Below are 57,671 nucleotides of genomic sequence, written 5' to 3'. Positions count from 1 at the left end.
GCGGTCACGAGGAGCTGCTGGCCCTGGGCGGGCGGTACGCGGCGATGTTCCGGATGCAGGCCGAGCAGTTCACCCGCGAACCGCGGCCCCAGGCCGAGTCCCAGTCCGCGTCCGCGTCCGCGTCCGAGTCCGAGTCCGCACCCCCGTCCGCGTCCCCTTCCATCCCCCGCCAGTCCCCCGTCCCCAGGAACGACACCTCCGCCACCTGAGGCGGCGGCTGCAGCCCCAGAGAGGTCCCCCGCTCGTCGAGCCGGGGCCGCCCGTCGGGCCGGGAGGCCTCCGACCCTCCCTAACCCCCGCCAGTCCCCCGGACTGCGGAACGCCCCTTCCGTCACCTGATGCAGTGAAATCCTCCTTATCCCACGGGCACCGGGGGTAGGGCACTGCTGATCTCGTGCGGGGGCCGGGAAGTGACCGGCCCCCGCACCCATGGACGAAGGGCCGACCCCGCCGTGACGCAGCCGTTTCAACTGCCGGATTTCTATGTGCCTTATCCGGCGCGACTGAACCCCCACCTGGAGGACGCGAGGGTCCACACCAAGCAATGGGCCCGTGACTTCGGGATGCTGGAAGGTTCCGGCGTCTGGGAGGAGCGCGATCTCGACTCGCACGATTACGCGCTCCTCTGCTCCTACACCCACCCCGACTGTGACGGCGAAGCGCTGTCGCTGATCACCGACTGGTACGTGTGGGTGTTCTTCTTCGACGACCACTTCCTGGAGATGTTCAAGCGCTCGCAGGACCGTGACGGCGCCAAGCAGTACCTCGACCGGCTCGCCGCCTTCATGCCGATGAACCTGTCCGACGGCTTCCCCGTGCCCACCAACCCGGTCGAGGCGGGCCTCGCCGACCTCTGGGCGCGGACCGTCCCCGCGATGTCCGCCGACTGGCGGGAACGGTTCTCCTTGTCGACGAAGAACCTCCTCGACGAGTCGATGTGGGAGCTCGCCAACATCGGCATCGGGCGGGTGGCGAACCCCCTCGAATACATCGAGATGCGCCGCAAGGTGGGCGGCGCCCCCTGGTCGGCCGGCCTGATCGAGTACGTCTCCGCCGAGGTCCCCGCACGCGTCGCGCACGCCCGCGCCCTCGGCGTCCTGCGCGACGCCTTCTCGGACGCCGTGCACATCCGCAACGACATCTTCTCCTACCAGCGCGAGGTCACCGACGAGGGCGAGCTCTCCAACGCCGTCCTGGTGCTGGAGACCTTCCTCGGCTGCACCACCCAGGAGGCCGCCGACGTCTCCAACGACCTGCTCACCTCGCGCCTCCATCAGTTCGAGCAGACCGCTCTCGTCGAGCTCCCCCAGCTCTTCGCCGACCACGCGTTGGACCCCGCGGAGATCGGGGCCGTCCTCGCCTACGCCAAGGGCCTTCAGGACTGGCAGTCCGGCGGTCACGAGTGGCACATGGTGTCCAGCCGCTACATGAACAAGGAGGCCAGGGCCACCGCCCCGCTCACTCTGCCCTTCCTCCCGACGGGTCTCGGCACCACGGCGCTCGACCTGCGGTCCGTGTTCACCCGGCGCTCCGCCGACCTGCGCCGCCGCTCCTTCACCCACGTGCCCTTCGAGCGCACGGGGCCGTCCGTGATCCCGGACGTCTACATGCCGTTCCGGCTCTCCCTGAGCCCGCATCTGGACCACGCCCGCGAGGGTTCCGTCGACTGGGCCCGGCGCATGGGCCTGCTGGACCCGCAGCCCGGCGACCCCGGCTCCGCCATCTGGAGCGAACCGAAGCTGCGCGGCTACGACTTCGCGCTCTGCTCGGCCGGCATCGACCCCGACGCCACGCGCGAGGCGCTGGTCCTCAACGCGTGCTGGCTGACCTGGGGGACGTACGGGGACGACTACTACCCGGTGGTCTTCGCCCAGGCCAAGAACCTCTCGGCCGCCAAGGCGACCACCGCGCGGCTGGTCGCGATGATCCCGGTCGACCACGTCGAACAGGCCCTGCCGGTCACCGCGATGGAGCGCGCGCTCGCCGATCTGTGGGTGCGCACCAGCCGGGGCATGGCCCCGGCCGTCCGCGCCGAGTTCCGGGCGACCCTGGTGAGCATGCTGGAGAGCTGGGTCTGGGAAATGGACAACCAGATCCAGGGCCGCATCCCGGACCCGGTGGACTACGCCGAGATGCGCCGCCGCACCTTCGGTTCGCACCTCACGATGTACCTGTGCCGGCTGGGCCAGGCGGGCCGGGGCATCCCGGACGAGATCTACGCCTCGGGGACCATCCGGTCCCTGGAGAACGCGGCGGCCGACGCCGCGTGCCTGATCAACGACATCTTCTCGTACCAGAAGGAGGTGGAGTTCGAGGGAGAGGTGCACAACCACGTCCTGGTCACACGGAATTTCTTCGACATCGGCTACCCGGAGGCGCTGCACATCTGCCACTCGCTGATGACCCGGCGCACGGAGGAGTTCGAGCACATCGCCGCGAACCAGCTGCCGCTGCTCTACGACGACTGGAAGCTCAGCTCCGGGGCCCGGGCCGGGCTCGACGCGTACGTCGGCGAGCTCCAGGACTGGCTCGCCGGCATCCTCAACTGGCACCGGAACTGCCGTCGTTACCGGGAGGAGGACCTGCACCGGCCGGGCGGCGGCCTGTCCACGGGCGTCTGGAACTCCGGCTTCGGCATGTCGGCCGCCCGGATCTCCCTCCCCGCCTGACCCTCACGCGCACGGGTGCCGCCGCGGCCGCCCGGCCGGCCGCCGTCCCTCAGAACTCGTCGCTCGTGTGCGGGAGTGCGGCCGTGTGCAGGGCCGCGTCCAGCGCGGCGGCCGCACCCGGCGTGTGCTCCCGTACCAGCCCGGCCGCGACGAGCTCGACGACCCGGGTCCCGCCCAGGTAGCAGGCGGCCAGCTCGCGTACCTCCAGGGTCAGGTCGGCGGGGTCGTCCGCGTGCTCGTACGCCGCCCCGCCCGGTCCGGCCTTGAGACGGAACCGCCCGGAGTTGGCCGGCAGCCGTACGTCGTGCACCTCCAGCACCAGCTCCACCGGCGCGGCCCAGGACCGCCCGGTCAGGGCCGCGTGTACGTCGACCAGGCGCAGCCAGAGCGCCGGGAACTGGGCGGTGACGCGTACCTGGTCCCGGTCGGCGGCGAAATGCAGCAGCGGGTCGTCGACCGGGCGGCCCCGTGCCGACACCTTGCCGGTGAGGTCGAGGCCGGCCACGCACTCCCACAGCGCGGCGGCGGCCGCCGGGGTGGCGGCCTCCAGCTCGTCGACGCGGACCAGGCCCGGTGCGCGGGCGGGTCCGTCCCCGCTCGCGCCCGCGCCCCCGGCCTCCGGCTTGGTGCGGTAGAGCACGTAGCCGGCGATCTGCTCGCCCGGATCCCCCAGGACGATGATCCGGGGCGGGCTCAATTCCTCGTCCTCCTCGTCCTGTTCGGCCAGCCACTCGTCGCGCCAGCGCTCCGGACTGCGGGTGGGACGTCCTGCCCGCCCCGAGCGGGCGGCTTCGTGGAAGAGGCCGATGAGCTCCGGGGCCTCCTCCGGGTCGACGAGCCGCAACGGGCGGCGGTCCGGGTCGATGCGCAAGGCCAGCGGCCGGGTGGAGTCGATCTCGATGGTGGCTCCGGTGGTGGCGCTGCCGTAGCCGAAGCGGCCGTAGATGGCGGCTTCGGAGGCCCAGAGGGCCACGAGCGGGCTGCCCGCGGCCGCGGCGCGCCGCAGCATGTCCGTCATCATCCCGGTGAGGACGCCGCGCCGGCGGTGGGTGGGGGCGACGCAGACGAAGGTGAGGCCGGGGCAGGGCAGGTCCGCCCCGGGCACCGAGAGCCGGAAGTCGTGCGCGGCCATGAAGCCGACGAGGGTGTCCCCGTCGTAGGCGCCGATCCGGTCGCACCGTGAGAGCAGCGCGTGATGCCTGTCTCGGCCCTCCTTCTGCGGCCGGTCGTTGAAGACGAGATACGCGAGCTCCAGGGCGCGGTCGATGTCGGCCTCGGGTACGTCACGGATGTCCACCATGATCGCGAGACTAATCGGTCATCGCGGACCGGTCACCCCATAAGGGCCGGGGGGTGTGGGTTTCAGCCGTTCCGGTGGCAGGCCGCCGGCCCCGCCGGGCTCGTGCCCGCAGGCAACGGCCGCCGCCGAGGCGCGACACCGCTCCGGCTTCGAAAAACACGTGACCGCCGTGATCATCAGTGGGTACGGTGTGCCGTCGGCCGTCACGGGGAGGGGATCACGGCGTGATCGAGGGAGAGCTCGTCGCTCTGCGCGCACTGCGCGCCGAGGACGCGGAGCACCACCTGCGCTGGCGCAACGACCCCGAGGTGGTCCGCTGGGCTTCCGCCGGGGACCCGTGCTCCGGCCCGATCACGCGGGAGGCACTGGGGCTCTTCTTCGAACGGATGCTGATGCTCTCGCCGCGGGAGTCGGCGGTGTTCACGGTGGAGTCCCTGCCGGACCGCCGGGTGATCGGCACGGTCGACTACCGCGACCTGGACCCCTGGGCCGGAGTGGCGACGCTGGGGATCACCATCGGCGAGCGGGAGTTCTGGGGCCGGGGGCACGGCTCCGAGGCGATGCGGCTGCTGGTCGGCCACCTCTTCGGCAGCTTCCCGCTCACCCGGCTCCAGCTCGACACCTGGAGCGGGAACGAGCGGGCCGTCCGGGCGTTCACCCGGCTCGGCTTCCGCGAGGAGGGACGGCGGCGGGCCGCCGTGCTGCTGGCGGGTGAGCGGTACGACGAGGTGCTGTTCGGGATGCTCCGGGAGGAGTGGCGGGCCTGACCGCGCCGGCGGTGTGCCCGCCGGGCGCCGACGGTACCGGCCGTACGATCCAGGTTGACGTCCCGCCCCCAGCATCGGGCACCCGGCACCCGGCACCCGGCACCCGGCACCACTCGACGCCTCGCCGCGCCCACGTCCCCGTCCCGGAGACCCTCACCGCTCAGTCCCGCACCCCCGAGAGACGGAGTAGCCGCCATGGCTCGTCTGCACTCCTACACCACCCGTGTCACCTGGACCGGAAACCTCGGCACCGGCACCAGCCACTACCGCGCGTACTCGCGGGCGCACGAGGTGGCCGCCGGAGAGCTGCCGACGATCCTCGGCAGCTCCGACCCGACCTTCCGCGGGGACGCCTCCCGCTGGAACCCCGAGCAACTGCTGCTCGCCGCGCTGTCTCAGTGCCACATGCTCTCCTACCTGCACTTCTGCGCGGTCAACGGCGTGGTGGTCACCTCGTACGTCGACGAGGCGACCGGGACGATGGCCACCGCCGGGGACAGCGGGCAGTTCACGGAGGCCGTGGTGCACCCTCGGATCACCGTCGGCGAGGAGTCGATGGTGGCTGCGGCGATCGAACTGCACAAGGAAGCCCACCGGGCGTGCTTCATCGCCAACTCGGTGAACTTCCCCGTCCGCCACGAGCCGACCGTGACGGTGGGCTGAGCGGCCGGGCAGCTGCCCTCACACCGTTGTCCCGCGACGGAACCTAGCGGCCGGCGGGGCCGGTCCAGTCGGCCGGAACGTGGCCGAGCCGGATGCGCTGAGGGTGGTCCCCGACGGGGACGGAGACCCGCTTGGCGCCGGTGGCGAAGTCGATGGCGGTGACCTGGTCGGAGCCGCTCTCGGAGATGACGCAGGCCGTTCCGTCGCCGTCGACCGTGGCCCAGTACGGCTTGGCGGCGGGGACGAGCGGTCCCTCGGTGAGGGTGGCGCGGTCCACGACGGTCGCGTAGTCGTCCATGGTGCCCGCGATGCAGAGCTTCGTCCCGTCGGGACTCATGGACATGCCGTGGTGGCGGGAGTCGTTGACCCAGGTGGTGCGGTCGGCGCTGGTGGCGGGGTTCATGGGGAGGGTCTTGAGGCGGGTGATGCGGTCGGAGGCCACGTCGTACTCGAGGAAGCCGTTGAAGAACGACACCTGGAAGTAGAGCTTCGACTCGTCGGGGCTGAAGGAGACGGGGCGTACGGAGTCGGACAGGTCGCGGCGGCCGAAGGCGTCGAGCCGCTGCCGCATGTCGATCACCCGGACCGTGCGGAAGGTCTGCGCGTCGACCACGGTGATCTTCCGGTCGCCCTTCGTCCAGTCCAGCCAGGACGCGTCGAGGGCGGTGTTCACCTCGCCGATGGAGCTGTTCCAGAGGTAACGGCCGTCGCGGGTGAAGGTGTTCTCGTGCGGCTTGTCCCCGGTGCCGAAGGAGCCGACCTGGCGGCCGGTGGTGATGTCAAGGACGTGCACGGTGTTGGAGGTGGAGGCCGAGACGGCGATGCGGGTTCCGTCCGGGGAGACCGCCATGTGGTCGGACCGGTAACCGGAGACGGGGAAGCGCCAGTTGATCCGTCCCGTGGTCACGTCGATGGACACGACGTCGGCGAAGCTGGGGCGGGAGGCGACGACGGCGGATCCGTCGGGTGTGGTGAACATGTCGTCGACGAACTGGTCGTGGCCCTCGCCGGCACTCTCCCGGATACCGAGGAAGAAGGCGAGTTTCACGGGGTTGAGGTAGATCTCGCGGAGCCGTTCGGCCTTGTCGGGGATCATGTCGATCCGGCCGACCTTGGCGAGGTCGCCGGTGGAGGCGAGGACGTCGGCGGTCCCCTCCCAGTTGTTCCCGACGAAGAGCACCTCGCGCAGGCCGTCGCCGGTGACGGAGGCCGCCACCGCCGGCGCGGCCGGCGCCGGCGTGAAAGCGGTGAGCAGGGTGGCCGCGGCCAGCACGCCCAGGGTTCGCACGGTTCGCAACATCCGCTCAACTCCGGTGTGGGGGAAGGGATGGAGAGGGTGCCTCCTATTACCGGCCGGTAAGATAGGGGGAACGCCAGAAGGGCGCAACCCCTACGGGGCACGCCCTTTTCTCACGTTCCGCCGTCAGCCCTCGGGCCGTCGCTCCTTCAAGCGACGGAACCGATCCTGTCGATCACCGTGTTCGAGACGTCCGGGTGGATCGGGATGTGCGCGCCGGTGAGGGCCGCGCCGGTGCCGCCGCGCCGGTTCGCGACGATCTCGGCGGCGATGGACAGCGCGGTCTCCTCCGGGGAGCGGGCGCCGAGGTCCAGGCCGATCGGGGAGCGCAGACGGGCCAGTTCGAGCTCGGTCACGCCGACGTCCCGCAGCCGCTTGTTACGGTCCTCGTGGGTGCGGCGGGAGCCCATGGCGCCGACGTAGGCGACGGGAAGCCTGAGGGCCAGTTCGAGGAGCGGGACGTCGAACTTGGCGTCGTGGGTGAGCACGCACAGGACGGTCCGGCCGTCCACGTCCGTGGTCTCCAGGTAGCGGTGCGGCCAGTCGACGACGATCTCGTCCGCCTCGGGGAAACGGGTCTTCGTCGCGAAGACCGGCCGTGCGTCGCACACCGTCACGCGGTAGCCGAGGAACTTTCCGATCCGCACGAGGGCGGAGGCGAAGTCGATGGCACCGAAGACGATCATCCGCGGGGGCGGGACGCTGGCTTCGACCAGGACCTTCAGCGGCTCTCCGCAGAGCCTGCCGTCGGCGCCGATCTCCAGCACGCCGGTCCGGCCGGCGTCGAGCATGGCGCGGGCCTCTTCGGCGATGGTGCGGTCCAGCTCGGGGTGTCCGCCGAATCCGCCCTGGTGGGCGCCTTCGGTACGGACGAACACGGCGCGGCCCATCAGCTCGGCCGGGCCCTCGGCCAGCCGGGCGACGGCCGCCGCCTCACCCCGGGCGGCAGCGGCCAGGCCGGCCGCGAACACCTCCCGTACGGGAGAGCCCACGGGGACCGGGGTGACGAGGATGTCGATGATTCCGCCGCAGGTCAGGCCCACGGCGAAGGCATCGTCGTCGCTGTACCCGAAGCGCTCCCGGACGGTCTCGCCGTCCTCCAGCGCCTGTCGGCACAGCTCGTACACCGCACCCTCCACGCATCCACCGGAGACCGAGCCGATGGCCGTGCCCTCGCTGTCGACGGCGAGGGCCGCCCCGGGCTGCCGGGGCGCGCTCCCGCTGATCGCCACGACCGTGGCGACGGCGAAGTCACGTCCCTGCTCGACCCACCGGTTCAGCTCTTCGGCGATGTCCAGCATGGGGGCCTCCTCGGAGAGGTTCGGTTTCCAGTATCGGATACGTGGAGGGTGCGGTTCTTTCCGTACGGAACAGGCGTACGGATCAGGCGTACGGATCGGGTCCGGCCGGTCAGCCGACCCCGAGCCAGCCCTCGATCGGGTGGAGGGCGAAGAAGACCAGGAAGATTCCGGTCAGCGCCCACATGAAGCCGCCGATCTCCCGGGCCTTGCCCTGAGCGACCTTGATGGCGACGTACGAGATGACACCCGCAGCGACACCGGCGGTGATCGAGTAGGTGAACGGCATGATCACGACGGTGAGGAAGACCGGGATCGCCGTCGAGGTCTCGGCCCAGTCCACGTGGCGCGCGTTCTGCATCATCATCGCGCCGATGACGACCAGGGCCGCGGAGGCGACCTCACCCGGGACGATCTGCGTGATCGGGGTGAAGAAGAGGCAGGCGGCGAAGAACAGGCCGGTGACGACGGACGCGAGGCCGGTGCGGGCTCCCTCACCGACGCCGGTCGCGGACTCGACGAACACGGTCTGGCCGGAGCCACCCGCGACGCCACCGATGGCGCCACCGGCGCCGTCGATGAAGAGCGCCTTGGACAGGCCCGGCATGCGGCCCTTGTCGTCGGCCAGCTTGGCCTCGGTGCCGACACCGATGATGGTCGCCATGGCGTCGAAGAAGCCGGCGAGCACCAGCGTGAAGACGATCATGCCGACCGTCATGTAGCCGACATCGCCCCAGCCGCCGAAGGAGACGTCGCCGAAGAGCGAGAAGTCCGGCATCGAGACCGCCGAGCCGTCGAGCTCCGGCGGGCCGTTCTTCCAGGCCTTCGCGTCGATGTCCACGACGGCGTTGAGGATCGCGGCGAGGATGGTGCCGCCGACGATGCCGATCAGGATCGAACCGGGCACCTTGCGGGCCTGGAGCATGAAGATCGCGATCAGGGTGACGGCGAAGAGCAGCACGGGCCAGCCGGACAGCTCACCGGTCGCGCCGAGCTGGACGGGGGGCATGAACTCCCCGCCGTTGCCGACGAAGCCGGCCTTCACGAAGCCGATCAGGGCGACGAAGAGGCCGATGCCCATGGTGATGGCGTGCTTGAGCGCGAGGGGGATCGCGTTCATGATCATCTCGCGGAGGCCGGTGACGACCAGGAGACAGATCACGACGCCGTAGACCACGCACATGCCCATGGCCTGCGGCCAGGTCATCTGCGGGGCCACCTGCGAGGCGAGCACACCGGACACGGACAGACCCGCGGCGAGGGCCAGCGGGACCTTGCCGACGAAGCCCATGAGGAGCGTGGTGACGGCCGCGGCGAAGGCGGTGGCGGTGATGATCGCCGATCCGTCCATCACGGTGCCCGCGACGTCCTTGCCCGAGAGGAGCAGGGGGTTGAGCAGGAGGATGTACGCCATGGCCATGAAGGTCGTGATACCGCCACGGACCTCGTTGCCGACGTTGGAACCTCTGTGCGTTATATGAAAGTAGCGGTCGAGCCAAGACCGTCCGGCGGGGTTGCGAGAGCCGTCGCCGGCCTCTTCCGCGGTGGTCTTGGGCTCCACAGACGATTGGGTCATGGTGCCTAACTCCCAAGGTTCAAAGGGGCACCCGCGTGGGGATTGGAGATTGCGGGATTTGGGATGCTGCGTTTGGCTGCACGACCCGGGGTGACGGCCCGAGGCGACGCGAATGTTCACTGCGTGTACTGCGGGTAGTGCGGGGGTGACCGCTGGTACTACGTGGGGGTTCTTGCAGGGGTACTGCCGGGTGAAGGGACCGCGAGCGGTGCGGTGCTTCGTGTGTACTCCGGGCGGTGCGCTGTGAAGTGTGACGTTCCCGAGTCACACCGCCCGGAGAGCTTGAGGGGGTCCGGGGGCCTCGCGGCCCCCGGACCACGCCGTCCTAGAGGGTCCCGGTAAGGGCTTCCGGACGGATCGGCGTCTTGTTGAGCTCCAGCCCGGTCGCCTGCCGGATCGCCGCGAGGACGGCCGGGGTGGACGAGAGGGTCGGGGCCTCGCCCATACCGCGAAGGCCGTACGGCGCGTTCGGGTCGGCGAGCTCCAGGACGTCGACCGGGATGGTCGGGGTGTCCAGGATGGTCGGGATCAGGTAGTCCGTGAAGGAGGGGTTGCGCACCTTCGCGGTCTTCGGGTCCACGATGATCTCTTCCATGATCGCCACGCCGAGACCCTGGGTGGTGCCACCCTGGATCTGGCCCACCACGGAAAGCATGTTGAGCGCCTTGCCGACGTCCTGGGCGGTCGCCAGCTCGACGACCTTGACCAGGCCGAGCTCCGTGTCCACCTCGACGACCGCGCGGTGCGCGGCGAAGGTGTACTGGACGTGGCCGTCGCCCTGGCCGGTGACCAGGTCGAACGGGACGGTCGGCCGGTGCCGGAACTCCAGCTCCAGGTCGATCGGGTCCTCGCCCTCCAGCAGCTCGGCCAGGTCCGCGAGGACCTCGCCGCCGTCGGTGACGACCTTGCCGCCTTCGAGGAGCAGCTCGGCGGTCGCCCAGGCCGGGTGGTAGGAGCCGTTCTTGCGGCGCCCGATCTCCAGGACGGCCTCGCGGACGGCCTCACAGGTGTTCTTCACGGCGCCACCGGTCATGTACGTCTGCCGCGAGGCGGACGTGGAACCGGCGGAGCCGACCTGCGTGTCGGCCGGGTGGATGGTCACCTGCGTGACGCCCAGCTCCGTACGGGCGATCTGGGTGTGGACGGTGACGCCGCCCTGGCCGACCTCCGCCATGGCCGTGTGGACCATCGCGACGGCCTCGCCGTTGATGACCTCGAGGCGCACGCGGGCGGTCGAGTAGTCGTCGAAGCCCTCGGAGAAGCCGACGTTCTTGATGCCGACCGCGTAGCCGACGCCGCGGACGACGCCCTCACCGTGGGTGGTGTTGGAGAGGCCACCGGGCAGCGCGCGGACGTCCGCGTTCTCGCCGGCGGTCTCCCACTGGCGCTCCGGCGGCAGCGGGCGGGCCTTGACCCGGCGCAGCAGCTCGGCGACCGGGGCCGGGGAGTCCACGACCTGGCCGGTGGGCATGATCGTGCCCATCTCCATGGCGTTCAGCTGGCGGAACTCGACCGGGTCCATGCCCAGCTTCGCCGCGAGCTTGTCCATCTGGGCCTCGTACGCGAAGCAGGCCTGGACGGCGCCGAAGCCGCGCATCGCGCCGCAGGGCGGGTTGTTCGTGTAGAGCGCGATCGCCTCGATGTCGACGTCCTCCAGGACGTACGGACCCACCGAGAGGGACGACGCGTTGCCGACGACGGCCGGGGAGGCCGAGGCGTAGGCGCCACCGTCGAGCACGATCTTGCACTTCATGTGCGTGAGCTTGCCGTCCTTGGTGGCGCCGTGCTCGTAGTAGAGCTTCGCCGGGTGACGGTGCACGTGACCGAAGAAGGACTCGAACCGGTTGTAGACGATCTTGACCGGCTTGTTCGTGGCCAGGGCCAGCAGGCAGGCGTGGATCTGCATCGAGATGTCCTCGCGGCCGCCGAAGGCACCGCCGACGCCCGAGAGCGTCATGCGGACCTTCTCCGGCGGGAGGCCCAGGACCGGGGCGATCTGCTGGAGGTCCGAGTGCAGCCACTGGGTGGCGACGTAGAGGTCGACGCCGCCGTCCTCGGACGGCACGGCCAGACCGGACTCCGGGCCGAGGAAGGCCTGGTCCTGCATGCCGAAGGTGTACTCGCCCTCGACGATGACGTCGGCGCGCTTGCGGGCCTCTTCCACGTTGCCGCGGATGATCGGCTGGCGGTGCACGATGTTCGGGTGCGGGACGTGACCGATGTGGTGGTCGTCGCGGCCCTCGTGGATCAGCGGCGCGCCGGGGGCGAGGGCGGAGGCCTCGTCCGTGACGAGCGGCAGCTCACGGTAGTCGATCTTGATCTTGGCGGCCGCTCGGCGGGCGGTCTCCGGGTGGTCGGCGGCCACGAGGGCGACCGGCTCACCGTGGTGACGTACCCGGCCGTGGGCGAGAACCGGGGTGTCCTGGATCTCCAGGCCGTAGTTCTTCATCTCGGCCGGCAGGTCGTCGTACGTCAGCACCGAGTAGACGCCGGGCATCGCGAGCGCCTCGGAGATGTCGATGGAGACGATCTCGGCGTGGGCGACGGTGCTGCGCAGGGTCTGGCCCCACAGCATGTCCTCGTGCCACATGTCCGAGGAGTACGCGAACTCACCGGTGACCTTGAGGGTGCCGTCCGGGCGGAGGATGGACTCGCCGATGCCGCCCTTGGTGTGCTTCTGGGTGACGTTGGTGGGCGTACCCGCCGGAACGGTGCGCGTGTTCTGCGCCATGGTCAGACCGCCTCTCCCTGACGGGCGGCCGCGAGGCGGACCGCGTCGAGGATCTTCTCGTAGCCCGTGCAGCGGCAGAGGTTGCCGGACAGGGCCTCACGGATGTCCTGGTCGGACGGGGAGGAGTTCTCCTCCAGCAGCGCGTCGGCCTGGACCAGGAGGCCCGGGGTGCAGAAACCACACTGGACGGCGCCGGCGTCGATGAACGCCTGCTGGATGTTCGAGAGCTCGACACCCTCACCGGTCTGCGAGTCGCCCGGCTTGGCCTGCCACTGCTTGGCCGCGTCCAGGGAGACGCCGCCCTTGCCACCGCAGCCGCCGCCGGTGCCGCAGGCACCGCCGTGGCCGTGCTCCTCGCGCTGCTTGGCGAACTCCGCCAGGCCCTCGACGGTCACGACGTCGCGACCCTCGACCTGGCCGGCGGCGACGAGACAGGAACAGACCGGCACACCGTCGAGGCGCACGGTGCAGGAACCGCACTCGCCCTGCTCACAGGCGTTCTTCGAACCCGGCAGGCCCAGACGCTCGCGCAGGACGTAGAGGAGGGACTCGCCCTCCCACACGTCGTCGGCTTCCTGCTGACGGCCGTTGACAGTGAAATTGACGCGCATGCTTACGCAGCCCCTTCAAGCGAGCGGCCGTTGCCGGTACCGCGGTACTGCTCCCAGGTCCAGACGAGCTGGCGGCGAGCCATGATGCCAACCGCGTGACGGCGGTACTTCGCCGTGCCGCGGACGTCGTCGATCGGGTTGGCCGCGCCGGAGGCGAGGTCACCGAACTGCTTGGCGATCGACGGGGTGATGACCTTGCCGGACTCCCAGAAGCCGCCCTCTTCGAGCGCGGCGTTCAGGAACTCCTCGGCGGCCTTCGCCCGGATCGGGGTCGGCGCGGCCGAACCGATGCCGGTGCGGACCGTGCGGGTCTGCGGGTGCAGCGCCAGACCGAACGCGCAGACCGCGATGACCATCGCGTTGCGGGAGCCGACCTTGGAGTACTGCTGGGGGCCGTCCGCCTTCTTGATGTGGACGGTCTTGATGAGCTCGTCGGCGGCGAGCGCGTTGCGCTTCACGCCGGTGTAGAACTCGTCGATCGGGATCAGGCGAGAGCCGCGTACGGACTCCACCTCGACCTCGGCGCCCGCCGCGAGCAGCGCGGGGTGGGAGTCACCGGCCGGCGAGGCGCAACCGAGGTTGCCGCCGACGCCGCCGCGGTTGCGGATCTGCGGGGACGCGACCGTGTGCGAGGCGAGCGCGAGACCCGGAAGCTCCGTGCGGAGGTTCTCCATGATCTGCGTGTACGGGACGGAGGCGCCCAGACGAACCACGTCCTCGCCGACCTCCCACTCCCGCAGCAGACCGATGCGGTTCAGGTCCAGGAGGTACTCCGGCCGACGGTGGTCGAAGTTGATCTCGACCATCACATCGGTGCCACCCGCAATCGGCACAGCTGTGGGGAACTCGGCCTTAGCGGCGAGCGCCTCCTCCCAGCTGGCGGGGCGAAGGAAGTCCATGTGCGGCTCTCTTCTTCTTCATCGTGTCGTTCACTTCAAGCCAGGAGGCCTAAGGGCCCTCGACTGGTCGTTCACGTGCTGTTAACGCGGTGTGGACTCAGTACACCGGCCGCCTGTCCCCCGGGTGCAGTCACCGAAACCATGAAGGAGTTGGCTGACGGCCTCCCTCGTCTTGTAGATTCGTATGAAAGGCAGGATGCGACGACCTGCCCGATTTCCAACGGCAACATTCGAGACAGATCGGCGGCGACATCATGCGGCTGCGCGCACTGCTGGAAACCGAGGCGCTGGGGCTGCGGCTGCTCGGCGGCGAGGACGAACTCGACCGGACGGTCCGCGGGGTGATGACCACGGACCTGCGTGATCCCAGCCGATACCTGTCCGGGGGTGAACTCGTCCTGACCGGCCTGGCATGGAGACGAAATTCAGCCGACTCCGAGCCGTTCGTACGAATCCTCGCGAGCGCCGGCGTCGCCGGGCTCGCCGCGGGCGAGGCCGAGCTGGGCGCCATCCCCGACGACCTCGTCTCGGCCTGTGTGCGCAACCGGCTGCCGCTGTTCGCGGTGAACGAGGACGTTGCATTCGCCACGATCACGGAGTACGTCGTACGGCAGGTCTCGGGCGAGCGCGCCGGGGACCTCGCGGCCGTCGTGGACCGCCACCGCCGCCTGATGACCTCGGGTCCGGCCGGCGGTGGCCCCGACGTGGTGCTGGATCTGCTCACCACCGACCTCGATCTCCGGGCCTGGGTGCTGTCCCCCACGGGCCGGCAGATCGCCGGGGCGGGTGAGCCGCTGGCGCCGGGCGTGTGCGCAGCACTGGCGAGCGAGCACCTTGCGGCGGTCCGGACGGGCCGTAGGGGACCGCACCGGATCTCCATCCAGGGTATTACCTACTCGCTCTTCCCGATCAGGGGACACGGGCGCGGCGCCGCCGGTCCGGCGGCCCGGGACGTGCGCGAGACGGTGCTGTCGGACTGGCTGCTGGCCGTCGAGGCGGACGCCGGCGACTGGCCCGCGGAGCGCCTGGACCTGCTGCAGGGGGTCACCCAGCTGATCGCCGTGGAGCGGGACCGGCGCGACGCGGCACGCACCGTGCGCCGCCGCCTCGCACAGGAGGTCCTGGAACTGGTCCAGACGGGTGCCGCGCCCGCCGAGATCGCCGCCCGCCTGCGGGTGGCGGCCCCGGTGCTGCTGCCCGGGCTGGGCGCCGCCCCGCACTGGCAGGTCGTCGTGGCGCGGGTGGACTGGGAGGGCGGGGACATCCCCGGCGGCCCGGTGGCCCAGTCGCTGTTGGAGGAGATCCTCGTCGACCCGTCGGTCTCGGGGCCCGAGCCCTCGGACCGGATCGCCGTGGCCCATGCGGGTGACGAGGCCATCGCCCTCGTGCCCCTGCCCTCGCTGTCCGGGGACGCCGGGGAGGACAAGGGCCCGGATTCGGCCCTGCACGCCGACGAGCTGCTCGCGACCGTACGGGACCCCCTGGCGGCCGGTCTGGCCGACGACGGGCGGATCACCCTGGGCGTCAGCGCGGCCGTGCACTCCGCCGAGGGGTTGCGCGGGGCGCTGGAGGAGGCCCGGCACGCCCGCCGGGTGGCCGCGGCGCGCCCGGGCCGGGTCTGCGCGGCGGGCCACCACGAGCTGGCCTCGCACGTCCTGCTGCTGCCGTTCGTGCCGGACGACGTGCGCCGCGCCTTCACGGCCCGGCTGCTGGACCCGCTGCGGGACTACGACCGGCGCCACCGCGCGGAGCTCATCCCGACGCTGGAGGCCTTCCTGGACTGCGACGGCTCGTGGACGCGCTGCGCCACGCGGTTGCACCTGCACGTCAACACGCTGCGCTACCGCGTCGGCCGGATCGAGCAGTTGACGGGGCGTGACCTGTCCCGGCTTGAGGACAAGCTCGACTTCTTCCTGGCACTGCGCATGAGCTGAGAAGATCCGCGCCGTGGCCGGACGGGTTCGGCCACGGGGCGGCTGATGATCCGTCCGGACTTTGTGAAAGAGTTCACCCGACCCCTTGGCCGATGCCGCCGATCCGTGCTCTCATTTCGCCCCAGGGCTCAACGATGTGCTGCTTGGTTGCTTTGGGGAGGGCAATGTGGCGGATACCGCCATGTCGGGTGCCGGAACAACCGGAGGGGACGACCCCCTCCAGCGGGCGATATGGCGGCTGCGTTCGCGCGGCTGTTGGACCGACGCTGCGGCGCTGCTGACGCCGCACGTCGGCAAGGCCGGCAACGCCGCGGCGGCCGTGCAGCGGACCGCGCTGCTGGTCGAGCGGTGCCTGTTCACGGGCCAGGGCTGGGCCGAGGCCGAGGAGGCGCTGCGGACCGCCGAGGCACTCGCGCAGGACGATGACGACCGGGGTGCGGCCGCGTGCGAGCGGGGCCAGCTGGCGTACGCCGCCACGGTGCTCGGCGTACGGGACCGGGCCGACGAGGCCCGTTCCGCGCTGGGGCGTGCGGCGGCCCTGCTGTCGCCGGAGTCCCGGACCCGTCCGCTGCTGGATTTCCGCCGGGGGCTCGTCGCCGAGCACCTGGCGGACGCCCCGCAGGCGGCCCGGCCGGCGTACCACCGGGCCCACGCCGGGGCCGAGGCGCACGGGGACACCCTGCTGCTGTCGTTCACGTGGCGGCACCTGGCCGCGCTGGCGCTGCGGGACGGCGAGGTGGCCGAGGCCCGCAGGGGCTTCGCGGAATCCCTGCGGATCAGGGAGGACCTGGGCTTCCTGATCGGCACGGCCCCGGCGCTGGCCGCGCTGGCGGAGGCCGAGCCGGAACCGGAGGCAACCCGTCTGCGTGCGGAGGCCCGCCGCCTCTTCCATCTGCTGGGCGGCATCCCCACCTGGCTGGCGGACCAGCTCCAGGCGGTCCCCTCGCCTGCCCCTTCGCCTGCCCCTTCGCCTGCGGCGTAGCTTCCTGTCCCTGCACGGCGCTCCGCGCCCGCGCCTCAAACGCCGGCGGGGCTGGGTTCGGCGGCGTTCGAGGTGCGGGCCGGGACGCCGTGGGGGTCAGGAGCCTGCGAAGTGTTCGCGGACGAGGGACTCGACCACCGGGAGGTCACGCGCGATCAGCGCCTCCAGCAGCGCCGAGTGCTCCGCCGCATCGGCGACGAGATCGGCCCGCCGCACCCGCGGAGCACCCGGCAGGGGCCACTGCGCACGGCGGTGGAGTTCCTCGGCCACCTGCACGAGCTGGTCGTTGCCGGCCAGCCGCAGCACCGCCCGGTGAAAGGCCCGGTCCGCCTCCGCGTAGCCCGGCAGGTCGCCCGCCGCGGCCGCCTCGGCCGTGGCGGCGGCCGCCGGGCGCAGGTCCTCCCAGGTGCCCGCGGGCATCGTGCGGGCCAGCCGGAGCATGACGGGGACCTCGAGGAGCGCCCGGACCTCGGCCAGCTCGGCCAGCTCCCGCGGCGTGCGCGACAGGACGCGGAAGCCACGGTTCGGGAGGCATTCCACCGCCCCCTCCACGGCCAGCTGCTGCATGGCCTCGCGCACGGGGGTCGCGGAGACCCCGAAGCGCTCCCCCAGCGCCGGGCCGGAGTAGATCTCCCCCGGCGCCAGCTCGCCGTCGACCAGGGCCGCGCGCAGCGCGTCGAGCACCTGACCGCGCACCGAATGGCGCAGTACCTTCCGCCCTTGTGCCGGTACCCGGGCGTGGGCCGTTTCGTGCACTCGGTCCTCCTCCGGGTACGGGCCTGTATGCCGTCCTGAGAATAGGTGACGGGGCGCGAAGTGTGAGGATACGTTCCGGCGAAGATCGGGTAAGGTAAGGCTAACCTGTTAACGATCGCGTGATTCGGTGGTCCGCCATGACCGTCTCGACCCTCCCGGCCGTCGCCCCCGCCCCGCCCGGCTCTCCGGTGGCGGACGCGTACGCCCGGCTGGCCGAAGCGTACGCAGGACTCCGCGTCGTCGAGCGAGCCGCGCACGACCCCGCCCCCCGCGGTGCGGGATGGGTCGGCGCGGACGAGCTCGCGGCGGGCGGACCGGCTCTGGACGCCTTTCTGGCCTGGGACAACGCCCAGGTCCTGAGGGACTACGGGACTCAGGCGCGCCCCGATGTGATCGCGAGTTTCGGGCTGCACCGGTACGCGTGGCCGGCCTGCCTGCTGATCACCCTCCCGTGGTTCCTGCACCGGCGGGTCCCCCGGCTCCCGGTCGACGAGGTCGCCTTCCACCGGACCCTCGGCCGGATGGCCGTGCACATCGACAGCTTCGCCTGCCTGCCGGACGACCCCGCGGCGGCCCTCCCCGGGGCCCGGGTCGTGCCCGACGAGGAGGCGCTGCGCGGTGAGGTGCGGGCAGCGGTGGCCCAGCACCTCGGACCCGTGCTGGATGGTTTCGGGCCGCGCATGCGGCGCGGCCGCCGCGCGCTCTGGGGGATGGTGACCGACGAGGTCGTCGAGAGCCTCTGGTACATCGGCAGCCTGCTCGGCGAGGAGCGCCGGGCGATGGCCGAGCTGGAGGCGCTCCTGCCCGGCTCGACCGCCCCGTACACCGGTGGTGCGGGTTTCCGCACGCTCGCGGGGCCCGACGGCCGCGAGCTTCCCACCCGGGACCGGGCCAGCTGTTGCTTCTTCTACACGATCAGCCCCGAGGACACCTGCGTCACCTGTCCCCGGACCTGCGACGCGGAGCGCGTCACCCGGCTGGCGGCGGCCTCCGCCGTCGCCTCGTGACCACCGGCTGAGGGCGCGCGTCCCGCCGGTCCGGGCCGCACGCCCGCTACTGAGCGTGATCCCGCCACTAACCCACCCCCAGGGGTGGCCGTTATCGAACGCAACTCGGCGCATACGGGCACCAGTTCGAGCTACAACACCCTATCCGGCGGGCCCGGCCCCCCGTTGGCGTCCACTTGCCCCGAAACCCGCGTGCACGGCTCACCGGCTACGCCACTATGGCGCCCGGAAAGCCGCACAGCCGCAGACGCGAGGCAAGGGACATCCGCATGAGACTGACCGACATATCGCTGGACTGGCTGCTGCCCGGCAGCCTGCTGATCCTGGGCGTACTTGCGGCAGTTGCGGTACTGGCCCGTGGCAAGCGCGAGAGCGAGAAGGCCGCGGCCGACGACAGCTGGGAGCGCAGCGAGGAACGGCGGCGGCGCAAGGAAGCCGTCTACGGAACCGCCTCGTACGTCCTGCTCTTCTGCTGCGCGGCGGTCGCCGCCGCGCTCTCCTTCCACGGACTGGTCGGCTTCGGCCGGCAAAACCTCAGCCTCACCGGAGGCTGGGAGTACCTGGTCCCCTTCGGCCTCGACGGCGCCGCCATGTTCTGCTCGGTGCTCGCCGTCCGCGAGGCCAGCCACGGCGACGCGGCGCTCGGCTCGCGCATGCTGGTCTGGCTGTTCGCGGGCGCGGCCGCCTGGTTCAACTGGGTGCACGCCCCGCGCGGCCTGGGCCACGACGGGGCCCCGCAGTTCTTCGCCGGGATGTCGCTCTCGGCGGCCGTCCTCTTCGACCGCGCCCTCAAGCAGACCCGCCGGGCTGCGCTGCGCGAACAGGGCCTGATCCCCAGGCCGTTGCCGCAGATCCGGATGGTCCGCTGGCTGCGGGCTCCCCGGGAGACCTTCGGCGCCTGGTCGCTCATGCTGCTGGAAGGGGTGCGCACCCTCGACGAGGCCGTGGACGAGGTGCGCGAGGACAAGAAGGAGCGGGAACAGGACCGGCACCGCAGGCGCGACCAGAACCGGCTGGACCGGGCGCGCATCAAGGCGCTGGGCCGGCAGAACCGGGCGTTCGGGCGCTCACGCGGCCGCCAGGTCGAGCTCCCGGAACTGACCCAGGGAGCGGGCTCCGCGCCGGTCGGCGCGGAGCCGGCCATACCCGAAACGGGACAGCTGCCCCTTCGCCGCCTGCCCTCCCTCCAGGCCGTCAACCGAACCGAATCCATTGACGTGACCGGCACCCGGACGGTGGACCTCACCGCCGAGGACGACACCCAGACCATTCCCCGGCTGGACTCGCTGGAGCGCAAACTGAAGGACCTGGAGCAGCAGTTCGGCTGACCGGTCCCGACTCGGGGAAACCCCGGAGGGCCCGCCTGCTCAGGCGGGCCCTCCGCCGTACTGCGGGTCGCGGCGCCCGTCGAGCTCGAACCACACGACCTTGCCGCTGCCCAGGGCCAGCGCGTCGACGCCCCAGTCGTCGGCGAGTGCCTGCACCAGCACGAGTCCCCGGCCGTGCGTACCGTCGTCGGCGGTCGGTACGTACGGCCGGGGCCTGCGTGCGGCGTAGTCGCGCACCTCCACCCGTAACCGTGTGGCGGCCAGACTCGCGGACACCTCCGCGCCCCGGTCGGTGTGGACGAGGGCGTTGGTGACGAGCTCGGTGATCAGCAGCTCGGCCACCTCCGCGGCATCCGCCCGGCACCGATGGCGCATCAACTCCCTCAGCGCCCGCCGTACTTCGGCCACCGCCTTCAGGTCGGCCCGGCGCACGCTCCGGGTGATCCGCAGCGTGTCCACCGCTCCCCCGTCCTCCCCGGCGGACGGTTCGCGCGGCACCGGCCTCCCTCTTCCCCACAGCTTCCCGGTCTTCGCCCCCACCCGCACGGCGATGTCCCTCCCGTGTCCACGCTCTCGAACTGGTCTACGGGATGCATGCCCCCCGGGCCGATCCGCACTCCTGCGGGCTTACGGACGGGGCACGTTACGCAGGTTGGATCGCGCCATCTGGATCATCCGGCCCACCCCGCCGTCCAGCACGATCTTGCTGGCGGAGAGGGCGAAACCGGTCACCATGTCGGCGCTGATCCTCGGAGGAATCGAGAGGGCGTTGGGGTCCGTCACCACGTCCACCAGAGCGGGTCCCCGGTGCCGGAAAGCGTCCTGCAAAGCCCCTGTGAGCTGCTTGGGCTTCTCCACGCGGACGCCGTACGCGCCCGCCGCGCGGGCGATGGCGGCGAAGTCGGGGTTCTTGTTCGTCGTCCCGTAGGAGGGCAGGCCGGAAACAAGCATCTCCAACTCGACCATCCCCAGAGAAGAGTTGTTGAACAGGACCACTTTGACGGGAAGGTCGTACTGCACCAGGGTGAGGAAATCTCCCATCAGCATCGAGAAACCACCGTCACCCGACATCGACACCACTTGACGGCCCCGATCGGTGAACTGTGCGCCGATGGCCTGTGGGAGGGCGTTGGCCATGGATCCGTGGCTGAAGGAGCCGATGATGCGCCGTTTGCCGTTCGGGGAAAGATAGCGTGCCGCCCACACGTTGCACATGCCGGTGTCGACGGTGAACACGGCGTCTTCGTCGGCCAGTTCGTCGAGGACCGCGGCCACGTACTCGGGGTGGATCGGCGTGTGCTTCTCGACCTTGCGTGTGTAGGCCTTCACGACCCCTTCCAGGGCGTCCGCGTGCTTCTTCAGCATCCGGTCCAGGAAGCGGCGGTCCGTCTTGACCCTCACCCTCGTGTTCAGGGCGCGCAGGGTCTCCCGTACGTCGCCCCAGACCGCGAGGTCCAACTTGGACCGGCGGCCGAGGTGTTCGGGGCGGATGTCCACCTGGACGATCTTCACGTCGTCGGGGAGGAAGGCGTTGTACGGGAAGTCCGTGCCGAGCAGGATCAGCAGATCGCACTCGTGGGTGGCCTCGTAGGCCGCGCCGTAGCCGAGCAGCCCGCTCATGCCGACGTCGTAGGGATTCTCGTACTGGATCCACTCCTTGCCGCGCAGGGCGTGCCCGATGGGCGCCTTGACCCGGCCGGCGAACTCCATCACCTCGGCGTGCGCCCCGGCCGTGCCGCTGCCGCAGAAGAGCGTGACCTTGTCGGCCTCGTCGACGAGGCGGATCAGCTTCTCGATCTCGCCGTCCCCGGGCCGCACCGTGGGCCGGGAGGTGACGAGGGCGTGCTCGACCGCCTTCTCCGGGGCGGGCAGGGCGGCGACGTCCCCGGGCAGCGCGACCACGCTGACCCCGCTGCGGCCGACGGCGTGCTGCACGGCGGTCTGGAGCAGCCGGGGCATCTGCTGCGGGTTGGAGATCAGCTCGCTGTAGTGGCTGCACTCGCGGAAGAGCTGGTCGGGGTGGGTCTCCTGGAAGTAGCCGAGACCGATCTCGCCGGAGGGGATGTGCGAGGCCAGCGCGAGGACCGGCGCCATGGAGCGCTGGGCGTCGTACAGCCCGTTGATCAGGTGCAGGTTGCCCGGGCCGCAAGAGCCCGCGCAGGCGGCGAGGCGGCCGGTGATCTGGGCCTCGGCGCCGGCCGCGAAGGCCGCCGTCTCCTCGTGGCGGACCTGGATCCAGTCGATGTCATCCGTCCGGCGGATCGCGTCCACCACGGGGTTGAGGCTGTCGCCGACGACTCCGTACATCCGCCGCACGCCTGCGCGCACGAGGATGTCGACGAACTGCTCCGCCACGTTCTGCTTGGCCATGAGGGGGGCACCTTTCCCGGTCTCCGGTCCGGTTCTGCGACGCGTGTGCCTCCCATCCAGCCACGGGTGCGCCGGTTACGCCTCCCAGACCGCGGCGGCCGTGCGGTCGTCGGCGTACCCCTTGAGCCGGAGCTGGGTGTCCGCGAGGAAGGCGGCCAGGCCGGGCGGCTCCGGCTCGGCCCAGCGGGCGGCGAGTTCCGCGGGGAGCGCGGCCTCCTCGCGCATGGGTTCCGCGAGGCCGCCGGAGCACAGCAGCAGGATGTCCCCGGGCCGGGCCACGGCGGCGCGGAACCGGAAACCGCTCTCCCCCTCGTCGGCCGGGCCGGTGGCCCCGCTCCCGGTCGCGGTCCCGGTGGTGGTCCCGGTGGTGGTCCCGGCGGTGTGCCCGGTCGTCGTCCCGGTGGTCGTCCCGGCGGTGTGCCCGGTCGCGCCGGCGCCGGGTGGTCCGGTGTGTTCCAGGTCCTGCCAGCTGCCCGACCGGAGCCGGAACAGCCCGCCCGCGCCGGCGCCGAAGCACACGCGGGTGCTGCACTCGGGGTCCACCGGGAGCAGCAGCCCGCGCAGCCCCGCGGTGTACGCCGCCTCCTCCAGCCCCAGCTCGGCGGCGCGGGCCCTTAGTCGCCCGTAGCCCCGGTCGGTGAGCCGTTGGAGGCCCGAGCGCAGGGCGTCGCGGCGCCCGGCCCGGATGTCGTCGGCCAGCCGGTCCTGGCTGCGCCCGACGGCCGCCGCGACCGTCCGGCACAGGTCGGCGGCGGCCTCCGCGGCCCCGGGCGCGGCCCGGTCCCCGCCCGCGAGGGCCACCAGGACCAGGGCGTCGTCGCCGCTGCCGAAGCGGGCGGTGAGCAGGAAGTCCCGGCGGGCCTCGCCGCGGAAGCGTGCGGAGTCCCCGCGCAGGGAGGCGGCGCGCAGGGTGTAGGTGCCGTAGCGGGCCCCCTCCAGGACGGTGTCCGGGGTCAGGTCGCCCAGGGCGGCCGGGTCGGCGGGCGGGAGTGCGCCGGGTTCGGCGGCGTAGGTGGGAGCGCGGTCGCCGAGGTGCCGCACCTCGGGCCGGGCTGCGGCCGGCGGTTCGGCCGCCACCGGCCCGGGGCCGGGGCCTGAACCGGGCTCGTAACCGGGCACGGGCACGGGACCGGGCCCGGGAGCGGGCGTGCGCCCGGGCTGCGCCGCCGTGTCGGCCTGCGCTGACCCGGTGGGAGCTGCCTCCTCGCGCGGCACCTCCCAGCGCCACGCCGGCAATTCGGGCCCGCGCACCGGGGGTACGTCGACGCCGCCGAGCGCGTAGCCGGTGGCGCCGCCCGTCCGGGGATCCCGCAGGGCTGCGCCGCCCGGCAGGAACGGGGCCGGAGGCGGCGGCGGGGGCGATGCCGGGGGCGGGGGCACGTAGCGCTCGCCGGGCAACGGGACGTCCGCCGGGGGCGGGGGCTCCGGGGCCGGGCGCGGGCTCGGAAGCAGCGGCTGCGCCGGCCCCCCGGCGCCGGGTGCAGCGTCCCGCACCGGAACCGGCTCCGGCGGGCCGGCCGGGGGTGGTGGGGCGGATTCCGGCCGGAACCCGTCCGGCACCCACGGCCGGGCGGGCAGGCCGGAGTCCGGGGCCGGGCGCGGGCCCGGAAGCGGTCCCCGCTGCGGCTCCTGCCCTGCCTCCCGCCCTGGCTCCCCCTCCGATTCCTGTTCCCGCTCCCGCTCCCGCTCCGCCGAATCCGGTGGCACGGTCACGGCCGGGTCCGCCGTGACTCCCGCCGCCGACCGGAACCGGTTGTCGAGGGTGTCCCCCGGGTCGGGACCCGGCCCCGCCTCCGGATCCGCGTAGAGCTTCTGCCACCAATCGTCCGCGCCCTGCTGACTCATGCCCTCATTCTCGGCCTCCCGCCGGGGCCTAAACGCCGTTTGCGCGAAAAGGGTCCACCGGCCCGCCGCCCGGTGGCCCGCCTCCGATTTACCCGTACGGATCGGCGCACATCGTACGCCCGCCCGACCGTCCGGGTGGCCGAGGCGCCCTGCGCGTCGGCCAGATCGGGCGCATCGCTCTCCCCGGATGAATTCCGGCCAACCGCTGCATTGGGCGGCAAAGCTGACGGGTGAACGGCTTCTGCCCAGGGGATGTCGGTGCCGCGGCGGCGCCGGCTTGGCAGAGTGGCGGGGGGTGCGGCGATGATGTCCGCGGCGGGTTTGCGCCGTGGCCGCTTCCCGACAGGCGCTGTGTTCGAGAGGTGGGTGGACGGGTTGCTGGGTGCCATAGGCCTGGACGAGGGTCAGGAATCGGCGTACCGCGTGCTGGTGGCGCTCGGCGCGGCGGAGGTACCCGACCTCGCGCACCGTCTGACCCTGCCGGTGCCGCAGACCGAACGGGCCCTGCGTCACCTGGAGCGGCACGGGCTGGCCGCCCGGTCCTCGGCCCGGCCCGGGCGCTGGGTGGCGGCCCCGCCCGGGGTGGCGCTCGGCGCCCTGCTGACGCAGCAGCGGCACGAGCTGGAGCAGGCGGAGCTGTCGGCGGCGCTGCTGGCGGAGGAGTACCGGGCGGAGGCGGCCGAGCCTGCGGTGCACGACCTCGTGGAGGTGGTGCAGGGCGCGAGCGCGGTGGCGCGCCGCTTCCACCAGCTCCGGCTGGGTGCGGAGAAGGAGGTGTGCGCGCTGGTCGGCGGCCGGCCGCAGGTGATCACGGATACGGACCACGACGCGCAGGACCGCGGCTCCGTACGCGGTGTCGACCACCGGGTGGTGATCGAACGGGAGGTGCTGACCCTGCCGAGCGGGATCCGTGAGGCGTCGTCGGCGCTGGCCCGGGGCGAGAAGGTCCGGGTGACGGCGCAGGTCCCGACGAAGCTGGTGATCGCGGACCAGACCCTCGCCATGGTCCTGCTGACGGCCCGCGGCGCGGAGCCGGCGGCGCTGGTGGTGCACGCGTCGGGGCTGCTGGAGTCCCTGACGGGGCTGTTCGAGGCGGTGTGGCGGGAGTCGCTGCCGCTGCGGCTGGGCGCGGCCGGTTCGGCGGAGGAGTCCGGGGGCGGCCCCGATGCCACGGATCTGGAGATCCTCTCGCTGCTCCTGGCGGGCATGACGGACGCAAGCGTCGCCAAGCACCTGGAGCTGGGGCTGCGAACGGTGCAGAGGCGGGTGAAGGGGCTGATGGAGCTGTCCGGGGTGACGACACGGCTGCAGCTGGGCTGGCACGCGTACGAGCGGGGCTGGGTGGCCCGATAGACCCTGGTCGGTCACGCTGAGCAGATGGATCTGCCTCAGCTGCTCCTCGTGGGGCTGGTGCTGCTGCTCGGGGTGCTGGGGGTGCTGGTCCCGGGCGTGCCGGGCACCTGGCTGGTGTGGGCGGGGCTGATGTGGTGGGCGGTGCAGGACCGATCGTCGCTGGCGTGGACCCTGCTGGTCGCGGCGACAGCCCTGCTGCTGGTGGTCCAGGTGGTCAAGTGGCTGTTGCCGGCCCGGCGGCTGCGGGGGGTGGGGATCACTCCCCGGATGGCGGTCTTCGCGGGGACCGGAGCTGTTTTGGGCTTCGTCCTGGTCCCGGTGCTGGGAGCGGTACCGGGCTTCGTGGGCGGCATCTACCTGTGCGAGCGGCTCCGCCTCGGGACGCGCGGCGAGGCCTGGACGTCGGTGCGGACGGTGATGCGGGCGGCGGGCACGAGCGTACTGGTGGAGCTGTTCGCGTGCCTGCTGGTGACGGGGGCGTGGCTGGGGGCGGTGGCGGCGGGCGCCTAGGGGTGCCGTTCGGGCAGGTCGGTGGCGCGGGAGATGCGCTTCGCGCGCCACGCCACGCCACGCCGGGCCGCCCCGGGGTCGCGCTGCGCCGCCCCGGTCGCGACGGTGGTACCCGGCCGGAGGCGGCCATGACGGATCGCACCATCATGCGGCGCCCTGCGGCTCCGAGGACGAGTCCGTCGGGACGGTCACGCCGGACACCGCGCAGAGCGGTACGGTCGCGACCCTCACCGTGCAGGGCACGGCGCTGGGCATGAACACCGCCGTCCGGCTGACCGGCGGCCCGGCGCCGCTGACGGCCACGACCGTGTCGGTCTCCGACGACGCCCGGACGCTGAAAGCGACCGTGGATCTGCGCACGGCCCCCACCGGCCACTGGAACATCCGCGTCGAAACGGGCAACTTCGCTTATTCGCGCGGCACCCTGACGGTGACGCCGCCCGCGGTCTCCGGCCTGGGTACGTACAAGCCGGTCACCCCGACGCGGCTGATGGACACCCGTGAGGGACTCGGCGTGCCCAAGGCGAAGGTGGGCCAAGGCGGAACCGTCACCCTGCAGGTCACCGGCACCACCGGCATCCCCGCAACCGGCGTCACCGCCGTCGTCCTCAACGTCACCGCCACCGACCCCACCACCGCCAGCCACGTGTCCGTCTACCCCAACGGCACCACCCGCACCAGCGCATCAAACCTCAACTTCACCGCAGGACAGACCATCCCCAACCTCGTCGTCGTCCCCGTCGTGAACGGAAAGGTCAGCTTCTACAACAACGCCGGCACCGTCGACCTCATCGCCGACATCGCCGGCTACTACACGACGTAGAGCCGAACAGAACCGCCTTGCGCCGGCCGGTACTTCGGCCGGCGCAGGGCGGTTGTCTCAGCGAGGCGTCGGGGGATGGCCCTCCTGGGAGCACTCCACCCGGTGACCGCGGGCGGGCGGCCGGCGGGCCGCCCGCCCACGGTGGCTCGTTGCGTCGAGGAGGTCGGCGGGGTCCGGCTACGCCCGACCGGCCCGCTTCGCCGCGTAGTTGGCGCGGCCCTCCGCCGACTTCAGGCGCCAGTCGCGGCGGATCTCCGACCGCAGGCGTGCGTCCGTCTTCGCCACGATGCGCTGGTTCTCCCGCAGCAGTTTGCGGTAGCTCTCCAGGCGGCGCTCCGCGAGTTCGCCCGAGTCGACCGCGGCCAGCACCGCGCAGCCCGGTTCCGCCTCGTGCGCGCAGTCGTGGAAGCGGCAGTGCTCCGCGTACTCCTCGATCTCCGAGAAGACCTGGCCGACACCGGCCTCGGCGTCCCAGAGGCCGACGCCGCGCAGGCCGGGCGTGTCGATCAGGACGCCGCCGCCCGGCAGGGCGAGCAGGTTGCGCGTCGTCGTCGTGTGGCGGCCCTTGCCGTCGACCTCGCGGGCCTCCTGGACCTCCATGACCTCGGCGCCGAGCAGCGAGTTGGCCAACGTGGACTTGCCGGCTCCGGAGATGCCGAGCAGCACGCTCGTGCCGCCCGAGACGACGGCGGCGAGGACGTCCGTACCGTCCCCGGTGAGGGAGGACACCGTGAGCACCTGGACGCCGGGCGCCGTGGCCTCGACGTCCTGGACGAGGTGTCCGAGCGTCACCGGGTCCGGGACCAGGTCCGCCTTGGTGAGGACGACCAGGGGCTGCGCCCCCGACTCCCAGGCCAGGGCGAGGAAGCGCTCGATGCGCCCCAGGTCCAGTTCGACGGCGAGGGAGACCGCGATGATCGCGTGGTCGACGTTCGCGGCGAGGATCTGGCCCTCGGACCGCTGCGAGGAGGTGGACCGGACGAAAGCGGTCCGGCGAGGCAGGTACGCCTTCACGTAGCGCGGGTTGCCCGCCGCCTCGACGGCGGCCCAGTCCCCGGTGCAGATGACCCGGAGCGGATCGTGCGGGGTGACGAAGGCGGTGTCGGCGCGGACGATGCCGTCCGCGGTCATGACGTCGCACTGGCCGCGATCGACGCGTACGACCCGGCCGGGTACGAGGCCCTGATCGGCGTACGGGGTGAACTCGGCCGCCCACGCGTCGTCCCAGCCGAAGGGGGTGAGGTCGTGCGAGGGGGAGGCCTGCGGGAAAGAGGAGAAAGACAAGGGGAACCCTTCACAGGGTGGCCCCGGCGCACACGCAGAGGTGTGGGAGAAGTAGGTCAGCCGGAGACCACGGAGGTTGTATTGATGAACTTCCGAATGCGGGCAGCGCCCATCTCAACGACAGCCATCGGTAACACCTCCGTGTCTTGCTCAGCCAACGACCAGCGGCCAGTCGGCCACCGCGGGAACGAAGGAAACCCTAGCTTCAGGCCCTGCAGTACGCCAACTGTTTTATGCCGAGGGGCGTGGCGGTCCGCACCGCCGAGAGAGCCTCAGGCCCGCGGGAGCAGCAGCCGAAAATGAGCGCCCTGCAGCACGGGATGCCCCAGCACACGTGACCGGACGCTGAGGTCTCCGTCCACGCTGCGGGCAAGACGGCGCGCGTTGTACAGACCGGTGCCCCGGTCCGGCCCTCGGGTCGACTCGCCCTTGCGGAACACAGTGTGCTCGCTCCCCTCCGCGTAGGCCAGGCCCGGGCCGTTGTCCTGGATGTCGATGGCGAAGTCCGCGCCGAGTGGAGTGACGGTCGCCCGTACGGTCGGATCACCGTGCTCCGCACACGCCTCGGCCGCGTTGGTGAGCAGTTCGTAGAGGATCCGCTGCAGGCCGGCAGCTGAGACGGTCACGGGGCAGCTGTCCGGCGCGTGAATCTGCAGTATCACGTTCGGGTAGTGGGTGGTGAACGGGTCCCTCATGGCCAGGAGCGTCTCGGAGAGGTCGGATTCTCCCGCCACCAGGACGCCGGTGGAGAGCTCGCCCGCCGTCGCGGTGAGGGCCTCGGACGCGGCCGCCAGTTCCTCGGGCGGGGTGGTGAGGGCAGCAGCGAGCTGCCGGTAGTGCCGTAGCTCTGAGCACAGGGCGTAACCGTACAACCTCCAGTCGTCGGGTCGGAAGCCGCGGCCCCGACCGGCGCGGGCGGCTGTTGCCTCCTCTGCGAGGCGTGCGACCGCGCTCTCCAGTTTCCGGTCGGCATTGCCCCCGAGGATCAGGAGGACTCCGCACCGGTGGAAGAGGACCTCGTCGGCGTCGGCCCTCCCCACCAGGGGCAGGGCTGCCAGCCGGGTCATGCCGCGCCGGACCTCCGCCTCGTCGCCGTCGTCGGCCATGCGGTCCCCGGCGACCGACGCGGCGCTGAGCAGGATCTCCTCGAACGTCACGTGCTGTCCGGGGACGGCGGCGGACAGCGCTGCCCAGAAGGCGACCTGGGCGACCGCCGAGTCGGCGATCGGGGTGAGGGCCGTGTGTTCGACGGTCCGGGCGAACGACGGGTCATTGGCCCACTCCCGTACGACCGCGTACGCGTCGCGGTCCGACGACGCCGTGTTCGGACGGCTCAGGAACTCCAGGAAGAGATGGAGCAGTGCAACGTCGGGGCCGGCCTGGAAGGACAGCGCGTCGGCGGTCGTCAGGTCCCCCAGTCCGGCGAGGTCGACGATCCAGCGCAAAATGTGCCACCGCTCCCCGGGGTCGCTGCCCAGCAGCGTCTTCAGTGAGGCGGCCGACCCGCCCGTGAACGCGTCGAGAGGCCACTGTGTTCCCAGCACTCTGAGCAGTTGTACGGAGACGTGAGAACGCAGGGTGACCAGTTCGATGAGGTGGCTGAGGTCGAGCACCGCGCAGGCGGCTCGTTCCGGGAGGACCGACGCCCTCAGGGAGCGCCCCACGGAGAGGTAGGGCTGACCGAGTTCGATCTCGGGCCGATACGTGGTCTCCGCCTCGGCGACGAAGAGCTCCACGCTGCCAGTGGGCCAGAACCGCGCGATCTCCGGCTCGCCGAACACCCCTGTGATCGCGGTGAGATACCCGCCCTGGACACGGTGCACCGGCGGCGCCGGGCGGTCCCCGGCCCCGAGGAACTCCCCGAGTGCCCGGGCGAACTGGGCCACCGTGGTCTCGTTGTTGTCGGCGAGGGCGTCGTAGGCCTCCAGCAGTTCCTGCCCCGCCGGGTTGACGGGGCGCCAGCGGCCATAACTCATAGGTCGGATCAGTGGGTTGAGGTGCCACTTCAGGACCTCGGAGGGAGTTTCTGCGGCCTGTGACCAGCCTCGCAGCGGCGGCACGCTCTCCGGCCCCGGTCGCGGTGAATCGCCGTTGGCCAGCAGCAGGGCGACGGCGCGTAGTTGCCCGGCGTCCATCAGCGCCTTGCACGCACTGAGCGCGTCCGGGTCCCCGCCCTGTCCGGTCACCTCCTCCCAGCGTCGGCTCAGTGCCGCCCGCTTCTGGTCCACGGCCTGTTCGAGTGCCGCCGCGTCCGCATACAGCCGTTCCTCCACCTGCGGCCACGACCGTGCGCACAGTGCGGCGAGCGCGTCCAGGTCCGGCAGGACATCCACGTCGGCCGCGCCGGCCCGGTCGATGAGCTGCTGCACCCACCCAAGCAGCAGTTGCAGGCACTCGGCCCGGCGCCGGCCAAGACGGGTGCGCAACTCCTCGACCTGCCCGGGCTCCAGGGCCTGACACTCGGCAAGCATCTCCTCGGCGACCTGGAACTCGCCGTCTGAGATCAGCCTCACGCAGGCCCGGTACTCGTCGTGGTCTCCGGCGATCCCCTCCAGGCCGGTGAGGGCCAGCTCTTCCAGGGACGCAGGCCGACCGTCGGAGAGCGCCACCAGCAACCCGGGGAAACGGAACCGGCCCGGCCAATCGGCGAGCAGGGCACGCAGAGACTCGTCCGTGTCTGTCATCGCTCTTCCGTCCTCCTGCTGCGCTGGGACCTATGCCATTGCGCGAGCGGATCGAGCCGGTCCAGCAGGGCCAGCAGGGGGGAAGCGTAGGGACGGCCGAGACCGCCCGCGTCGCTGAACAGCGCGTCCCACCTGGCCGCGATCAGCTCGGCCAGCTCCGCGTAGCACGCGAGCTCGGCCGGTCCTGCGCCGGCACCCCGCCCGTTCGGCATGGGGGTCAAGGACCGGGCGCGCCGCACGATGTCCTCGATGCACTGCAGAAACGTGCGCTGATTCCCCCACTTGATCTCGGGGCGCCCGCCGTCGGCCACGATCTGGTCCAGATGGCGGCGGACGTGGACGGGAAGGCCGGCCTGGATCCGCACGCACTCCTCGGTACCGGCTTCGGCCGCCGCACGGATCGACGACAGCGTCCCGTCCTTGGCGAACAGTTCCCTGTGCAGGAACTTGCCGGAGTCAAAGGTGAAGCGGTGCAGCCGTTCCATCCGGTCGATCCGGTCGACGAGTTCCGCCCACTGCTCGGCCGTCTCGCCGAGCTCCGTCATCCGGGACAGCTCGGACATGAGCATGGCCAGTGGGAGCGGACCGTTGCCGTCCGCGCGGTGGCGTTGGGCTGCCCCGGCCAGCTCCCGCCAGGAGGGTGGCAGGGTCTCGCCGAGCAGCTCCAGCACGGCCAGCCCCTCGTCGGGCAGGCCCTGCAGCAGCGTCTCGGCGAGCCCGGCCGCCGCCCCAACCGCCTGGGCGGCCGGTTCGCAGTAGGTGAGTTCCAGCGCCGCGTCCAGCAAAGCTGTGCCAAGAGGGCCGGTCTCGATCGCGGCGGCCGCGGTACAGGCCGCCGGCGGCACCGTCTTCTCGCCGTCCCGCAGGAGCCGGCCCAGCAGGGAGGCCTCGACGAAGGCGCGCCGGTCCCAGGCGTCGGCGATCAGCCAGTCCGCCCAGCGGGACCAGTGCTCGCCCCGGGTTTCGCGCTCCTGGATCAGCGCCGCGGCCACCACCGGCCGCAAGTCCTTGGGCGCGACCTGCTTGTGATGCCAGATGTCTAGTACGCCCCACAGGTCGTCAACCTGGCACAGGCGTTCGGCGACGGTCGCAGCGTATTGGGCGCTGCCCCGTTCGGCGCCCACCTCGACCAGCAGGGACAGCGCGACGGCGCTGGCCCCCCTGAGACGGCCGTCCGGCTCGGCCGCAGTCCTCGGCTCAGGGCCGCCCTCCAAGGAGGCACCGAGCTCCGCGACAATCCGAGTGACCTCGTCCGCGCCCCGGATGTGGACACTCACATGGCTGGTGCGCTCGGAGGGGAGCAGGACGCGCCACCGTTCGCGCAGCAGCGGCAGGCTGCCGAGGACGGCCTCGTCGTCCCAGACCACGGCCCGCGCCCCGGCCCGCTCGTTTTGGACCTTCAGACCCCGGCGCACCAGTTCCTTGAACGCCTGCTGCGTTGAGGGTTGCTCCTGGCGACGTGCGATGGGCCGGATCAGCTGCACTATCACGCCCTGGTCGATCCGCTCGCCGAGAGCGGCCACGAACCGCTCGTCGGAGGCCCGGGCGTCGAAGCTGTCGTCGGCCAGCAGCAGCCGCCGGGTCGCGGTATGCAGGGCCTGCTGGATGAGATCCCGCGGCGCCCCGTCCTCCAGGATTTCAACCACCGGGTCACCCTTGGTGGCCCTGTGCAGGACGTCCGTCAGCACGGCGTGGTGCTCCGCCCAGCTCTCGCTCCACAGGGCACGGGCGGTGGCGTCCTGACGCAGGAGGGCCATCTGTCCCTCCTCCTCGCCGGGGGGAGGGACGGCGGCGGGTTCGGCACGGCGCTGATCCGGTACGGGCTCGAAGTGGTCGTCCTGGACCAGAATGCGCTGGCCGAGCTGCCAGAACGGGAAGGACTTGCGGGCCCAGATCAACAAGTCGGTGACGCACTGCGGAACCCCGGGCGGACCCTCCTGGGCAGCGCCCTCAATGAGGATGCCCACCTCGCCCCGGTTGTCGCGGGCGGTGTTCACGTCGAGCGGGCTGTGGGTGCCGACGAACGCCCGCTGGTTGTCCTGGACCACCACACAGGCAGAGGTCCGGGCGCTACGGTCGGCGAAGAGGACCCGGGAGCGGTAGCGGACCTCGAGGTCGTAGAGGGCCGTCTTGACCCGGTCGGGCAGGGTGTCGCTGTCCCTGCAGCCCCAGAGGAAGACCAGGTGCACTCCGCGTTCCAACGCCTTACGCAGGAGCGGCAGGACTCTGCTGAGCGCCGCGTAGCCGATGTTCGGAGCGGAGAAGACCAGTTGGTTCCTGGCGGACCGGATCAGGTCCTCGACCGTCCACTGGTGGCCGGCGGCGCGGGCCACGACGGTGACGGCGGCCTTGGCCCGGCTGATCTCGTCGATCCTCCCGGAGAGCCGTCGGGAGAGGCCGGCGAGGACCTTCTGCCGTGCCTCGACCTGGTTGGCCTCGACCTCGGACAGCGTGGCGACCGCGTCGCTCATGCGACGCAGCAGGCTCTCGGCGCTCTCGGTGGGAGCGAGTTGCGGCGTGGCCCGCCCGCGCAGCGATAGGACGAACTTGTGGTCGGGCTGCTGCTCCGCGAGGTCGGCCAGGTGCTGGCGCATCCGCTCCCGAGCCCGGGAGTTCCACCCCGGTTCGTCCAGGAGGCGGGCCGAGATCCGCCCGGTGTCGTGGTCGAGGAACACCTGCGCGTGGGCGCTCAGCCAGCGCATTTCGCTGGCCGGACGCAGCACGGGGCTGCGGAAGCCCACGTCGAGAACGTTCTGCCGGAATCCCCTGCTGTGGCGGTCGTTGCGGATGGCGGTCTGCACGGCGCGCAGCAGCTCGGCGGCTGGCAGGTCGGTCTCGCTGAGGACGTGGTGCATGGGTACGTGGAGGCTGGCCTCGGACGGCCTGCGGGAGCCGGCGTCGGCGGGGAAAACCCGTCCGGTGACCGGTTCGAAAAGGAATTGCCGGTGCTCCTGCCTCACCGCGCTGTCGCGCAGGGATCCGTCCGAGGTGATCACCTCACGGGCTCCGTCGGTCAGTTCGAGGGCTCCGTCGGTGAAGTCGACCATGACGTGGCCCTTGCGCCACAGGCTGTGCACGACGTCCAGGACGATCCGGCGCGGCAGTGCGAACAGCTCCGCCTGGTCCTCGACCGTGGTGCGGCCGGCCGCGATGGCCTTCGCGACCAGATCCTCCAGGGTGGTGAGCCCTTCCTCGGGGCCGAGCAGCAACGAGAGGGTCACCAATCTGCAGGGGATGGCGAGTTCGACGTCCTGGGCCACGGCTCACACCCACTCGTCGGCGCGGACGACGTGGCCGAACCGCTTCACGGTGTCCGTCACCAGACGCCAGTCGGAGCCGCCGTGTTCGGCGAAGTGGCTCAGGCTGCCGACCATAACGAGGAGCTGGCGGGCCCGGGACATCAGAACGTTGATCATTTCGGCCTGACCGACGTGTCCGACGCTCTGCAGCGTGTTGCCCCGCACAGTGGACCGAACGAGTGAGACGACGACGCGGTGTGCCTCCCGGCCCTGGAAGGAGTGCACCGTGTGCACCCGGCCGCGCAGCGATCCGCGCTGTTTGAGCAGGGCGACCTGGGCGGCGTACGGCGTGAGGATCGCGAGACTGCCGGCGGCGTCCGGCTCGGTGGGGTCCGCCGGTTCCGGTTTCATATCGGTGATGAGCCTGTCGATCAGGTCGACCTCGCCGGTGTTGACCCAGTACCCCTCGTCGGCGCAGCCAGGCAGCCCGGTGGTGTCCATCCAGACCAGAGGGGAGTCCTGCAGGAACGCGGGACTGCGCACGCCGTGCGGCTCGTTGGCGGTGTCGTGAGTGGTGAGGAAGCTCACCGGCAGCCCCAGCTCGTGGTCCTGCTCCGCGGGCTCCTTGGGGTAGAAGGCGCGGCTCGCGGGTTCGGCGATGAGATGGTGCATACGGAACTGCTTCTCCAGGCTGCCGAGGGGCGGGACCTGCCTGCTCTGCGCGGGCCGTTCCCGCTGTGTGCGGAAGAGCTCGCCGAAGAGGCCGAGCGCCTTCAGATAGCTGTGGCGGGCGTCGTAGTGTCGCTTCACGTCGGGGTCACCATGCCCGGCGAGGCTCGACAGGAACGACCGCAGGTCGCTCTCCCGGTGCGGGCCGAGCTGCCGGTGGTCGCCGATGAGCGTCCAGCGCACACCGAGCACCAGCGGCGTGACGACTTCCGTCGGCCATGCCTTGGCCGCCTCCTCCAGGAGGACCCAGTCGAACAGGTCCGAGGGGTCGCGCACCGTGTCGGTGACGGTAGCGGCCATGGAGCAAGTGGCGAGGACGATGTTGGCGCCAGCCTTGATCCGGTCGGAGATTTCCACCTGGTTCGCCTCGACCTGCTCGAGCCACTGCTGTGCGAGAGCGGCCTCGCTCGGCGCCACGGCGGCCCGGCCCGGCGTGCCCGGCTGTCGGCCCAGCTTCTGTGTGATGTCGCGCACGACCGCACGGGTCAGCTCGGGCAGGGTGTGCTTGTGCAGTCGCGCGTCGACCTTGTCGATGCCTCGTGCTTCGGACATCTCGCGCAACATCAGGATCTGCCCCTTGCCGATGCCCTCGGCAAGTCCTTCCGCCAGCCGGATGCCGAGGTTGTCCAGGGCGAAGTTCGACTGGGCGCTGACCAGGACACGTGCTCCCTTGTCCATCGTCAGGTAGCGGCTGACGGCGTGGGTGGCCACGGTGGTCTTGCCCGTTCCTGGTGGACCCTGGAGGGCATAGAAGGGGTGCATGGAGAGCATGTCCCGAATCACACTGGGAGCATTGCCCTGCAGGCTTCCGTCGTCGGCGTCGTTGTAGCGGCCACGCCCGAGGTCGATGGAGAGAGGTTCCCTCAGAGCTCGGATGAGTCCGGGCAGGTTCCCCAGGGCGTGCCGGGCCCGTGCCTGCCGGCCGAGCTGGATGTCGGATCCGGCGTCTGCCGAGGGGCGCAGCCAGCCGGTTTGAGGGATCGGTCCTCCGCCGATTCTGCGTACCCGGATCGAGTGGGCGTCGAGGCGCTGGAGGAATTTCAGCTGGATCGGATTGCGTCCGAAGAACGGCCGTTCCGCGTAATCGAGCCTGACGAAGTCCTCCTCGTCGGAGCCGAGGTCGGCTATGAAGTCGCCGAAGAGAGGGCGGCGGCGCGGCTCCGTGGCGTAGGCGGTGAGCAGCGCGTTGCGGTGCAGCCTTTCGTCGTCGCGGCGTTGGGCGTATGCCAGGACGGCGGTGTTCGCGGCCGCTTCGGCCGTCGCCGTGCCCGTCGCCTTGTCGACGCGGGTGAACGGGTACTTGCGGGCGTTGAGCTCCACCGTCTGATAGTCGATCAGGAAGTCCAGGGCGGTGAGGAAGGCCTCGTCCTGGTGGTCCTTGCTCCGTGCGCCCACCGACACCGACTCGGTGAGCCCGGTCCACGACGGGCGGCCGGTCCGGTGGTGGGAGATGTCCTGGCCCGCCTTGTACGCGACCAGGTCGATGCGGGACAGCCGGCGCCGGGGATGGGCGTTGACGAGTTCCTGGGCGTAGTCGCGATCGCGGAGGTACTTGATGACCAGCGTGTCGTCGTAGCTGCGCTGGTCGTCCTTGGGGGCCGAGCCGTCGTAGAGGTAGGCGCAGAACCACACCGCGCTCTCGCCGATCAGGACCCACTCCGCCTCGCGCAGCTTCTCCTCACGGCCCGTGGCGTATCCGAAGGCTCCGTTGGGTGATCTGACCAGCTCGGCCTGGCGCAGCTCCTTCTCGAAGAACGCCTTCAGCTCCTCGCGGCCGGCCGCGTCGTCAGGGCTGCGTGAGACCCACTTGCGCTGCTTGTAGATCGTCTCGACGGACTCGTCGGGCATGAAAGCGACGAGGTGAGGAAGCTGGCTCTCGTCCTTGTCCTCCCAGACGCCGCAGACCGCCTCCCAGTCCCGCTCAATCCGACGGGCCGCTTCGTACGACGTGATGCGCGCCTCTGGGCGCCGTTCCAGCATGGTCCTGAGCAGCCGGGTCAGTGCGGCAGGTATTTCGCTCCGGTTGGACAGATGCGTCCGCATCGCCCGGTGCAGCTTGCTCAAGGCCTGGCGTAGCCCGGATTCGTCGGCCTCCACGACGCCCGCGTAGTCGACCGGTACGCAGGAGCTGATCGGACCGCAGAACAGCTCGAAGCCGAGGACGCCGAGCCCGAACACGTCGGAGGTGTCCCAGTCCCGGCGCGACGCCGGTACCGCGTCGAAGAGCGAGGGATGAGTCTCGGGGGCCAGGTAGGAGAGATGCCGGGCCAGTTCGACGTGTTCCGGAGGCGTCAGATAGAGCTGCCGGATGCTCTGCTGGGCTTTGTCCCCCTGGGACTGACTGCCCATGGAACGCAGCAGGTTGCCGATCAGCGTGCTCATCTCGAAGCGTTCCAGCCCCAGGGTCATGTGCTCGGAGGCCTCATCGTGGCCCGTCCTGACCCGGAGGGCGCCGAGGGTGAGGTTGCGGTGCAGGATGCCGGAGCCGTGCAGCTGGCTGAGCGCGTCGACGAGCACGCTGAACTGTTCGAAGGCGGCGATGCGGTGTTCCTGTGCCCAGGCGACGGCCCGGTCGATGTTCAGCGGTCTGCCATTCTCCTGGGTCATGGTGAAGGCGATGGCCTCCGTCGCGTCGAAACTGCCGTCGCTGATCTGCGGGAGGGCGGGGTGGTTGAGTGCCTGGAGCCGCAGGAGACTGCGCACCTCGTGCTCCCAGAGCTCGCCCGCGAACTCATGGATGCCGTCGAAGAGCGACATCTCGAAGGTCTCGTACTCATCGCCCGGGGTCTGCATCCGGACGCGGACCAGCCTGTTCTCGAGCACGACGACTGGCTCTTTGATCCTTTCGTAAGGGCCGTACGAGGCGCCGGGGCGGCAGAAGAGCCGGTCCACCAGGTCGGCGTACCAGTCAGTGTCCTTGCCCGGTCCGGACATCCGGGCCCCCTTCCGTTCGTCCTGCCAGCAGCCAGGACTCCATGCGTACGACGAGGAGTCCCTCGTCGTTTCCGATCGCGATCCGGCCGTCACCGAGGTCGGCGAGGCTGAAGCATTTTGTGTCGAGCGTGAGTGTGTGCAGTGGCGTCCGGTCAACGGGCTCCGGACGGCCGGCGGGCGTCGCGGGGCCGGTCGGGTCCGCGGGGTCCCAGAACCGGACCGTGCAGTCGTTGCCGTCGGCGCACGAGGCGATGAGGTACCGGCCGTCGCTCGCGGTGTAGTCGATGACGTCAGTCACCCAGTCCTCGTGGGCCTTCAGCGGTGTTCCGTACCGGCGGCCCGTCGCAGCCACGGTGAGCTCTATCTGCTCGCTCCTGCCGTACGTTGCGCGCAGCACCGCTCCGTCCGGCCCGCGCACGAGCTTCGTGCCGAGAAGCGGCCCCGTGGGGTGGTGGCCGGGCGGCACCTGGGCGGGTTGCCCGGTGAGGGCGTCAAAGGCCTGGAGGGCGCCATCGCGGTGCTCGGCGATCAGCACGGTGCGGCCGTCGGGGCCCTTGGTGGTGGTGAGCCGCACGATCCTGCCCATGTGCGGATCGGTGGCGGCGTGTGAACCCACGACGGCCGTGCGCGGTCCGGGGTGCGGGTGCCACACACTGACCACGCCGCTGTGGGCGGCGGTGGCGAGCAGCGTGTCGCCGCCCGGCCCGGGGAAGGCGGTGATGGCCAGGCCCTCGGCGGACCGGCTCCGGGAACCGGGGTCATTCGGACGGTCCTCGGCCGGTGCGCCGGCCGCGCCCTTCGCCGGTGCCTCCGTCACTCCTTCCGTGACGCCGGTCATGGCGTCCCAGACGCGGACCGCTCCGTCCCGGGCGACGGCGGCGAGCAGCGGGCGGTGGCCGTCGGCGGCGGTGAGGATGGTCAGGCCGTGCACAGGGCTGTCGGAGTCGAACTCGACGACCGGCTCGCCCGTGGAGGGGTCCCACACCCGCACCCCGCCGTCGTCCCACCCGCCGGCCAGTAGCGCGCCCTGATCGTCCGGCCGTTCGAAAGCGACCACGGTTCGCGCCGTCGCACCGGCACGGCATACAGGCTCGCCCCTGCGGCGGAGGTCTTCGGCGCCCCAGACCCGGATCCCGTCACCCGCCGCGCTGGCAAGGAGCGTGGCGCCCCCGGCGTCACGGAAGGCCGTGAGAGCCCAGACCGGTCCGCTGTCGTGGCTCCGGAACCTGCGGCTCCGCCCCTCGGTCAGCGGCTCGACGAGGCGGATCCCCCCACCGAACTCCCCCACCGCCAGCAGGGGCACCTCGGCCGAGCCCTCTCCGGCTCCCCCGGGTCCCGAAAAGCCGTGCAGGGAGTGCGGCCACATGCCGTTGTCGATGGAGTTGACGAGGCGGGGCCGGTGCGCGGACAGGTCCCAGATCCGGACGCACTTGTCGTGGCCCGAGGTCGCCAGCAGCGTGGTGCCGGGCAGGGCGGTCACCGAGGTCACCGGCCCGGTGGAGAACGCCGCGGCGGTCGTGGCGGCGTAGCCGCGGGCCGGGTCCCAGACGTGGAGGCCGCCGCCGTCGTCGACACCGGCCAGCAGTGTGGTCCCGCCGGGGCCGGTGACGGGCGTCAGCGAGCGGGCCGGTACGCCGCGGCAGGCAAGGGTCAGCCGGGGCGGACGGGGCCGCAACCGGGACCAGCACATCTGCCAGCCCGCGCGTGGCGTGCCCTCGTGCGGCTCTTCCCGTGCGGGGGCGATCCCGGTCGCGCGGGCCGTCCCGAGCTGACGCAGGCCCACCCGGTCGGCCGGTCCGCAACACCGCAGGAGGTGGGCGGTGTCCATGACGCCCAGGACGGCTGGGGGCAGGTCACCCGACTCGCCCACCGCGCGCAGGACGTCGCTGGCGACGGCCTCGACAGACAGCCGGTCGAGCACGGCCGACCGCTCTGCGAGCGTGGCCCATCCCCGAATGCCGGCCGCTGCCGCGTGCCCTGAGAGGTGCCGCTCCAGATACGAGTTGAGCGGTCGTCCGGGGTACTCGTCCGCGAGACGCATGAGCGCGTCCGTGATCCGCAGGGCGCGCCCACGGACGTCCTGGGAGCCGGCCCCGGTGAAGTGCTCGGCGAAGGTCCGGTGCGCCAGGCGGTGGACGCTCTGCCCGTCCTCACCGTCCAGCATGATGTAGGGTGCGGCGGCCTCGAGGATGTCGTCGATGTCGTCGGGACCGACATGGTCGGCGGGCCGATCGCCGAGCGCCGAGGCGGCAGTGGCCCAGATCCGGTCCGCCCGGGGCAGCCCTCTGCCCTGTGCGTGGGCGAGGGCCTCGATCAGCCGTCGGGCGCGGGGGTGACAGGTGCCGAGCCGCCGGAGCGCGGCCGCGAAGAGGCTGCGGTGGTCACCCCGCAGCAGCCCGGCGAGTTCACCCACGCGGTCGGCGGTCAGCAGGCCGGGGTCGGCGAGGATTTCGTGGACGGCGAGGCTGGCGTACAGGAAGTCCCGGTCCGCGGCTTCGTCGCCGATGATCAGCACGACGGCGCGTCGGACGGCGTCCTGGAAGGTGTCCGGCCCGCCGGGGAAGGCAGCCCGTGCCTGCTCCAGGTTCTGTGTGACGAACTCGGACAGAGCCTGCGCGTCGCGGTGTAACCACTGCACGTGGACATGCTCCTCGCCCTCGCCGAGAGCGTCGAGAAGGTCTCGGTCGGCGCTGGGCGGGCGGTCGGGCGCCTCGTAGGAAGAAGGGCGGGATCCGACGACGATCCGTAGGCCCGGCAGCGTGCCGAGTTCGCGCAGCAGGTCGGCGATGGGTGACGGCTCGTGCGCCTCGTCTAAGGCGTCCACGAGAAGCGTGTAGGTACGGTCGGGGTGCGCCGCCGAGCGCAGGGCCTGGACCAGGGCATTGGAGCGTTCGACGGGATACAGGACGTCCGGCCGCACCTCCACGTCCAGGGCTTGGGCGATTCGGGTGGTGACATCGTGCGTGGTCGCCCCGGTCAGATGGAGCGTGACGTCGAAGTTCGCCACCTCGAGGGCGACTTCGTGGTCGCGGCCGGCGAAGCCGGCCCTCGTCAGGAACGGCAGCAGCTCACTGAGGCGGGCGTTGGCGTGCAGCAGGACGTTGCCGAGCAGGGCGGACTTGCCGCACCCGGCCCGGCCGGTGACGACCAACAGGCCCGAGCGGTGTTCCGCGAGCCACCGGGCAATGGCGGCGCGGTCGTCCCCGCGTCCGGCGAAACACCAGGACAACTCCCCGAACTCCGAGCCCAGCCCCTTGCGGGCGAAGTGCGCGCGCTCCGCCTCCGGCAGTGCGTCCATCGCCTCGCGCAGCCGTGCGTGGTTCTCCACCGAGGCGGTGACCGGGAAGGCGGTACGGCGGCGCAGCGGCGGAAGGCCGCCCAGGTTGAGCGCGCAGATGGAGAACGTCTGGGCTTCGTCGAGGTCCTGGGCGAGTCCGCTAACAGGGATCTCGGTGTCGTGGTCGGAGTAGCGGTGGGTGAGGATCCGTTCGAGGACGCGACGGAACGTGCCGAGGTGCCCGACGCCCTCGTCCCGTCCCGAGCCGACGAGCAGCAGACCGTTGGCGCTCCTCGCTGCACTGATCGTGGTAAGTGCCTCACTCACGAACCCCTCGGCGCCACAAGCCTCGACGACGATGATGTCCCACATGCCATAGTGGGACCGCAACCGACGTGCCTCGACCACGCGTTGGGCGAGGTAGGCCGGGCGGATTCGGGTGTCGTCCGCCGCTGTGGGATTCCCCCGCACGTACAGGGCGGACTCCTGGCCGTTCGAGGTGCCGTGTCCGATCCACAGCAGAACGCTGCTGCGGACATCCTGCGGGTCGGCCCATGCACTCAGTCGCTGGTCGACCTGGCTCAGGTCCCGTTCCGTGGGCTTCACCTCCCAGGGAACGAGGGTGCCGCCGAACTGGCCGAGCAGATCACCGATCGCCCGGGCCTCCTCGTCGGCGTCGAAGTTCTCCTGCTGCACGTAGTCGCCGAGCGCCACGGAATACACGTCGAAGCCGTCCCCGTCCGGCTCCGCCTCCGGATTTGTGTCCCCCTGCACAGGTCAGCCGCCGACGTCCGGGTCCTCGGTGCTGGCCAGTACCAGCCGGGTGACCGGTTCGCTGCCACCGGACACCTTGATCCGGTACAGGCCGGGTTCCCGCAGCCGGCACCGGACGCGCAGCGCGCCGGAAGCGTCAAAGCGCGGCGGAAGTCGCGGTGTGTCGACGACGCGGTCGGTGTCGCCGGTGTCCTGGATCCGGCAGGTCATCCGGCGGGGGTCGTGCTCGCCGGTCACCGTGATCTCGAACTCCTCCTGCACTCCCACGAGATCGGGTACCTCGAGCCCGGTCTCGCCGTGCCCGAGGCGTTGTCCCAGATCTTCGAGGCGGCGTAGGCCGGTCAGCAGTCCGCGTGCCCGGTCGATCGCACTGCCGCAGGTGGCCAGCGCGCCGTGCTGCTGGGCGTAGGTGCCACCCTCCTCGGTTCCGTCGACGTGTCCCGCATAGCGGTAGACGGTGCCGTCGCCGCCGCAGTCGTCCTGGAGTGGCCGCCCGATCCCGTCCCTCCGCACCTCGTCGTCCGGGTGCCGCTTGAAGACGTACGGCTGAGGTGTGACGACCCCGTCCTTCAGCCGCATGCTCTGCATGGTGTGCTGGGCGATGCCGACGGCCATCACATGGTCCGGGATGCGTACGGCGCACAGCGCCGCCGAACGGTCGAGTGACGCCTGGGCCAGTTCACGGTCGCCGCCGAGGGCGCCGATGTCCGCGGGGGTCGGCGCGACCATATCGTCGGCGGTCTCGACACAGCGGTAGGCGGGCAGCAGATCGTGCAGCCCGGGAAGGGTGCGGGCCAGGTCCCGCAACTGCCGGTGCGGCATCGGTACGGGCGCGCCGCGCCCGGAGTTGAGGATCGCCGCCGCCTTCACCGCCCCATGGAACGGTGTTCCGAGAGTGAGCGTGGCCCGTACCCGGTCCGTCGCTCCGGGTATTTGGGTGAGCTCCCGGACCAGCAGGCCACCCATGGAGTGCGCGACGAGCACCACCTCCGCCGGCCGCCCGTCCGGGGCGTGGCAGCGGGCCGCCGCGTACGCGGGATGCGCGGTCCAGGCCTGCAGATGCTGATCGATCGCGTCGGCCAGCAGACGGGCGTTGTAGGCGACCGGGAGCCGCCAGTCGTACGCGAACTCGCAGATCGCCGCCGGGTCGGCAACAGCGGGCGTGATCCCCCGCACGAGGTTGGTGTACGGCTCGACGCCCCCGAGGAGGGGCGACCAGGAGGCAAACTTCAGGAGCCGCCGGGCGGTGATCCGACCCGTTCGCCCGGCCCGCTCGTCCTCGGTGACGGCGAGCGCCGCCATCCCGCTCTTGTGGTGCCAGCGGGCGGAGTACGCAAGCGCTGTCCGCATGCCCCACAGAACACGGCCGGATTCCGTGTCGATCAGCTCGCTGCCCATGATCCCGGGGATGATCACTACGGCGTCATGCGTAACGGCATTTCCGACAGCGGGTGGGTGGATGGGATCCAAGCGCTCCATGAGCCGCAAGCCTACGGTGAGACCTGTCTGTCTCGTGGCGTGTCTCTTAAATGTGTAAGCCGTTCTGACGATACGTCTTCCACGGTGCTGCCTTCGCCTGTTGAGAGCACGGCTCCCGTGCCCTCGCGCCACCTTGGCGAGGCGGACCGCATCCGCCTCGCCGACCGGCTGCCGGAGAAGACCACCGTCCGCGCCATCGCGTCAGAGCCGGGCACCGGCAGACCCCTGGGCTGGCTGACCGCCGACCGGCAGACCCGCCGACCAGGTGGCCGCGGACCGGGCGGCTGGGGCGGTCGGCGTCCGGCGGCCGGTGTCCGTTTCGTTCAAGACGGGCGACCGGGGCCTGCCTAGGCTGCCGACATGACTCCTCGACTCGACATGATCGGCCTGGTCGTCTCCGACATGGCCGCCTCGCTCGCCTTCTACCGCCGCCTCGGGCTGGACGTCCCGGCCGACGCCGACGGCCTGCCGCACGTGGAGACCGTGCTGCCCGGGGGGATGCGGATCGGGTGGGACACGGAGGAGACCATCCGGTCCTTCGACCCCGCCTGGACCCGGCCCGCCGACGGGGGCGGAGAACGGATCGGGCTTGCCTTCCTGTGCGACTCCCCCGCCGAGGTGGACGCGCTGTACGCCGAGTTGACCGGCGCCGGCCACCTCGGCCATCTGAAGCCCTGGGACGCCTTCTGGGGCCAGCGCTACGCCGTCGTCCTCGACCCGGACGGCTGCGGGGTCTCCCTCTTCGCCCCGGTGGAGCCCGCTGAGCCCACCGAGCCCGCCGAGCCCGCGGTGTAGGCACTCAGCGTCGTACCGGCCAGCGTGCGCACCTCGCGGGCCAGATGCGCCTGGTCCGCGTACCCGGCCGTGCACGCGACCTCGGCGTACGGCAGCCCCGAGCGGGCCAGGGCGAGCGCGCGGCGCATCCGCAGGATGCGGCCGAGGGTCCGCGGGCCGTACCCGAAGGCGTCGAGCGAGCGCCGGTGCAGCTGCCGCTCCCCGAGGCCGACCGCCGCCGCGATCCCGGCCACCGTCTGCCCGGCCCGGAGCCGGGCCGCCACCTCGGCGGCCAGCGGGTCCGGCGGCCCGGCCTCGGCCGCGCGGGCCCGGGCCAGCGCTTCGAGCCCCGCGCGCGGGTCCCCGTACGCCGCCACCCGCCCGGTGAGGCGGCGTACCTCCCGGGCCGGCCACAGCTCGGCCAGGTCGACCCGCCGGTCCCGCAGCACGTGCGCCGGTACGCCGAGCAGCGCGGGCGCGATGCCGGGCGCCAGCCGGATCCCGGCGAAGGCGCCGCCCCGGACCTCACCGGCGGGATGCGCACCGGTGTCGGGGCCGGCCACCAGCAGCCGCCCGTCGACCCACAGCAGATCCATGCAGCCGTCGGGCAGCACGACCCCGCCGCCGCCCTCGGCCCGCCACAGCACGGCCCCGGGAACGGTCGCCGACGGCCCTTCCTCGTACACCCCTCCAGAGTAGGACGAAGATCGATGGCCTCCCCCGCCGTGACGCCGGTAAAGTCACCGCATCCGTTGTCACCAGGGGGAGTTGAGACGTGACCGAGAGAGTCGGGCAGCAGGATCCGGGGAGGATCCCGCCGATGCCGGCCCAGCCGCCGCAGCCGGGCCACGTGCCACAGCCCGCACCGTCCGGCGGCCATCCGCCGCGCTGGGCCTGGTGGGTGATCGGCATCGTGGTTCCGGTCGTGGGGACCGTGGCCACCGTGTTCGCCACCTCGGGGAGGAACGACGCACAGCCGCCCTCGGCGGGCGGGACGGCGTCGGCCGTCACGGCGTCGAACCCGGTGGTCGCATCTTCCCCGTCGAAATCGGCTACGCCCTCCGTCGCCCCGCTGGTCACCAGGCCCGGCACGGCCTCCCCCTCGCCGACGCCGTCGGCCGCTTCGGACCTGTCGGCCCCCGCCGGGTACCAGCCCCACCAGGGCAGGTGGGGCATCGCGCCCCCACCCTGCGGCGAGACGCTGCTGGTCGACCTCGACGCCGGCGTGTCCACGTCCGTCAAGGTGCGGTCCACCGGGGAGGGAGCGACGGCGGAGCAAAGCGCTCCCACCGAGCTGGAGTACCGGCCGGAGTCCTTCGGGTGCCACGGCTCGGGCGAGGCACCGACGTACGTGAAGCTGCTGTCCACCACCGGCCGACAGGTGGGAGTGCTGCGCGCGGGGCAGCCCCAGACCTTCGAGAACTGCCGGGCCGCCGCGGGCACCGGCTTCGGGCCCGTGCAGCTGGGAGGCGGCGCGGCGGAGGGGCGGGGCCTGGTGAAGGGCGCCGCCATCTGCTCCGTCACCGACCAGGGCGCCGTGGCCATGGCCCTCATCGAGGACGTCAGCAAGGAGTACAGCCCCACGATGAGCGGGAGGCTCGTCGTCTGGTCCAAGGGCTGAGCCCGAGCGCGGCGGTCGGTGCCGGCGTTCAGTGCCGGCGTTCAGTGCTTGCGCAGCCGCGAGGAGTAGTCCTCCGGTGGCAGGAACTTCGACCAGCGCTCCGGGAACTCCGACGGCATGCCCTCGTCCTCGTCGTCCTCCGACTCGCCCTCTGCCATCGCCCGCCAGGCGGCGGCCCGCGCGATGAGCTGCGCGGCCTCCAGCTCGCGGGCCCGTTCGTTCGCCTCGCGGGCCGCGGCCGTGGCCACGGACGGCCAGACCCGGTCGATGGCGGCGTTGACGGCGGCGCCGACGAGAACCGCGAAGGCGGAGATGCCGATCCACAGCAGGACGGCCACCGGCGCGGCCAGCGATCCGTAGATCGTCGGCCCCTCCACGGTGTTGGTGAGGTAGATGCGCAGCAGGAAAGAGCCCAGCACCCACATGGCGAGGGCCACCAGCGCCCCCGGCACGTCCTCGATCCACGGCGAGCGCACCGGTACGGACACGTGGTAGAGCGTCGTCAGGAAGGCGATGGACAGCAGGGTCACGGTGGGCCAGTACAGGACCGCGATCACTTCGGTGCCCCACGGCACCAGCCGTACGACGGCGTCGGGCCCCACCACCATCAGCGGCAGCACGATCGCGCCGATCAGCAGCGCGATGATGTAGAGCAGGAAGGCCAGCAGCCGGGTCTTGACGATGCCGCGGTGGCCGTCGAGCCCGTACATCACGGTGATGGTGTCGATGAAGACGTTCACGGCGCGCGAGCCCGACCAGAGGGCGAAGGCGAAGCCGAGTGAGATCAGGTCCGGGCGGCCGCGCCCGGTGACGTCGTCGAGCAGGGGCCGGGCGATGTCGTTGACGCCGCGGTCGGAGAGGACCGTGCCGACCGCGCGCAGGATGTTCTCCTCGATGCTCTCGACCGTCCGGGTGTCGGTCCAGCCGTCCACGTAGCCGAGGAGGCCGAGGAGGCCGAGGAAGAGCGGGGGCAGCGAGAGCAGGGTGAAGAACGCCGCCTCCGCGGCGAGCCCGAGGATCCGGTACTCGATGCACGAGTTGACGGTGTCCTTCAGCAGCAGCCAGCCCATTTTCCGCTTCGAGACGTTGCGGTAGAGGGCGCGGGCCCGGTGGAGCCGTCCTGGGATCCGCTCGGGTGTTTCTTTTGCTGGCTGCACGTCCTTACGGTATCCGCATGGCAGCCACCACCCACACAGTCAGCAACCAGGCCCCGCCCCTGGTGGGCTACGACGTCTATGGCGGCGATCGGGCCCTCACCGAGGGCGTCGAGCGTCACCTCGCAGCCGCGGAACCCGAACTCCTCGGCGAGGTACGGCGGGAGCTCACCGACCTCGGGCGCGCGGCGGGTTCCGCACAGGCCCAGGAGTGGGGTGTACAGGCGAACGAGTTTCCGCCCAGGCTGCGGACGCACGACCGGTACGGGAACCGCATCGACGAGGTGGAGTTCCACCCGGCCTGGCACCGGCTGCTCGGGCAGGCGGTGAGCGCCGGGCTCACCGACGCCTGGGGCCGGCCGGCCGGGCATCTGCGCCGTGCCGCCGGGTTCTTCCTGTGGTCGCAGGCCGAGTCGGGGCACGGCTGCCCCGTCTCGATGACGCACGCCGCCGTGCCGGCGCTGCGGGCCGATCCCTCGCTCGCCGCCGAGTGGGAGCCGCGCCTGACCTCGCACGTGTACGAGCAGGGCCTGCGGCCGGCCGCGCAGAAGGCCGGCGTGCTGTTCGGCATGGGGATGACGGAGAAGCAGGGCGGCAGCGACGTACGGGCGAACACGACGGCCGCGGTGCCGCTGGACGCGTCCGGCGAGTACCTGCTGACCGGGCACAAGTGGTTCTGCTCGGCGCCCATGTGCGACGGCTTCCTGGTGCTGGCGCAGGCCCCCGGCGGGCTGACCTGCTTCCTGGTGCCGCGGGTGCTGCCGGACGGCACGCGCAACGTCTTCGCGATCCAGCGGCTGAAGGACAAGCTGGGCAACAGGTCGAACGCGTCGAGCGAGGTGGAGTTCGACGGGACCTGGGCGCGCCGGGTCGGCGAGGAGGGCCGGGGGGTGCGGACCATCATCGAGATGGTCGCGGCGACCCGGCTGGACTGTGTGATCGGGTCGGCCTCGCTGATGCGGCAGGCGCTGACGCAGGCCGTCCACCATACGGAGCACCGCTCTGCTTTCGGAGCACCGCTCATCGACCAGCCGCTGATGCGCAACGTGCTCGCGGACCTCGCCCTGGAGTCGGAGGCCGCCACCACCCTGACCCTGCGCCTGGCGGCCGCGTACGACGCCGGCACCGAACAGGAGAAGGCCTTCCTGCGCCTCGCCGTGCCCGCCGCCAAATACTGGGTGACCAAGCGCTGTACGCCGATGGTGGCGGAGGCCCTGGAATGTCTGGGGGGCAACGGCTACGTCGAGGAGTCCGGGCTGCCGAGACTGCTGCGCGAATCCCCGCTGAACTCCATCTGGGAGGGCTCGGGCAACGTACAGGCGCTGGACGCACTGCGCGCCCTCCAGCGCGAGCCGCAGGCACTGGGCGCCTTCCTGGAGGAGGTCGGCCAGGCCCGGGGCGCCGACCACCGGCTGGATTCGGCCATCAAGGACCTGCTGACGGAGCTCGCCGACCTGGAGGGCATCGAGGCGCGTGCCCGCCGCGTGGTGGAGCGCATGGCGCTGGTGCTGCAGGGGTCGCTGCTCGTGCGGTGGGCCCCGCCGGAGGTCGCGGACGCCTTCTGCGCCTCGCGGCTGGGGGGTGACCGGGGCGCGGCCTTCGGCACGCTGCCGCACAGCCTCAATCTGCGTGCGGTGGTGGAACGGGCGCGGATCACGGGCTAGGGAGGCAGCCCCCGTCGGGCTTCCCCTGCGGTCCCCAAACCGCTCCGAGCCGGGATCCGGGCCCGTCGACCGGTACAGGGGTGGCGCCGCGCCGACTCGGCACCACCCCTGTCCGAAGCCCCGAGGAGGAGCTGTCACGCCGCTCGGCGACGTCCGGACAGTTTCGGTCGGGTGACCGGGACTTGGCGAGAGTTGCATACCGTTGCACCCTTTGAGTCGGCAGCCGCCCGTCGGGGCGCCGGGGGAAGCGGTACCCGCGGACCGCCGGGCGGCCTGCGACGTACGTCCTGTTCGCACGGGGAGGTTCCGGTGGCCGACACCACAGGCAGCGCGGTCGATGTGGCACGCATCTCGGCCATGGACGCGCGGGCGGCCGCGCGTCTGCTCAAGGGCGTGCGGGCGGCGGCGCTGGCCGGAGACCGGCCGCCTGCCGCGCCGAGACCGGAGATCGCGGAGTCCTGGCGGCGGATGCTGGCCGGCGGGGTGCACCCGGACCGTGACACGCGCTCGCGGATGCTGTCGGCGGCCGAGACCGAGGAGCGGCGGCACGGGTCGCCGCTGCGGGAGGTTCTGCCAGTGCTGCGGGAAGGGCTGCTGCCCGCGCTCGACGGGGCGCTGCACATCATGGTCGTCGCGGACGCGGACGGGCGGCTGCTGTGGCGGGAGGGCCACTCCTCCATCCTGCGCAAGGCGGACCGGCTCGGTTTCGGCGTGGGGGCCGACTGGGACGAGGCCGTGGTCGGCACGAACGGGGTGGGCACCGCCCTCGTGGCCCGGCGGCCGGTCCAGGTGTTCTCGGCGGAGCACTTCGTCTCCAGCCACCACGACTGGACCTGCGCCGGGGCGCCCGTACGGGACCCGCGGGACGGGCGGCTGCTGGGCGTGGTCGACGTCAGCGGTCCGCTGGCCACCATGCACCCGGCGACGCTGGCATGGGTGAGCTCGGTGGCCCGGCTCGCGGAGCAGGAGCTGCGGATCCGGCACCTGGAGTCGCTGGAGCGGCTGCGGGCGGTGGCGGCCCCGCTGCTGGCGCGGGTGCCGGGGCGGGCGCTGGCCGTGGATCCGAACGGCTGGACGGCGGCGGTGACGGGCCTGGCCCCCACGGAGCGGATCCCGCTGCCGAAGACCTTCGGGCCGGGCCGGGTGTGGGTGCCGCAGGTCGGCGACTGCGTGGTGGAGCCGCTGCCCGGCGGCTGGCTGCTGCGGGTCGCGCAGGACCGTACGGGCACGGCGGCCACCCGCATCGTCCTGGACCTCAGCCGGGCGGGGTCGTGGTCGGCGACCGTGTACGGGTCGTCCGGGAGCTGGTCGCAGGAGCTGAGCCCACGCCACGCGGAGCTGCTGTTCCTGCTGGCGGAGAGCCCGCGGGGACGGTCGGCGGCGGAGCTGTCCGCGGAGCTGTTCGGGGACCCGACGCGCACGGTGACGGTCCGCGCGGAGCTGTCCCGGGTACGCCGTCACCTCGCGGGCGTCCTGACCCACCGGCCGTACCGGTTCGCGGAGGACGTGGAGGTGGAGCTGATCCGCCCCCAGGACCCGGCCGCGCTGCTCCCGCACTCCACGGCCCCGTCCGTGATCCGGGCCCGCCTGGGGTGCGAGGGGTCCGGCATGGTTCCCTGAAGTGCATGAGCACCATCACACTCACCACCTGGTCCCTGGACATGAGCTCTGCGACGGACCTGGTCCCGGCGACTGCGCCGGGACCGGAGGTCACCATCGTGCGGGCGGAGGTCCCCTCCCCCGAGTTCAGCCGCTTCCTGTACGCGTCCGTGGGCGGTGACATCCACTGGACGGACCGGCTGTCCCTGACCCGCGCGCAGTGGTTGGAGCAGCTGGAGCGGCCGGGCGTGGAGACGTGGGTGGCGTACGACCGCGGCACTCCCGCCGGGTACGTGGAGCTCGATCCCCAGGCCGACGGTGTGGTGGAGATCATGTACTTCGGTCTCCTGCCGGACTTCCGGGGCCGCCGCATCGGCGGGCACCTGCTGTCCGTGGGCGTCGCACGGGCCTGGGACCTCGCGTCACGCTGGCCGGACCGGGAGCCGACCCGCCGGGTGTGGGTCCACACCTGCAGCCAGGACGGCCCGACGGCGATGGACAACTACCTGAAGCGCGGCTTCACGGTCTTCAAGACGGAGACGGAGCTGAAGGAGGAAACCGCGACCCCGGGTCCCTGGCCCGGCGCGTAACCCCTCCGGGGAGGCCGGCCGAGCACGGCACGCCCGATGCCCAGCCGCCGGGCGTCCGTCCGGGGCCCGGTTACGCCGACGCGTGGGATCCGCCCCGCCCCACGCCTCGAACGCCGGCGAGGCCGGATCCCTCAGCCCCCGCGGCGGCGCCGCAGAAGGCGGACGCGGAGGCACCGGCCGCCCGGTCGGCAGGCCGCCGGTTCCGGACCGTCCTGCAACGGGGTGACGGGGTGACGGGGTGACCCCCGTCACGCCATCTCACGATTCGGGACGAGTTCGTCCGAATCATGGACAGTAGTGGACTCCTCCAAGAGGCACATGACACGCTTCCGCCATGAATGGAGCTGGAATTGCCTTGGTGAGTCGGCGGCACGTCGACCTCGGCCGCATGTCCAGCGCCATCTGTCCGGCGCGCTGACGGAACCAGCCACGCCGCACGTCGTCGCCGTCCCCGCCGCCGCGGACGCCGCCGATCACCCGCCAGCCCCCTGAGGCCGATGGACCGCCCTGCCCGCCGGCAACCCCGGCAACGGAGCGGGAATCAGCCACACCCGCTCAGCGTCGCCGACCTGACAGGGGTATGCCGCAGCCTCCGCCTCCCCCTGCCCTTGCCTTGAGCCGCCGAAGAAGGACGTACCGCCATGGCCGCCACCCCCGAAACGCCTGCAGCCGCACCCGCAGCCGCCGCGCGCCGCAAGACCGGCCGTCACCGCGGTGAGGGCCAGTGGGCCGTCGGACACCACACGCCCCTCAACGGCAACGAGCAGTTCAAGAAGGACGACGACGGTCTCAACGTGCGGACACGCATTGAGACGATCTACTCCAAGCGGGGCTTCGACTCGATCGACCCCAACGACCTGCGCGGCCGCATGCGCTGGTGGGGCCTGTACACCCAGCGCAAGCCCGGGATCGACGGCGGCAAGACCGCGATCCTGGAGCCGGAGGAGCTGGACGACGAGTACTTCATGCTGCGCGTCCGCATCGACGGCGGCCGGCTGACCACCGATCAGCTCCGCGTCATCGGCGAGATCTCGGAGGAGTTCGCGCGCGGCACCGCCGACCTCACCGACCGCCAGAACGTGCAGTACCACTGGATCCGGATCGAGGACGTCCCGGAGATCTGGCGCCGGCTGGAGGCCGTCGGCCTCTCGACCACCGAGGCCTGCGGCGACACGCCCCGCGTCATCCTCGGTTCGCCCGTCGCCGGCATCGCCCAGGACGAGATCATCGACGGCACCCCCGCCATCGAGGAGATCCACCGCCGCATCGTGGGCAACCCGGCCTTCTCCAACCTGCCCCGCAAGTTCAAGTCCGCGGTCTCCGGCTCGCCGCTGCTCGACGTGGCGCACGAGATCAACGACATCGCCTTCGTCGGCGTGCAGCACCCCGAGCACGGTCCGGGCTTCGACGTCTGGGTCGGCGGCGGTCTCTCCACCAACCCCAAGCTCGGTGTGCGCCTGGGCACCTGGGTCTCGCTCGACGAGGTCCCGGACGTCTACGAGGGCGTCATCTCGATCTTCCGCGACTACGGCTACCGCCGGCTGCGCACCCGCGCCCGCCTGAAGTTCCTCGTCGCCGACTGGGGCCCGGCCAAGTTCCGCCAGGTCCTGGAGGACGAGTACCTGAAGCGGAAGCTGACCGACGGCCCCGCGCCCGAGCAGCCGACCGGCCAGTGGCGCGACCACGTGGGCGTCCACCAGCAGCAGGACGGCAAGTTCTACGTCGGCTTCGCGCCCCGCGTCGGCCGCGTGGACGGCGCCACCCTGACCAAGATCGCGGACATCGCCGAGCAGCACGGCTCCGGTCGCCTGCGCACCACCGCCGAGCAGAAGATGATCGTGCTCGACATCGACGCCGGCCGCGTCGACTCGGTGGTCGAGGCGCTGGAGTCGCTGGACCTGCGGGTCAAGCCGTCCCCGTTCCGCCGCGGCACGATGGCCTGCACCGGCATCGAGTTCTGCAAGCTGGCCATCGTCGAGACCAAGGCGCGCGGCGCCTCGCTGATCGACGAGCTGGAGCGCCGCCTGCCGGACTTCGCCGAGCCGCTCACCATCAACATCAACGGCTGCCCGAACGCCTGCGCCCGTATCCAGGTGGCGGACATCGGTCTCAAGGGCCAGCTGGTCCTGGACGACGACGGCAACCAGGTGGAGGGCTACCAGGTCCACCTCGGCGGCGCCCTCGGCCTCGAGGCCGGCTTCGGCCGCAAGGTCCGCGGCCTCAAGGTCACCTCGGCCGGTCTGCCCGACTACGTCGAGCGGGTCGTCAAGAGCTACGAGGAGCAGCGCGAGGACGGCGAGCGCTTCGCGGCCTGGGTCGCCCGCGCGGACGAGAAGAGCCTCTCGTGAGCGAGCGCGCCGCACCGTTCTACTGCCCGTACTGCGGCGACGAGGACCTGTTTCCGAACGAGACGGGTCACGGCGCCTGGGAATGCAGGGCCTGCAACCGAGCCTTCCAGCTGAAGTACCTCGGGCTGCTGGCCCGGGGCGTTCGGTCCGATTCAGCTCAGGGGGACGGGATATGACCGCCATTCAGGACGCCAGTCTCAAAACTGCGACGCTCAAGAACGCGACCCTCAAGGAACTGGCCGAGCAGGCGGGCCGCGACCTGGAGGAGGCCTCCGCGCTGGACATCCTGCGCTGGGCGGCCGACACCTTCGGCAAGAAGTTCGCCGTGACCTCCTCCATGGAGGACGCGGTCGTCGCCCACCTGGCCTCGCGGGTCCGCCCCGGCGTGGACGTGGTCTTCCTCGACACGGGCTACCACTTCGAGGAGACCATCGGCACGCGTGACGCGGTCGAGGCGGTGATGGACGTCAACGTCATCACCCTCACCCCGCGCCGGACGGTCGCCGAGCAGGACGCGGAGTACGGCCCCAGGCTGCACGACCGCGACCCCGACCTGTGCTGCGCACTGCGCAAGGTCAAGCCGCTCGAAGAGGGCCTGACCGCGTACGACGCGTGGGCGACGGGCCTGCGCCGCGACGAGTCCCCGACCCGGGCGAACACCCCGGTGGTCGGCTGGGACGAGAAGCGCCAGAAGGTCAAGATCTCCCCGATCGCCCGCTGGACCCAGGACGACGTGGACGCGTACGTGGCCGAGCACGGCGTGCTCACCAACCCGCTGCTGATGGACGGTTACACCTCCGTCGGCTGTGCTCCGTGCACCAGGCGGGTGGCGGAGGGGGAGGACGCCCGCGCCGGCCGGTGGGCCGGGCAGGGCAAGACCGAGTGCGGACTGCACGGCTGATGACGAACAGCGAAGAACTTACGGAGACAGAGCAGATGAGCGTGAGCGACCAGGGCGCCACGGTGTGGCTGACCGGGCTGCCGAGCGCGGGCAAGACCACCATCGCCTACGCGCTGGCCGAGCGGCTGCGCGCCGAGGGCCACCGCGTGGAGGTGCTCGACGGGGACGAGATCCGCGAGTTCCTCTCCGCCGGCCTCGGTTTCAGCCGCGAGGACCGGCACACCAACGTGCAGCGGATCGGCTTCGTCGCCGAGCTCCTCGCGAGCAACGGCGTCAAGGCGCTGGTGCCGGTGATCGCACCGTTCGCGGACAGCCGTGAGGCCGTCCGCAAGCGGCACGCCGCCGAGGGCGCCTCGTACCTGGAGGTCCACGTGGCCACCCCGGTCGAGGTCTGCTCGGAGCGTGACGTGAAGGGCCTGTACGCCAAGCAGGCGGCGGGCGAGATCTCCGGGCTGACCGGGGTCGACGACCCGTACGAGGCGCCGGAGTCCCCGGACCTCCGTATCGAGTCGCACACGCAGACCGTGCAGGAGTCGGCTTCGGCCCTGCACGCGCTGCTCACCGAGAGGGGTCTGGCATGACGACGACCGTCGCACACGTCCACGACGCTGCGAACAATTCTTCCGGGTCCGCGCCCTACGCGCTGTCGCACCTGGACGCCCTCGAGTCCGAGGCCGTGCACATCTTCCGCGAGGTGGCGGGCGAGTTCGAGCGGCCGGTGATCCTGTTCTCCGGCGGCAAGGACTCGATCGTCATGCTGCACCTGGCGCTGAAGGCGTTCGCGCCGGCGCCGGTGCCCTTCACGCTGCTGCACGTCGACACCGGGCACAACTTCCCCGAGGTGCTGGAGTACCGCGACCGCACGGTCGCCAAGCACGGCCTGCGCCTGCACGTGGCGTCCGTCCAGGACTACATCGACGCGGGCAAGCTGCGCGAGCGCCCGGACGGCACCCGCAACCCGCTGCAGACCCTCCCGCTGACCGAGGCGATCCAGCAGCTCAAGTTCGACGCCGTCTTCGGCGGCGGGCGCCGCGACGAGGAGAAGGCCCGCGCCAAGGAGCGCGTCTTCTCGCTCCGCGACGAGTTCTCCCAGTGGGATCCGCGGCGTCAGCGTCCCGAGCTGTGGCAGCTCTACAACGGCCGCCACGCCCCCGGTGAGCACGTGCGCGTCTTCCCGCTCTCCAACTGGACCGAGCTGGACGTCTGGCAGTACATCGCCCGCGAGGGCATCGAGCTCCCGGAGATCTACTTCGCCCACGAGCGCGAGGTCTTCCTCCGGGGCGGCATGTGGCTGACGGCCGGCGAGTGGGGCGGTGCCAAGGAGGGCGAGACGCCCGAGACGCGTCTGATCCGCTACCGCACCGTCGGCGACATGTCCTGCACCGGCGCCGTCGACTCCGACGCCGCCACGCTGGACGCCGTGATCGCCGAGATCGCCGTCTCCCGCCTCACCGAGCGGGGCGCCACCCGCGCCGACGACAAGATGTCCGAGGCCGCGATGGAAGACCGCAAGCGCGAAGGGTACTTCTAGCCATGACCAGCACCACCGATCAGGTCGCCAATCTGGCCGACCTCGCAGCGACCACCCTGCTGCGCTTCGCGACCGCCGGCTCCGTCGACGACGGCAAGTCCACCCTGGTGGGCCGCCTGCTGCACGACTCCAAGTCGGTCCTGACCGACCAGATGGAAGCCGTCGAGGCCGTCTCCGCCCAGCGCGGCCAGGACGCCCCCGACCTCGCACTGCTCACCGACGGCCTGCGCGCCGAGCGGGAACAGGGCATCACCATCGACGTCGCCTACCGCTACTTCGCCACCGCACGCCGCCGCTTCATCCTCGCCGACACCCCCGGCCACGTGCAGTACACCCGCAACATGGTCACCGGCGCCTCCACCGCCGACCTCGCCGTCGTCCTCGTCGACGCCCGCAACGGCGTCATCGAACAGACCCGCCGCCACGCCGCCGTCGCCGCCCTCCTGCGCGTCCCCCACGTCGTCCTCGCCGTCAACAAGATGGACCTCGTCGGCTACCAGGAGTCCGTCTTCGCCGCCATCGCCGAGGAGTTCACCGCCTACGCCTCGGACCTGGGTGTCCCGGAGATCACCGCGATCCCGATCTCGGCCCTGGCCGGGGACAACGTGGTGGAGCCGTCCGCCAACATGGACTGGTACGGCGGCCCGACGGTGCTGGAACACCTGGAGACCGTCCCGGTCAGCCACGACCTCACCGCCTGCCCGGCGCGTTTCCCGGTGCAGTACGTGATCCGCCCGCAGACCGCCGAGCACCCGGACTACCGGGGCTACGCGGGCCAGATCGCCTCCGGCGTGCTGCGCGTCGGCGAGGCCGTGACCGTCCTGCCGTCCGGCCGCACCTCGGTCATCGAGGGCATCGACGCGCTCGGCGAGAGCGTCGACATCGCGTGGGCCCCGCAGTCCGTGACCGTGCGGCTCAGGGACGACATCGACATCTCGCGCGGCGACCTGATCGCACCGTCCGCGAACGCCCCGGCCACCACGCAGGACGTCGAGGCGACGGTCTGCCACGTGGCCGACCAGCCCCTCTCCGTCGGCGCCCGAGTACTGCTCAAGCACACGACACGTACGGTCAAGGCGATCGTCAAGGAGATCCCCTCGCGGCTGACCCTGGACGATCTGTCGCAGCACCCGAACCCCGGGCAGCTGGTAGCCAACGACATCGGGCGCGTCGTCGTCCGTACCGCCGAGCCGCTCGCGCTCGACGCGTACGCCGACTCGCGCCGCACCGGGTCCTTCCTGCTGATCGACCCGGCCGACGGCACGACCCTGGCGGCGGGCATGGCCGGCGAGTCCTTCGCCTCCAAGGCCGAGACCACCGTCCAGGCGGACGAAGAAGGGTGGGACTTCTAGATCATGCTTGCCGATCTCTACTCCACCTTCGCGAAGGAGGGCGGCCGCGTAGGCAGCGGCGCCCTCGGCAGCGGCCAGGGAGGGGTGGCGCGATGTGTGTGATGACGTACGCGCACCGCCTGCGCGCCCACACCCCCCACCACCCGCTGCACCTGCCCCCGCTCCACAGACGAAGACGTGCGTCATGAGATGACCGCGTCGCGAGAGGAAGTCCTCCCGTGCCTGCCACCGGTATCGCCCGCACCACTCTGCGCCGCGGCGTTGTCGCAGCCGCCCTGCCGCTGTTGATCGGCGCGCTCGCCTCCTGCGGCTACGGCTCCCAGGCCAAGACGGACGAGGGTGACCGGAAAGCCGACGTCGCGGCCGTCGACGGTGAGAAGTTGTCGGCGTCCGAGGTCCGGATCGGCTATTTCCCGAACCTGACGCACGCCACCGCGCTGGTCGGGCTGCAGGAGGGCCTGATCGCCAAGGAGCTGGGCGGCACCCAGATCAAGCCGCAGGCCTTCAACGCCGGCCCGTCCGAGATCGAAGCCCTCAACGGCGGTTCTCTCGATATCGGTTTCATCGGCCCCTCGCCGTCGATCAACGGCTACGTCAAGTCCAAGGGCTCCAACCTGCGGATCATCTCCGGTTCCGCCTCCGGCGGCGTCAAGCTCGTGGTGAACCCGGACAAGATCAAGACCCTGGACGACCTCAAGGGCAAGAAGATCGCCACCCCGCAGAAGGGGAACACGCAGGACGTCGCGTTCCTCAACTGGATCTCGGAGAAGGGCTGGAAGGTCGATGCGGAGTCCGGCAAGGGCGACGTCTCCGTCGTCCGCACCGACAACAAGGTGACCCCCGACGCCTTCAAGCAGGGCTCGATCGACGGCGCCTGGGTGCCGGAGCCCACGGCCTCCAAGCTCGTCTCCGACGGCGGCTTTGTCCTCCTCGACGAGACCGCCCTGTGGCCCGACAAGAAGTTCGTGATCACGAACGTCATCGTGTCGCAGAAGTTCCTCAAGGAGCACCCGGACGT

At 71.5% G+C, this 57,671-nt stretch carries 43 protein-coding genes (1 of these 43 running past the window's edge); 24 read left to right on the top strand and 19 right to left on the bottom strand.

Going from position 1 to position 57,671, the window contains the following annotated elements:
* On the top strand, positions 1-209 hold the 3' portion of the coding sequence (locus tag ACWGIF_RS11205) for an ABC transporter ATP-binding protein (protein ID WP_453494422.1). Its footprint begins 1,870 nt before the window's first position; 209 of the gene's 2,079 nt are visible here — the last part of the coding sequence; the start codon falls outside the window, past its left edge; the stop codon is at positions 207-209.
* A 243-nt stretch (positions 210-452) separates the two neighbouring features.
* Entirely contained in the window at positions 453-2,669 is a 2,217-nt protein-coding gene (locus ACWGIF_RS11200; protein ID WP_453494419.1) for a terpene synthase family protein, read from the top strand.
* 49 nt (positions 2,670-2,718) lie between these two features.
* Here ACWGIF_RS11200 and ACWGIF_RS11195 read toward each other — a convergent pair whose 3' ends face one another.
* Complete coding sequence (locus ACWGIF_RS11195; RefSeq protein ID WP_453494416.1) at positions 2,719-3,969, bottom strand: GNAT family N-acetyltransferase; 1,251 nt, start codon at positions 3,967-3,969, stop codon at positions 2,719-2,721.
* Positions 3,970-4,193: 224 nt separating this feature from the next.
* Here ACWGIF_RS11195 and ACWGIF_RS11190 point away from each other — a divergent pair, with 224 nt between their 5' ends.
* Positions 4,194-4,736, top strand: coding sequence for a GNAT family N-acetyltransferase (locus tag ACWGIF_RS11190; protein ID WP_453494413.1), 543 nt, complete (start codon positions 4,194-4,196; stop codon positions 4,734-4,736).
* Positions 4,737-4,931: 195 nt separating this feature from the next.
* Entirely contained in the window at positions 4,932-5,399 is a 468-nt protein-coding gene (locus tag ACWGIF_RS11185; RefSeq protein ID WP_453494410.1) for an OsmC family protein, read from the top strand.
* A gap of 43 nt (positions 5,400-5,442) precedes the next feature.
* Here ACWGIF_RS11185 and ACWGIF_RS11180 read toward each other — a convergent pair whose 3' ends face one another.
* The 6 genes from ACWGIF_RS11180 to ACWGIF_RS11155 form a co-directional block, all read right to left on the bottom strand.
* Positions 5,443-6,699 carry a YncE family protein gene (locus ACWGIF_RS11180; RefSeq protein WP_453494407.1) on the bottom strand — a complete coding sequence of 419 codons (1,257 nt, stop codon included), beginning with the start codon at positions 6,697-6,699 and terminating at the stop codon, positions 5,443-5,445.
* A gap of 146 nt (positions 6,700-6,845) precedes the next feature.
* Positions 6,846-7,997, bottom strand: coding sequence for an XdhC family protein (locus tag ACWGIF_RS11175; protein ID WP_453494404.1), 1,152 nt, complete (start codon positions 7,995-7,997; stop codon positions 6,846-6,848).
* A 109-nt stretch (positions 7,998-8,106) separates the two neighbouring features.
* Positions 8,107-9,570: an NCS2 family permease gene (locus tag ACWGIF_RS11170; protein WP_453494401.1), complete on the bottom strand. Its 1,464-nt coding sequence runs from the start codon at positions 9,568-9,570 to the stop codon at positions 8,107-8,109.
* A 325-nt stretch (positions 9,571-9,895) separates the two neighbouring features.
* Positions 9,896-12,301, bottom strand: coding sequence for a xanthine dehydrogenase subunit D (pucD, locus tag ACWGIF_RS11165; RefSeq protein ID WP_453494399.1), 2,406 nt, complete (start codon positions 12,299-12,301; stop codon positions 9,896-9,898).
* A 2-nt stretch (positions 12,302-12,303) separates the two neighbouring features.
* On the bottom strand, positions 12,304-12,912 hold the full coding sequence (locus tag ACWGIF_RS11160; RefSeq protein ID WP_385154842.1) for a (2Fe-2S)-binding protein: 609 nt from the start codon (positions 12,910-12,912) through the stop codon (positions 12,304-12,306).
* A gap of 2 nt (positions 12,913-12,914) precedes the next feature.
* Positions 12,915-13,811 (bottom strand): FAD binding domain-containing protein, encoded by an 897-nt coding sequence (locus ACWGIF_RS11155; RefSeq protein WP_362739676.1) that lies wholly within the window; start codon positions 13,809-13,811, stop codon positions 12,915-12,917.
* Positions 13,812-14,065: 254 nt separating this feature from the next.
* Between ACWGIF_RS11155 and ACWGIF_RS11150 the strand changes: the two genes are divergently transcribed.
* Both ACWGIF_RS11150 and ACWGIF_RS11145 read left to right on the top strand, forming a co-directional pair.
* Positions 14,066-15,745: a PucR family transcriptional regulator gene (locus ACWGIF_RS11150; protein WP_453494394.1), complete on the top strand. Its 1,680-nt coding sequence runs from the start codon at positions 14,066-14,068 to the stop codon at positions 15,743-15,745.
* A gap of 181 nt (positions 15,746-15,926) precedes the next feature.
* Positions 15,927-16,727 carry a hypothetical protein gene (locus tag ACWGIF_RS11145; protein WP_453494540.1) on the top strand — a complete coding sequence of 267 codons (801 nt, stop codon included), beginning with the start codon at positions 15,927-15,929 and terminating at the stop codon, positions 16,725-16,727.
* Positions 16,728-16,823: 96 nt separating this feature from the next.
* On the opposite strand, the gene ACWGIF_RS11140 is transcribed toward ACWGIF_RS11145, so the two are convergent.
* A complete protein-coding gene (locus ACWGIF_RS11140) occupies positions 16,824-17,483 on the bottom strand; it encodes a GntR family transcriptional regulator (protein ID WP_453494392.1) in 660 nt (219 codons plus the stop codon).
* Positions 17,484-17,620: 137 nt separating this feature from the next.
* Here ACWGIF_RS11140 and ACWGIF_RS11135 point away from each other — a divergent pair, with 137 nt between their 5' ends.
* On the top strand, positions 17,621-18,490 hold the full coding sequence (locus tag ACWGIF_RS11135) for a (2Fe-2S)-binding protein (protein WP_453494389.1): 870 nt from the start codon (positions 17,621-17,623) through the stop codon (positions 18,488-18,490).
* A gap of 269 nt (positions 18,491-18,759) precedes the next feature.
* Positions 18,760-19,818, top strand: coding sequence for a DUF2637 domain-containing protein (locus ACWGIF_RS11130; RefSeq protein ID WP_453494386.1), 1,059 nt, complete (start codon positions 18,760-18,762; stop codon positions 19,816-19,818).
* 39 nt (positions 19,819-19,857) lie between these two features.
* Here ACWGIF_RS11130 and ACWGIF_RS11125 read toward each other — a convergent pair whose 3' ends face one another.
* The 3 genes from ACWGIF_RS11125 to ACWGIF_RS11115 all read right to left on the bottom strand — a co-directional run bounded on the left by ACWGIF_RS11125 (position 19,858) and on the right by ACWGIF_RS11115 (position 24,033).
* A complete protein-coding gene (locus tag ACWGIF_RS11125) occupies positions 19,858-20,250 on the bottom strand; it encodes an ATP-binding protein (RefSeq protein ID WP_453494537.1) in 393 nt (130 codons plus the stop codon).
* 195 nt (positions 20,251-20,445) lie between these two features.
* Entirely contained in the window at positions 20,446-22,188 is a 1,743-nt protein-coding gene (locus tag ACWGIF_RS11120; protein ID WP_453494383.1) for a pyruvate dehydrogenase, read from the bottom strand.
* Positions 22,189-22,263: 75 nt separating this feature from the next.
* A complete protein-coding gene (locus tag ACWGIF_RS11115) occupies positions 22,264-24,033 on the bottom strand; it encodes a protein phosphatase 2C domain-containing protein (protein ID WP_453494380.1) in 1,770 nt (589 codons plus the stop codon).
* A 375-nt stretch (positions 24,034-24,408) separates the two neighbouring features.
* Between ACWGIF_RS11115 and ACWGIF_RS11110 the strand changes: the two genes are divergently transcribed.
* The 3 genes from ACWGIF_RS11110 (at position 24,409) to ACWGIF_RS11100 (ending at position 26,719) form a co-directional block, all read left to right on the top strand.
* Positions 24,409-25,386, top strand: a complete 978-nt coding sequence (locus ACWGIF_RS11110) for a helix-turn-helix domain-containing protein (RefSeq protein ID WP_453494535.1) — start codon at positions 24,409-24,411, stop codon at positions 25,384-25,386.
* Between the two features lie 24 nt (positions 25,387-25,410).
* Positions 25,411-25,896, top strand: coding sequence for a DUF456 domain-containing protein (locus ACWGIF_RS11105; RefSeq protein WP_453494377.1), 486 nt, complete (start codon positions 25,411-25,413; stop codon positions 25,894-25,896).
* A gap of 253 nt (positions 25,897-26,149) precedes the next feature.
* Entirely contained in the window at positions 26,150-26,719 is a 570-nt protein-coding gene (locus ACWGIF_RS11100) for a hypothetical protein (RefSeq protein ID WP_453494374.1), read from the top strand.
* Between the two features lie 177 nt (positions 26,720-26,896).
* Here ACWGIF_RS11100 and rsgA read toward each other — a convergent pair whose 3' ends face one another.
* The 6 genes from rsgA to ACWGIF_RS11070 form a co-directional block, all read right to left on the bottom strand.
* Positions 26,897-28,003: a ribosome small subunit-dependent GTPase A gene (gene rsgA, locus ACWGIF_RS11095; protein WP_453494371.1), complete on the bottom strand. Its 1,107-nt coding sequence runs from the start codon at positions 28,001-28,003 to the stop codon at positions 26,897-26,899.
* 272 nt (positions 28,004-28,275) lie between these two features.
* Entirely contained in the window at positions 28,276-30,687 is a 2,412-nt protein-coding gene (locus ACWGIF_RS11090) for an ATP-binding protein (protein WP_453494368.1), read from the bottom strand.
* A complete protein-coding gene (locus ACWGIF_RS11085; protein ID WP_453494365.1) occupies positions 30,684-33,947 on the bottom strand; it encodes a hypothetical protein in 3,264 nt (1,087 codons plus the stop codon). The genes ACWGIF_RS11090 and ACWGIF_RS11085 overlap by 4 nt, the downstream gene beginning before the upstream one ends.
* 3 nt (positions 33,948-33,950) lie before the next feature.
* Positions 33,951-37,589, bottom strand: a complete 3,639-nt coding sequence (locus tag ACWGIF_RS11080) for an AAA domain-containing protein (protein ID WP_453494363.1) — start codon at positions 37,587-37,589, stop codon at positions 33,951-33,953.
* Positions 37,564-41,640 (bottom strand): hypothetical protein, encoded by a 4,077-nt coding sequence (locus tag ACWGIF_RS11075; RefSeq protein WP_453494360.1) that lies wholly within the window; start codon positions 41,638-41,640, stop codon positions 37,564-37,566. Before ACWGIF_RS11075 ends, ACWGIF_RS11080 begins: the two co-directional genes overlap by 26 nt.
* Positions 41,641-41,643: 3 nt before the next feature.
* A complete protein-coding gene (locus ACWGIF_RS11070; RefSeq protein ID WP_453494357.1) occupies positions 41,644-43,056 on the bottom strand; it encodes an esterase/lipase family protein in 1,413 nt (470 codons plus the stop codon).
* Between the two features lie 423 nt (positions 43,057-43,479).
* Here ACWGIF_RS11070 and ACWGIF_RS11065 point away from each other — a divergent pair, with 423 nt between their 5' ends.
* Complete coding sequence (locus ACWGIF_RS11065; RefSeq protein ID WP_453494354.1) at positions 43,480-43,914, top strand: VOC family protein; 435 nt, start codon at positions 43,480-43,482, stop codon at positions 43,912-43,914.
* Here ACWGIF_RS11065 and ACWGIF_RS11060 read toward each other — a convergent pair.
* Positions 43,818-44,579, bottom strand: coding sequence for a helix-turn-helix domain-containing protein (locus tag ACWGIF_RS11060; protein ID WP_453494351.1), 762 nt, complete (start codon positions 44,577-44,579; stop codon positions 43,818-43,820). The genes ACWGIF_RS11065 and ACWGIF_RS11060 overlap by 97 nt on opposite strands.
* A gap of 89 nt (positions 44,580-44,668) precedes the next feature.
* Between ACWGIF_RS11060 and ACWGIF_RS11055 the strand changes: the two genes are divergently transcribed.
* Entirely contained in the window at positions 44,669-45,514 is an 846-nt protein-coding gene (locus tag ACWGIF_RS11055) for a hypothetical protein (RefSeq protein ID WP_453494348.1), read from the top strand.
* Between the two features lie 41 nt (positions 45,515-45,555).
* On the opposite strand, the gene ACWGIF_RS11050 is transcribed toward ACWGIF_RS11055, so the two are convergent.
* Complete coding sequence (locus ACWGIF_RS11050) at positions 45,556-46,671, bottom strand: YihY/virulence factor BrkB family protein (protein ID WP_453494345.1); 1,116 nt, start codon at positions 46,669-46,671, stop codon at positions 45,556-45,558.
* A gap of 17 nt (positions 46,672-46,688) precedes the next feature.
* Between ACWGIF_RS11050 and ACWGIF_RS11045 the strand changes: the two genes are divergently transcribed.
* The 11 genes from ACWGIF_RS11045 to ACWGIF_RS10995 all read left to right on the top strand — a co-directional run.
* A complete protein-coding gene (locus tag ACWGIF_RS11045; RefSeq protein ID WP_453494342.1) occupies positions 46,689-48,332 on the top strand; it encodes an acyl-CoA dehydrogenase family protein in 1,644 nt (547 codons plus the stop codon).
* A gap of 357 nt (positions 48,333-48,689) precedes the next feature.
* Positions 48,690-49,952 (top strand): GAF domain-containing protein, encoded by a 1,263-nt coding sequence (locus ACWGIF_RS11040; protein ID WP_453494533.1) that lies wholly within the window; start codon positions 48,690-48,692, stop codon positions 49,950-49,952.
* Between the two features lie 5 nt (positions 49,953-49,957).
* Positions 49,958-50,521, top strand: a complete 564-nt coding sequence (locus tag ACWGIF_RS11035; RefSeq protein WP_453494339.1) for a GNAT family N-acetyltransferase — start codon at positions 49,958-49,960, stop codon at positions 50,519-50,521.
* A 334-nt stretch (positions 50,522-50,855) separates the two neighbouring features.
* Positions 50,856-50,939: a putative leader peptide gene (locus tag ACWGIF_RS11030; protein WP_312847410.1), complete on the top strand. Its 84-nt coding sequence runs from the start codon at positions 50,856-50,858 to the stop codon at positions 50,937-50,939.
* Positions 50,940-51,162: 223 nt separating this feature from the next.
* Entirely contained in the window at positions 51,163-52,869 is a 1,707-nt protein-coding gene (locus tag ACWGIF_RS11025; RefSeq protein WP_453494336.1) for a nitrite/sulfite reductase, read from the top strand.
* Positions 52,866-53,045, top strand: a complete 180-nt coding sequence (locus ACWGIF_RS11020; RefSeq protein WP_453494333.1) for a hypothetical protein — start codon at positions 52,866-52,868, stop codon at positions 53,043-53,045. The genes ACWGIF_RS11025 and ACWGIF_RS11020 overlap by 4 nt, the downstream gene beginning before the upstream one ends.
* A complete protein-coding gene (locus tag ACWGIF_RS11015; RefSeq protein ID WP_453494330.1) occupies positions 53,042-53,770 on the top strand; it encodes a phosphoadenylyl-sulfate reductase in 729 nt (242 codons plus the stop codon). The genes ACWGIF_RS11020 and ACWGIF_RS11015 overlap by 4 nt, the downstream gene beginning before the upstream one ends.
* Positions 53,771-53,805: 35 nt before the next feature.
* Positions 53,806-54,351 (top strand): adenylyl-sulfate kinase, encoded by a 546-nt coding sequence (gene cysC, locus ACWGIF_RS11010; protein WP_362857437.1) that lies wholly within the window; start codon positions 53,806-53,808, stop codon positions 54,349-54,351.
* The gene (cysD, locus tag ACWGIF_RS11005; RefSeq protein WP_453494326.1) at positions 54,348-55,301 is read left to right on the top strand and encodes a sulfate adenylyltransferase subunit CysD; all 954 of its coding nucleotides are present in this window, start codon (positions 54,348-54,350) and stop codon (positions 55,299-55,301) included. The genes cysC and cysD overlap by 4 nt, the downstream gene beginning before the upstream one ends.
* A gap of 2 nt (positions 55,302-55,303) precedes the next feature.
* A complete protein-coding gene (locus tag ACWGIF_RS11000) occupies positions 55,304-56,653 on the top strand; it encodes a sulfate adenylyltransferase subunit 1 (RefSeq protein ID WP_453494323.1) in 1,350 nt (449 codons plus the stop codon).
* A gap of 218 nt (positions 56,654-56,871) precedes the next feature.
* Positions 56,872-57,671 (top strand): ABC transporter substrate-binding protein (locus ACWGIF_RS10995; protein ID WP_453494320.1); only part of this gene is annotated, 800 nt, incomplete at its 3' end.

Source organism: Streptomyces sp. NPDC054849, from assembly GCF_053610945.1.
The sequence above is the reverse complement of the archived record's forward strand: the minus strand, read 5'-3'. Positions and strand labels throughout refer to the sequence as shown.

Excerpts from the sequence above, each read along its gene's own strand:
- ACWGIF_RS11160 (WP_385154842.1), bottom strand. The coding sequence starts at position 12,912 with ATGCGCGTCAATTTCACTGTCAACGGCCGTCAGCAGGAAGCCGACGAC.
- ACWGIF_RS11065 (WP_453494354.1), top strand. The coding sequence starts at position 43,480 with ATGACTCCTCGACTCGACATGATCGGCCTGGTCGTCTCCGACATGGCC.
- ACWGIF_RS11025 (WP_453494336.1), top strand. The coding sequence starts at position 51,163 with ATGGCCGCCACCCCCGAAACGCCTGCAGCCGCACCCGCAGCCGCCGCG.
- ACWGIF_RS11080 (WP_453494363.1), bottom strand. The coding sequence starts at position 37,589 with ATGTCCGGACCGGGCAAGGACACTGACTGGTACGCCGACCTGGTGGAC.
- ACWGIF_RS11045 (WP_453494342.1), top strand. The coding sequence starts at position 46,689 with ATGGCAGCCACCACCCACACAGTCAGCAACCAGGCCCCGCCCCTGGTG.
- pucD (WP_453494399.1), bottom strand. The coding sequence starts at position 12,301 with ATGGCGCAGAACACGCGCACCGTTCCGGCGGGTACGCCCACCAACGTC.
- ACWGIF_RS11090 (WP_453494368.1), bottom strand. The coding sequence starts at position 30,687 with ATGACAGACACGGACGAGTCTCTGCGTGCCCTGCTCGCCGATTGGCCG.
- ACWGIF_RS11180 (WP_453494407.1), bottom strand. The coding sequence starts at position 6,699 with ATGTTGCGAACCGTGCGAACCCTGGGCGTGCTGGCCGCGGCCACCCTG.
- ACWGIF_RS11150 (WP_453494394.1), top strand. The coding sequence starts at position 14,066 with ATGCGGCTGCGCGCACTGCTGGAAACCGAGGCGCTGGGGCTGCGGCTG.
- ACWGIF_RS11030 (WP_312847410.1), top strand. The coding sequence starts at position 50,856 with ATGAATGGAGCTGGAATTGCCTTGGTGAGTCGGCGGCACGTCGACCTC.
- ACWGIF_RS11195 (WP_453494416.1), bottom strand. The coding sequence starts at position 3,969 with ATGGTGGACATCCGTGACGTACCCGAGGCCGACATCGACCGCGCCCTG.
- ACWGIF_RS11035 (WP_453494339.1), top strand. The coding sequence starts at position 49,958 with ATGAGCACCATCACACTCACCACCTGGTCCCTGGACATGAGCTCTGCG.
- ACWGIF_RS11105 (WP_453494377.1), top strand. The coding sequence starts at position 25,411 with ATGGATCTGCCTCAGCTGCTCCTCGTGGGGCTGGTGCTGCTGCTCGGG.
- ACWGIF_RS11015 (WP_453494330.1), top strand. The coding sequence starts at position 53,042 with ATGACCGCCATTCAGGACGCCAGTCTCAAAACTGCGACGCTCAAGAAC.
- ACWGIF_RS11170 (WP_453494401.1), bottom strand. The coding sequence starts at position 9,570 with ATGACCCAATCGTCTGTGGAGCCCAAGACCACCGCGGAAGAGGCCGGC.
- ACWGIF_RS11100 (WP_453494374.1), top strand. The coding sequence starts at position 26,150 with ATGAACACCGCCGTCCGGCTGACCGGCGGCCCGGCGCCGCTGACGGCC.
- ACWGIF_RS11145 (WP_453494540.1), top strand. The coding sequence starts at position 15,927 with ATGTCGGGTGCCGGAACAACCGGAGGGGACGACCCCCTCCAGCGGGCG.
- cysC (WP_362857437.1), top strand. The coding sequence starts at position 53,806 with ATGAGCGTGAGCGACCAGGGCGCCACGGTGTGGCTGACCGGGCTGCCG.
- ACWGIF_RS11000 (WP_453494323.1), top strand. The coding sequence starts at position 55,304 with ATGACCAGCACCACCGATCAGGTCGCCAATCTGGCCGACCTCGCAGCG.
- ACWGIF_RS11185 (WP_453494410.1), top strand. The coding sequence starts at position 4,932 with ATGGCTCGTCTGCACTCCTACACCACCCGTGTCACCTGGACCGGAAAC.
- cysD (WP_453494326.1), top strand. The coding sequence starts at position 54,348 with ATGACGACGACCGTCGCACACGTCCACGACGCTGCGAACAATTCTTCC.
- ACWGIF_RS11155 (WP_362739676.1), bottom strand. The coding sequence starts at position 13,811 with ATGGACTTCCTTCGCCCCGCCAGCTGGGAGGAGGCGCTCGCCGCTAAG.
- ACWGIF_RS11130 (WP_453494386.1), top strand. The coding sequence starts at position 18,760 with ATGAGACTGACCGACATATCGCTGGACTGGCTGCTGCCCGGCAGCCTG.
- ACWGIF_RS11120 (WP_453494383.1), bottom strand. The coding sequence starts at position 22,188 with ATGGCCAAGCAGAACGTGGCGGAGCAGTTCGTCGACATCCTCGTGCGC.
- ACWGIF_RS11040 (WP_453494533.1), top strand. The coding sequence starts at position 48,690 with ATGGACGCGCGGGCGGCCGCGCGTCTGCTCAAGGGCGTGCGGGCGGCG.
- ACWGIF_RS11175 (WP_453494404.1), bottom strand. The coding sequence starts at position 7,997 with ATGCTGGACATCGCCGAAGAGCTGAACCGGTGGGTCGAGCAGGGACGT.
- ACWGIF_RS11115 (WP_453494380.1), bottom strand. The coding sequence starts at position 24,033 with ATGAGTCAGCAGGGCGCGGACGATTGGTGGCAGAAGCTCTACGCGGAT.
- ACWGIF_RS11135 (WP_453494389.1), top strand. The coding sequence starts at position 17,621 with ATGACCGTCTCGACCCTCCCGGCCGTCGCCCCCGCCCCGCCCGGCTCT.